This is a genomic window from Shewanella sp. H8 (assembly GCF_040285065.1).
In the GTDB taxonomy this organism is placed as follows: domain Bacteria; phylum Pseudomonadota; class Gammaproteobacteria; order Enterobacterales; family Shewanellaceae; genus Shewanella; species Shewanella polaris.
The window spans coordinates 922,742-980,412 of record NZ_CP157213.1 but is presented as its reverse complement, the minus strand read 5'-3'; the positions used below and the strand labels follow the sequence as shown (position 1 = coordinate 980,412).

At 40.5% G+C, this 57,671-nt stretch carries 54 protein-coding genes (2 of these 54 running past the window's edge); 35 read left to right on the top strand and 19 right to left on the bottom strand.

Features of this window, described 5'->3' with window-relative positions; genetic code table 11:
• The 3 genes from ABIS04_RS04280 to ABIS04_RS04270 all read left to right on the top strand — a co-directional run.
• Positions 1 to 632 carry the final stretch of an aminopeptidase P family protein gene (locus ABIS04_RS04280; protein WP_350432720.1) on the top strand. 1,156 nt of this gene lie to the left of the window's left edge, so the window shows 632 of its 1,788 coding nt (coding positions 1,157–1,788); its start codon lies beyond the left edge, outside the window; its stop codon occupies positions 630 to 632.
• Between the two features lie 483 nt (positions 633 to 1,115).
• A complete protein-coding gene (gene ftsH / locus ABIS04_RS04275; RefSeq protein WP_140233482.1) occupies positions 1,116 to 2,996 on the top strand; it encodes an ATP-dependent zinc metalloprotease FtsH in 1,881 nt (626 codons plus the stop codon).
• Positions 2,997 to 3,494: 498 nt separating this feature from the next.
• Entirely contained in the window at positions 3,495 to 4,850 is a 1,356-nt protein-coding gene (locus tag ABIS04_RS04270; protein ID WP_140233481.1) for an NCS2 family permease, read from the top strand.
• Positions 4,851 to 4,934: 84 nt separating this feature from the next.
• Here ABIS04_RS04270 and ABIS04_RS04265 read toward each other — a convergent pair whose 3' ends face one another.
• Entirely contained in the window at positions 4,935 to 5,075 is a 141-nt protein-coding gene (locus ABIS04_RS04265; RefSeq protein ID WP_350432719.1) for a hypothetical protein, read from the bottom strand.
• A 438-nt stretch (positions 5,076 to 5,513) separates the two neighbouring features.
• Here ABIS04_RS04265 and atpD point away from each other — a divergent pair, with 438 nt between their 5' ends.
• The 15 genes from atpD to purT all read left to right on the top strand — a co-directional run bounded on the left by atpD (position 5,514) and on the right by purT (position 20,193).
• On the top strand, positions 5,514 to 6,965 hold the full coding sequence (gene atpD, locus ABIS04_RS04260) for a F0F1 ATP synthase subunit beta (RefSeq protein ID WP_350432718.1): 1,452 nt from the start codon (positions 5,514 to 5,516) through the stop codon (positions 6,963 to 6,965).
• Between the two features lies 1 nt (position 6,966).
• The gene (locus ABIS04_RS04255) at positions 6,967 to 7,377 is read left to right on the top strand and encodes a F0F1 ATP synthase subunit epsilon (RefSeq protein WP_137222545.1); all 411 of its coding nucleotides are present in this window, start codon (positions 6,967 to 6,969) and stop codon (positions 7,375 to 7,377) included.
• A gap of 2 nt (positions 7,378 to 7,379) precedes the next feature.
• Entirely contained in the window at positions 7,380 to 7,745 is a 366-nt protein-coding gene (locus tag ABIS04_RS04250; RefSeq protein WP_101088769.1) for an AtpZ/AtpI family protein, read from the top strand.
• 43 nt (positions 7,746 to 7,788) lie between these two features.
• Positions 7,789 to 8,133, top strand: a complete 345-nt coding sequence (locus ABIS04_RS04245; protein WP_350432717.1) for an ATP synthase subunit I — start codon at positions 7,789 to 7,791, stop codon at positions 8,131 to 8,133.
• A complete protein-coding gene (locus ABIS04_RS04240) occupies positions 8,130 to 8,870 on the top strand; it encodes a F0F1 ATP synthase subunit A (protein WP_350432716.1) in 741 nt (246 codons plus the stop codon). Before ABIS04_RS04245 ends, ABIS04_RS04240 begins: the two co-directional genes overlap by 4 nt.
• A 31-nt stretch (positions 8,871 to 8,901) precedes the next feature.
• Positions 8,902 to 9,183: a F0F1 ATP synthase subunit C gene (locus ABIS04_RS04235; RefSeq protein ID WP_101088766.1), complete on the top strand. Its 282-nt coding sequence runs from the start codon at positions 8,902 to 8,904 to the stop codon at positions 9,181 to 9,183.
• A 3-nt stretch (positions 9,184 to 9,186) separates the two neighbouring features.
• On the top strand, positions 9,187 to 10,011 hold the full coding sequence (locus ABIS04_RS04230) for a F0F1 ATP synthase subunit delta (RefSeq protein ID WP_350432715.1): 825 nt from the start codon (positions 9,187 to 9,189) through the stop codon (positions 10,009 to 10,011).
• Positions 9,995 to 11,548, top strand: coding sequence for an alternate F1F0 ATPase, F1 subunit alpha (locus tag ABIS04_RS04225; RefSeq protein WP_350432714.1), 1,554 nt, complete (start codon positions 9,995 to 9,997; stop codon positions 11,546 to 11,548). Before ABIS04_RS04230 ends, ABIS04_RS04225 begins: the two co-directional genes overlap by 17 nt.
• Positions 11,545 to 12,420 carry a F0F1 ATP synthase subunit gamma gene (locus tag ABIS04_RS04220; RefSeq protein ID WP_350432713.1) on the top strand — a complete coding sequence of 292 codons (876 nt, stop codon included), beginning with the start codon at positions 11,545 to 11,547 and terminating at the stop codon, positions 12,418 to 12,420. Before ABIS04_RS04225 ends, ABIS04_RS04220 begins: the two co-directional genes overlap by 4 nt.
• 1,245 nt (positions 12,421 to 13,665) lie before the next feature.
• Positions 13,666 to 14,088 carry a hypothetical protein gene (locus tag ABIS04_RS04215; RefSeq protein WP_350432712.1) on the top strand — a complete coding sequence of 141 codons (423 nt, stop codon included), beginning with the start codon at positions 13,666 to 13,668 and terminating at the stop codon, positions 14,086 to 14,088.
• 418 nt (positions 14,089 to 14,506) lie between these two features.
• The gene (locus ABIS04_RS04210; protein WP_350432711.1) at positions 14,507 to 15,514 is read left to right on the top strand and encodes a prolyl oligopeptidase family serine peptidase; all 1,008 of its coding nucleotides are present in this window, start codon (positions 14,507 to 14,509) and stop codon (positions 15,512 to 15,514) included.
• A gap of 415 nt (positions 15,515 to 15,929) precedes the next feature.
• Positions 15,930 to 16,205, top strand: coding sequence for a hypothetical protein (locus ABIS04_RS04205; protein WP_350432710.1), 276 nt, complete (start codon positions 15,930 to 15,932; stop codon positions 16,203 to 16,205).
• Between the two features lie 426 nt (positions 16,206 to 16,631).
• Complete coding sequence (locus ABIS04_RS04200) at positions 16,632 to 17,933, top strand: DEAD/DEAH box helicase (RefSeq protein ID WP_137222559.1); 1,302 nt, start codon at positions 16,632 to 16,634, stop codon at positions 17,931 to 17,933.
• 126 nt (positions 17,934 to 18,059) lie between these two features.
• Positions 18,060 to 18,695 (top strand): peroxiredoxin-like family protein, encoded by a 636-nt coding sequence (locus ABIS04_RS04195; RefSeq protein WP_140233476.1) that lies wholly within the window; start codon positions 18,060 to 18,062, stop codon positions 18,693 to 18,695.
• 307 nt (positions 18,696 to 19,002) lie between these two features.
• Positions 19,003 to 20,193 (top strand): formate-dependent phosphoribosylglycinamide formyltransferase, encoded by a 1,191-nt coding sequence (purT, locus tag ABIS04_RS04190; protein WP_350432709.1) that lies wholly within the window; start codon positions 19,003 to 19,005, stop codon positions 20,191 to 20,193.
• A gap of 61 nt (positions 20,194 to 20,254) precedes the next feature.
• On the opposite strand, the gene ABIS04_RS04185 is transcribed toward purT, so the two are convergent.
• From ABIS04_RS04185 to ABIS04_RS04165, 5 genes are all read right to left on the bottom strand, one after another.
• Positions 20,255 to 20,701: a hypothetical protein gene (locus ABIS04_RS04185; protein WP_137222565.1), complete on the bottom strand. Its 447-nt coding sequence runs from the start codon at positions 20,699 to 20,701 to the stop codon at positions 20,255 to 20,257.
• A gap of 94 nt (positions 20,702 to 20,795) precedes the next feature.
• Positions 20,796 to 21,749 (bottom strand): D-2-hydroxyacid dehydrogenase, encoded by a 954-nt coding sequence (locus tag ABIS04_RS04180; protein WP_350432708.1) that lies wholly within the window; start codon positions 21,747 to 21,749, stop codon positions 20,796 to 20,798.
• A gap of 41 nt (positions 21,750 to 21,790) precedes the next feature.
• Positions 21,791 to 22,564 (bottom strand): co-chaperone DjlA, encoded by a 774-nt coding sequence (gene djlA / locus ABIS04_RS04175; RefSeq protein ID WP_137222569.1) that lies wholly within the window; start codon positions 22,562 to 22,564, stop codon positions 21,791 to 21,793.
• A gap of 66 nt (positions 22,565 to 22,630) precedes the next feature.
• Entirely contained in the window at positions 22,631 to 23,314 is a 684-nt protein-coding gene (gene murU, locus ABIS04_RS04170) for an N-acetylmuramate alpha-1-phosphate uridylyltransferase MurU (RefSeq protein ID WP_140233472.1), read from the bottom strand.
• Positions 23,311 to 24,411 carry a phosphotransferase gene (locus ABIS04_RS04165; RefSeq protein ID WP_350432707.1) on the bottom strand — a complete coding sequence of 367 codons (1,101 nt, stop codon included), beginning with the start codon at positions 24,409 to 24,411 and terminating at the stop codon, positions 23,311 to 23,313. Before ABIS04_RS04165 ends, murU begins: the two co-directional genes overlap by 4 nt.
• 144 nt (positions 24,412 to 24,555) lie before the next feature.
• Here ABIS04_RS04165 and lptD point away from each other — a divergent pair, with 144 nt between their 5' ends.
• The 7 genes from lptD (at position 24,556) to ABIS04_RS04130 (ending at position 33,541) form a co-directional block, all read left to right on the top strand.
• Positions 24,556 to 26,850 carry an LPS assembly protein LptD gene (lptD, locus tag ABIS04_RS04160; protein ID WP_140233470.1) on the top strand — a complete coding sequence of 765 codons (2,295 nt, stop codon included), beginning with the start codon at positions 24,556 to 24,558 and terminating at the stop codon, positions 26,848 to 26,850.
• Between the two features lie 140 nt (positions 26,851 to 26,990).
• Positions 26,991 to 28,295 (top strand): peptidylprolyl isomerase SurA, encoded by a 1,305-nt coding sequence (surA, locus tag ABIS04_RS04155; protein WP_140233469.1) that lies wholly within the window; start codon positions 26,991 to 26,993, stop codon positions 28,293 to 28,295.
• Positions 28,296 to 28,304: 9 nt separating this feature from the next.
• Positions 28,305 to 29,288: a 4-hydroxythreonine-4-phosphate dehydrogenase PdxA gene (pdxA, locus tag ABIS04_RS04150; protein ID WP_140233468.1), complete on the top strand. Its 984-nt coding sequence runs from the start codon at positions 28,305 to 28,307 to the stop codon at positions 29,286 to 29,288.
• Positions 29,289 to 29,297: 9 nt separating this feature from the next.
• Positions 29,298 to 30,104, top strand: a complete 807-nt coding sequence (rsmA, locus tag ABIS04_RS04145; protein WP_350432706.1) for a 16S rRNA (adenine(1518)-N(6)/adenine(1519)-N(6))-dimethyltransferase RsmA — start codon at positions 29,298 to 29,300, stop codon at positions 30,102 to 30,104.
• A 50-nt stretch (positions 30,105 to 30,154) separates the two neighbouring features.
• Positions 30,155 to 30,535 carry a Co2+/Mg2+ efflux protein ApaG gene (gene apaG / locus ABIS04_RS04140; protein WP_137222583.1) on the top strand — a complete coding sequence of 127 codons (381 nt, stop codon included), beginning with the start codon at positions 30,155 to 30,157 and terminating at the stop codon, positions 30,533 to 30,535.
• A 3-nt stretch (positions 30,536 to 30,538) separates the two neighbouring features.
• Positions 30,539 to 31,357, top strand: a complete 819-nt coding sequence (locus ABIS04_RS04135) for a symmetrical bis(5'-nucleosyl)-tetraphosphatase (protein WP_350432705.1) — start codon at positions 30,539 to 30,541, stop codon at positions 31,355 to 31,357.
• 162 nt (positions 31,358 to 31,519) lie between these two features.
• The gene (locus ABIS04_RS04130) at positions 31,520 to 33,541 is read left to right on the top strand and encodes a methyl-accepting chemotaxis protein (protein ID WP_350432704.1); all 2,022 of its coding nucleotides are present in this window, start codon (positions 31,520 to 31,522) and stop codon (positions 33,539 to 33,541) included.
• 276 nt (positions 33,542 to 33,817) lie between these two features.
• Here the strand turns inward: ABIS04_RS04130 and ABIS04_RS04125 are convergent, their stop codons facing one another.
• The 7 genes from ABIS04_RS04125 to rplU form a co-directional block, all read right to left on the bottom strand.
• Complete coding sequence (locus ABIS04_RS04125; protein ID WP_350432703.1) at positions 33,818 to 34,204, bottom strand: DUF3718 domain-containing protein; 387 nt, start codon at positions 34,202 to 34,204, stop codon at positions 33,818 to 33,820.
• A 95-nt stretch (positions 34,205 to 34,299) separates the two neighbouring features.
• Positions 34,300 to 34,782, bottom strand: a complete 483-nt coding sequence (folA, locus tag ABIS04_RS04120; protein ID WP_350432702.1) for a type 3 dihydrofolate reductase — start codon at positions 34,780 to 34,782, stop codon at positions 34,300 to 34,302.
• 19 nt (positions 34,783 to 34,801) lie between these two features.
• On the bottom strand, positions 34,802 to 35,272 hold the full coding sequence (locus ABIS04_RS04115; protein WP_350432701.1) for a threonine/serine exporter family protein: 471 nt from the start codon (positions 35,270 to 35,272) through the stop codon (positions 34,802 to 34,804).
• On the bottom strand, positions 35,272 to 36,030 hold the full coding sequence (locus ABIS04_RS04110) for a threonine/serine exporter family protein (protein ID WP_137222595.1): 759 nt from the start codon (positions 36,028 to 36,030) through the stop codon (positions 35,272 to 35,274). The genes ABIS04_RS04115 and ABIS04_RS04110 overlap by 1 nt, the downstream gene beginning before the upstream one ends.
• 20 nt (positions 36,031 to 36,050) lie before the next feature.
• Complete coding sequence (gene cgtA, locus ABIS04_RS04105; RefSeq protein ID WP_350432700.1) at positions 36,051 to 37,217, bottom strand: Obg family GTPase CgtA; 1,167 nt, start codon at positions 37,215 to 37,217, stop codon at positions 36,051 to 36,053.
• Between the two features lie 200 nt (positions 37,218 to 37,417).
• Positions 37,418 to 37,672, bottom strand: coding sequence for a 50S ribosomal protein L27 (rpmA, locus tag ABIS04_RS04100; protein WP_011638531.1), 255 nt, complete (start codon positions 37,670 to 37,672; stop codon positions 37,418 to 37,420).
• 16 nt (positions 37,673 to 37,688) lie between these two features.
• The gene (gene rplU / locus ABIS04_RS04095) at positions 37,689 to 38,000 is read right to left on the bottom strand and encodes a 50S ribosomal protein L21 (RefSeq protein WP_137222599.1); all 312 of its coding nucleotides are present in this window, start codon (positions 37,998 to 38,000) and stop codon (positions 37,689 to 37,691) included.
• A 405-nt stretch (positions 38,001 to 38,405) separates the two neighbouring features.
• Between rplU and ispB the strand changes: the two genes are divergently transcribed.
• On the top strand, positions 38,406 to 39,377 hold the full coding sequence (ispB, locus tag ABIS04_RS04090; RefSeq protein WP_350432699.1) for an octaprenyl diphosphate synthase: 972 nt from the start codon (positions 38,406 to 38,408) through the stop codon (positions 39,375 to 39,377).
• 85 nt (positions 39,378 to 39,462) lie between these two features.
• Here ispB and ung read toward each other — a convergent pair whose 3' ends face one another.
• Positions 39,463 to 40,125 (bottom strand): uracil-DNA glycosylase, encoded by a 663-nt coding sequence (ung, locus tag ABIS04_RS04085; protein WP_350432698.1) that lies wholly within the window; start codon positions 40,123 to 40,125, stop codon positions 39,463 to 39,465.
• 103 nt (positions 40,126 to 40,228) lie between these two features.
• On the opposite strand from ung, the gene ABIS04_RS04080 reads away from it, so the two are divergent.
• Together ABIS04_RS04080 and ABIS04_RS04075 are read left to right on the top strand one after the other, a co-directional pair.
• Positions 40,229 to 40,777: a prepilin-type N-terminal cleavage/methylation domain-containing protein gene (locus ABIS04_RS04080; RefSeq protein ID WP_371833630.1), complete on the top strand. Its 549-nt coding sequence runs from the start codon at positions 40,229 to 40,231 to the stop codon at positions 40,775 to 40,777.
• A gap of 71 nt (positions 40,778 to 40,848) precedes the next feature.
• On the top strand, positions 40,849 to 41,175 hold the full coding sequence (locus tag ABIS04_RS04075) for a DUF3144 domain-containing protein (protein WP_137222607.1): 327 nt from the start codon (positions 40,849 to 40,851) through the stop codon (positions 41,173 to 41,175).
• Between the two features lie 230 nt (positions 41,176 to 41,405).
• On the opposite strand, the gene ABIS04_RS04070 is transcribed toward ABIS04_RS04075, so the two are convergent.
• Positions 41,406 to 42,023: a LysE family translocator gene (locus tag ABIS04_RS04070; protein ID WP_350432697.1), complete on the bottom strand. Its 618-nt coding sequence runs from the start codon at positions 42,021 to 42,023 to the stop codon at positions 41,406 to 41,408.
• Positions 42,024 to 42,153: 130 nt separating this feature from the next.
• Between ABIS04_RS04070 and ABIS04_RS04065 the strand changes: the two genes are divergently transcribed.
• The gene (locus ABIS04_RS04065) at positions 42,154 to 42,708 is read left to right on the top strand and encodes a thioredoxin family protein (protein WP_350432696.1); all 555 of its coding nucleotides are present in this window, start codon (positions 42,154 to 42,156) and stop codon (positions 42,706 to 42,708) included.
• A 94-nt stretch (positions 42,709 to 42,802) separates the two neighbouring features.
• On the opposite strand, the gene ABIS04_RS04060 is transcribed toward ABIS04_RS04065, so the two are convergent.
• Positions 42,803 to 45,358, bottom strand: a complete 2,556-nt coding sequence (locus ABIS04_RS04060) for a TonB-dependent receptor (RefSeq protein WP_350432695.1) — start codon at positions 45,356 to 45,358, stop codon at positions 42,803 to 42,805.
• A gap of 479 nt (positions 45,359 to 45,837) precedes the next feature.
• Here ABIS04_RS04060 and ABIS04_RS04055 point away from each other — a divergent pair, with 479 nt between their 5' ends.
• Positions 45,838 to 47,442, top strand: coding sequence for an AMP-binding protein (locus tag ABIS04_RS04055; RefSeq protein WP_350432694.1), 1,605 nt, complete (start codon positions 45,838 to 45,840; stop codon positions 47,440 to 47,442).
• A gap of 482 nt (positions 47,443 to 47,924) precedes the next feature.
• Here ABIS04_RS04055 and ABIS04_RS04050 read toward each other — a convergent pair whose 3' ends face one another.
• Entirely contained in the window at positions 47,925 to 49,757 is a 1,833-nt protein-coding gene (locus ABIS04_RS04050; protein WP_350432693.1) for an ABC transporter transmembrane domain-containing protein, read from the bottom strand.
• Between the two features lie 137 nt (positions 49,758 to 49,894).
• Here ABIS04_RS04050 and ABIS04_RS04045 point away from each other — a divergent pair, with 137 nt between their 5' ends.
• Positions 49,895 to 50,377, top strand: coding sequence for a type II secretion system protein (locus ABIS04_RS04045; protein WP_350432692.1), 483 nt, complete (start codon positions 49,895 to 49,897; stop codon positions 50,375 to 50,377).
• A 23-nt stretch (positions 50,378 to 50,400) separates the two neighbouring features.
• On the opposite strand, the gene ABIS04_RS04040 is transcribed toward ABIS04_RS04045, so the two are convergent.
• On the bottom strand, positions 50,401 to 50,811 hold the full coding sequence (locus ABIS04_RS04040) for a hypothetical protein (RefSeq protein ID WP_350432691.1): 411 nt from the start codon (positions 50,809 to 50,811) through the stop codon (positions 50,401 to 50,403).
• Between the two features lie 312 nt (positions 50,812 to 51,123).
• Between ABIS04_RS04040 and ABIS04_RS04035 the strand changes: the two genes are divergently transcribed.
• Positions 51,124 to 52,272, top strand: coding sequence for a methyltransferase (locus ABIS04_RS04035; RefSeq protein ID WP_350432690.1), 1,149 nt, complete (start codon positions 51,124 to 51,126; stop codon positions 52,270 to 52,272).
• A gap of 721 nt (positions 52,273 to 52,993) precedes the next feature.
• Here the strand turns inward: ABIS04_RS04035 and ABIS04_RS04030 are convergent.
• Positions 52,994 to 53,734: a FadR/GntR family transcriptional regulator gene (locus ABIS04_RS04030; protein ID WP_350432689.1), complete on the bottom strand. Its 741-nt coding sequence runs from the start codon at positions 53,732 to 53,734 to the stop codon at positions 52,994 to 52,996.
• 313 nt (positions 53,735 to 54,047) lie between these two features.
• Here ABIS04_RS04030 and ABIS04_RS04025 point away from each other — a divergent pair, with 313 nt between their 5' ends.
• The 3 genes from ABIS04_RS04025 to ABIS04_RS04015 form a co-directional block, all read left to right on the top strand.
• Positions 54,048 to 54,326: a hypothetical protein gene (locus tag ABIS04_RS04025; protein WP_350432688.1), complete on the top strand. Its 279-nt coding sequence runs from the start codon at positions 54,048 to 54,050 to the stop codon at positions 54,324 to 54,326.
• 124 nt (positions 54,327 to 54,450) lie between these two features.
• Positions 54,451 to 56,742: a chondroitinase-B domain-containing protein gene (locus ABIS04_RS04020; protein ID WP_350432687.1), complete on the top strand. Its 2,292-nt coding sequence runs from the start codon at positions 54,451 to 54,453 to the stop codon at positions 56,740 to 56,742.
• Positions 56,739 to 57,671, top strand: the 5' portion of a protein-coding gene (locus tag ABIS04_RS04015) for a heparinase II/III family protein (protein ID WP_371833616.1). It continues 1,368 nt past the right edge of the window; 933 of the gene's 2,301 nt are visible here — the first part of the coding sequence; it begins with the start codon at positions 56,739 to 56,741; the stop codon falls past the right edge of the window. The genes ABIS04_RS04020 and ABIS04_RS04015 overlap by 4 nt, the downstream gene beginning before the upstream one ends.

The window sequence follows — 57,671 nt, the reverse complement described above, 5'->3', positions numbered from 1 at the left end:
GCACCATGACCATGGACAGCATTTACTTGGTCGATTCAGGCGCCCAATACCTAGACGGCACAACAGATGTCACCCGCACCGTCGCCATTGGTAAGGTAACCGACGAGCAGAAGAAAATGGTTACCTTGGTGTTAAAAGGCCATATCGCGTTAGATACCGCACGCTTTCCCAAAGGGACTACGGGCCAACAACTTGATGGCTTTGCCCGTCAGTATTTATGGCAACACGGTTTTGATTACGATCACGGAACAGGTCACGGTGTCGGTCACTTTTTAAGTGTTCATGAAGGCCCACAACGCATAGGTAAAAACCTTAATGGCGTGGCACTGCTGTCAGGCATGGTTTTATCGAATGAACCTGGCTACTACCGTGCCGATGCCTTTGGAATTCGCATCGAAAACCTAGTAACCGTTCAACCTTGCCAAGCGCTACAAGGTGCAGAGCGTGAAATGTACGAGTTTGATGTATTAACCCATATACCAATGGATGCACGCTTAATCGATACCTCATTGTTAACTGATTTTGAAGTGAATTGGTTTAATCAATATCAGCAAAAAGTACGTCAAACCTTAGCACCATTAATGCAAGGTGACGAGTTAGCCTGGTTAAACAAAGTAACTGTTGCGATTTAAGCATTAACGCTTCAAGTAATTGTTAATATGAAAGGCTTAGGGTGATTGAATCATCCTAAGCCTTTTTAGTTAAACGCTAAAAATATCGCTTAATAACAATGCATTAAACAATGATGACTGTTGTAGGCCGTACGGTGTAGGGAGGTGCTTAACCTCCATATTTAGAGCAAATTAGCGACAAGGTGTATCGAACTGCCAACTGCGGATCTATAAATAAACGTTAATGTATAAACCCGGCTACTTCATTTCGACATGATTGATATCAAGTTTTTCTGCTGTGTTGGGTTTATGATATTAGCAATACCAAAGCTTCTTGAAAGCAATTGACTAATAAGTCCTATCCCTTTTCCCGTAAGAATAGTTATAAAAGACTATAGTCATTTAAGTAGGAAGGATTTAAATTAAATAGCAGTATTAAGAAGCCGCATAATTAGTATTTTAATTTTGACTACCGTGATCTAATCAACTCAAAACAGAGGCGATATGACAGACAACAAAATCCCAACTAACAATAACGACACGACTAAAAAATCGGAATCAACGCCGCAGCAAACGCCGCATCCTTTTGATGCTCACACGTTAATGTGGATATTGATGTTCTTTGCCGCTTATACCATTTTTTCAGGTTTATTTGCCCAAAAAACCCCAGAGATTTCATATTCGGATTTTAAAAAGGCAGTCATTTCTAATCAGGTATCATCCATCTCTTTCAAAGGCGACCAAATTTACGGTATCTATATCGAAAAAGATGCAGACAAAACCAAAACCTTCCATACCGTTATCCCCCCCACTACAGACACCAATTTAATGCCTGTTCTCGAAACAAATAAAGTCAATATTTCAGCTAAGTCTTCTGCTGATCCCCAATGGCTTTCCATTTTGATTGGCATTGTTCCCTGGTTGTTAATTATTGCTTTTTTCATCTACTCAAGCCGAATGCTGCAACAAAAAATGGGCGGGAAAGATGGTTTTATGGGCTTTTCAAAGTCTAAGGCGAGATTGTTTGAAACCAAAGACAATGAAATTAATTACGACGATGTCGCCGGCGTAGAAGGCGCCAAACAAGACCTTCAAGAAATCATCGATTACTTAAAAAAACCTGAAGAATTTAATAAGCTTGGCGCAAAAATGCCTCGGGGTATTTTATTAATGGGGCCACCAGGAACCGGTAAAACCATGCTAGCAAAAGCCACAGCTCATGAAGCTGGAGTGCCTTTTTTTAGTATAAGTGGATCAGAATTTATCGAGATGTTTATTGGTGTTGGTGCTTCTCGTGTTCGCGACCTGTTTAAAGAAGCAAGAGATAAAGCTCCGGCCCTGATTTTTATCGACGAAATTGACTCCGTTGGCCGCGTTCGAGGCACAGGTCTCGGTGGTGGTAATGACGAAAGAGAGCAAACACTTAATCAAATTCTCGCCGAGATGGACGGATTCTCAGTAGGTGAAGCGGTTGTGGTATTAGCTGCAACAAATCGCCCCGATGTGCTAGACCCAGCGCTATTAAGACCGGGGAGATTTGATAGAAAAGTAACGTTTGAATTACCTCAACAAGAAGCGAGAATAAAAATATTAAAAGTACATACTCGTAAAGTGCCGATTGAGTTAAATTTTGATTACAAAGAATTAGCCAGCATGACCGTTGGGTTTTCAGGCGCTGATCTTGCCAATTTAGTCAATGAAGCTGCATTATCCGCAGCAAGAAAAAAAGCCGACACAGTAACAAGAGATGACTTTAATCAGGCCCATGACAAAATAATTATGGGAAGCGAGCGAAAAGATTTATTAAATCCATCGGAAAGAAAAAGAACGGCTGTTCACGAAAGCGGCCACGCCATCGCAGCATTATTCTTACCCAATAGCGATCCGCTTCGCCAAGTATCGATCATTCCACGCGGCCGAGCGTTAGGTGCAACAGAACAGCTCCCCGTTGAAGACCGACACAATTACACTCAATCTTATTTAGAAACACGGTTATCCGTTATGCTCGGCGGACGCGTAGCCGAAAAAATTGTCTTGGATGATACCAGTTCAGGTGCATCTAATGATTTAGAACAAGCAACCCACCTTGCAAAAATGATGGTCACCCAATGGGGGATGAGCGACGCCATTGGCCCCATTCATTTTAAAGTCGGCTCCGAACATCCTTTTCTTGGCTATGAAATACAACAAGAAAAAGATTTTAGTGAAAAAACAGCGACAACAATTGACCAAGAGATTTACCGAATAATAAAAGAAGCAGAACAAACAACCTTTGCCATTTTATTACAACACCGTGACGATCTAAATCGACTAGTTGAAGAACTACTCAACAAAGAAACCCTAGATATTCACATGATTGAAGCAATGCTAAAGCCTAAAGATTAACAAAAATAATATTTTTGCTAATCAGGTTTTTTTGTTCTATTTAAGCCATTGATCCAATAGCAATAATGGTCAGTATAAAGTGGCACTTCAGCGAATGATGTGCCACTAATTGGTCTGCTGTTTTTATGAGGATAATTGTTCAAGGGGTATTGTCACTACAGTGAACCACTTTCATTGTGCGGTTTAAAGAACAATATATTTATTTCGGGTGTGTTTTTTATTGATATAGCAAAAAATTGTTAACTGCTTCCTATTTCCTCATTGTCGATTACTGTAAACTCCGCGCCAACAAAGGCTATGTTGGTAAGCGTAAATTTTACCAGACATGTGTATAACAAATTTGTTTACCACAATATTCGCAGGTCACTAACGCTATATGCGCCAAGTGGATCTCTCACCTAAGTATTTCTCGTTTAGGGCTTTACCTGCCATAGCCGTGTCGCCAATGAATAACCATTGGTTAACTCATAATTTAAGAGATCATAAGGTATCATCACTATGAAGTCTGAACAGACTCTCTCTGACACTGCTGTTTCTGATTCATTTTTGGATCGCTATTTCAATATTTCTGCCCGGGGAAGCACCTTAAAACGTGAAGTCATTGCTGGCTTAACGACGTTTTTGGCCATGGTTTATTCGGTAATTGTAGTGCCAAATATGCTGGGCACTGCAGGGTTTGACCCTGCTGCGGTGTTTATCGCTACCTGTTTAATTGCCGCGTTTGGTTCGCTGCTAATGGGACTATGGGCTAATTTGCCAATGGCCATTGGTTGTGCAATTTCACTCACCGCGTTTACTGCATTTAGTATGGTGCTAGGCCAGGGAATATCGATTCCTGTCACCCTTGGCGCTATTTTCCTTATGGGTATCGTATTTACACTTGTGAGTGTCACCGGTATTCGTCAATGGGTACTCACTAACCTGCCAACCGGTATTGCTCACGGTACGGGGATTGGTATTGGTTTGTTTTTACTCCTTATTGCAACCAATAGCGTGAAATTGATTGTATCAAATGATGCGGGTTTACCTGTAAAGCTTGGTGATATTAATAGCTTACCGGTTATCGCTACCATTGTTGGTCTTGCTATGACGATAGGGCTTGAGCGCCGAGGTATGCCTGGTGGCATATTGCTGGTCATCGTCGGGTTATCAATCTTTGGGTTAATATTTGATCCTAGCGTGACATATCAAGGTTTATTTGCTTTGCCGGACTTAATGTCTGAAACATCGCTAATTGGTCAGCTCGATATTATGGGTGCATTGAATCCAGTGGTGCTGCCTATTGTGTTGGCATTAGTGATGACCGCTATCTTCGATGCAACTGGCACAATTAGAGCGGTTGCAGGGCAAGCGGAACTTCTCGATGATAAAGACAATATTGTTGGTGGTGGTAAGGCACTGACATCAGATTCTGTTAGCAGTATTTTTGCAGGCGTGGTCGGGGGGGCTCCAGCAGCGGTTTATATTGAATCCGCAGCAGGCACCGCTGCAGGTGGTAAAACGGGTCTGACCGCGACCATCGTTGGCGTGCTATTTTTGATGATGATGTTCTTAGCGCCGCTAAGCTTTTTAGTACCTGCTTATGCTACTGCTCCAGCGCTGATGTATGTTGGTTTACTAATGCTAAGCAATGTCACCAAGCTTGATTTTGACGATAAAGTAGATGCAATGGCAGGCCTAACCTGCGCAGTATTTATCATTTTAAGCTGTAATATCGTTACCGGGATTATGCTTGGTTTTGTTACCTTGGTTATTGGCCGCATATGCAGCGGCGAGTGGCGTAAACTGCGACTTGGGGTTATGTTAATTACACTCGGTTTAGTCGCTTTCTATATGGGTGGTTGGGCGATTTAACCCGATTATAGACTCAATATTAAGGCCAGCCATCGAGGCTGGCCTTTTTTGTTTTCGACATAAATATCGGTTAACGACAGAACGCTAGTTTAGCAGACCCACTGCTTGACGATGACAATCAAGATCGCGACTGCCAACATCGCGAACTTGCCGAATATTCAATAAACCAATGCCATCTCGCCAATAACCACCAGCATTCGAATTGATTAATCTTGCATTAGACAAGGGTAAAACAGAGGTTGCTGCAGCTCTATTACTCTGAATTGATCTGCGTCAACGCAAAGCACGCCAAAAGGTTTTTAATGAGGTAATGAGCTAAATATTGGTAAGTGTTTGGAAGCATTAATTGCTAGGCGTTAAGTTGGATAAATATATGTTTGAGGTTAATGCACGGACCTATTACGGTTTTTTTATTCCTTTAAAATAATGTCTAATGTGATGACTTATTGCTATAGAACAAAGCAAACAAATGGTAAAACGACGCAGCGAGTACTATAACTAAATAAACCTATAACGTTCGAATAGAACAAGTCATTGACTAGCGGTAACAAATGGAGACTTCAACTTAATCAAAGCCTTGCGATAATAGTAAGTTAGTAAGCCTCTTACTCGTTATTAACCTCTATGCACTTCAATCTGGTTATCGGAGATAATCGACAGAATATGATGGATAGAAAAAATGCCTCACCCAATTCAGGTACAGTTATAGCGATACGCGGTAGTGTTGTCGATATTCTATTTGCTCAGCAACTCCCGCCTATTCGAACTTTATTAACTACCGGAGAAAAGGGACAAGTTTTTCTCGAAGTTTTTTCGCAACTAGATGAACATCGAGTGCGCTGCATTGCGCTGACACCAACCCAAGGGCTGGCTAGAGGCATGGTGGTAGATGACAGCGGCGGACCACTATTGGCACCTGTGGGTAAGACAATTATATCGCGGATGTTTGATGTTTTTGGCAACGCCATTGATCATAAACCACCACCAATAGATACCCAGTGGCGTTCTGTACATAACGAACCGCCAGCAATCGACCAGCTTGCAACTAAATCCGAAGTATTCGAATCCGGTATCAAAGTAATTGATGTATTAATGCCTCTTGAACGTGGTGGTAAGGCTGGACTTTTTGGCGGTGCCGGAGTGGGCAAAACGGTGTTACTGACCGAAATGATCCACAATATGGTAGGCCAGCATGCTGGGGTGAGTATTTTTTGCGGTATTGGTGAGCGTTGTCGAGAAGGTGAAGAACTCTACCGAGAGATGAAAGCAGCAGGCGTATTGGATAATATGGTAATGGTATTCGGACAAATGAATGAGCCACCTGGAGCACGCTTTCGTGTGGGTCATGCCGCATTAACCATGGCCGAATATTTTCGTGACGATGAACATCGTGATGTGTTGTTACTGATTGATAATATTTTTCGTTTTATTCAGGCGGGTATGGAAGTGTCTGGTTTAATGGGCCAAATGCCAGCACGCTTGGGGTACCAGCCAACCTTAGGTACTGAATTGTCACAACTCGAAGATCGTATTGCCAATACTGATACGGGTGCGATTACTTCCATTCAAGCGGTATACGTGCCGGCAGACGACTTTACCGATCCCGCTGCGGTGCATACTTTTTCACATCTATCGGCATCAATTGTGCTATCGCGGAAACGGGCCAGTGAAGGACTTTACCCAGCCATTGATCCGTTGCAATCTAATTCTAAAATGGCCACTCCGAGTATTATCGGTCAACGCCACTACGACTTGGCGCAGAAAATACGCAGCACGTTGGCACAATATGAAGAACTTAAAGACATTATCGCCATGTTAGGTATGGAACAGCTATCGGCAGCAGATCATAAAATTGTGGCACGTGCTCGTCGCCTTGAACGTTTTTTTACTCAACCTTTTTTTACCACAGAACAGTTCACCAGTATGCCAGGGAAATTGGTAAGTCTTAGTGAAGCATTAGATGGCTGCGAACGAATTCTACTCGATGAATTTAAAGACTATCCAGAAAGTGCTCTGTATATGATTGGCTCAATTGATGAAGCCATAAACCCTAAGATTGAGAAAATAATCGCACAGCCAACTGTAGATAAGCAAACGGACAAACAAGGTACGTAACATGTTATCAGCACACATGAACCTTAAAATTCTATTGCCATATAAAGTGTTTACCGAGCAGCAAAATATTGTACGTATTGTCGCAGTAACCCATCAAGGTTCGTTTGGTATTTTGCCCCATAGACTAGACTGTGTAGCGTCATTAACCGCAGGGTTACTGGTTTATGAATGCGAGGGGGCTGATGAAGTCTACGTTGCCATTGATGAAGGTGTATTGGTTAAAACGGGCTTTGATGTATTGATATCAGTGCGTAACGCCATAGGCGGTTTGGGGCTAGGTGAATTACATCAAGCCGTTGAGCAAGAGTTTATGCACCTAGATGAGCAGGAACAACAATTGCGTTCAGTACTGATAAAAATGGAAAGTGATTTTATCCACCGCTTGACTGATTTTCATCATGAGCGAGTGTAATTATGAATAATAAATCGCAAAAAAAAACGTCGCTAAAACCAAATGCCGACACAACAAAGCCCGAAAAATATAAGTCCAACAACGAAAAGTTTAGCCGACAAGTTGACAATATGGCAACGCGAAAATTAAAGGCTCAACGCCATGTAAACAAAATAGTTTGGATGGGGTTTGGCATGATGGGACTCATTGGTTGGTCAGTGGTGGTACCGACCATACTCGGTACAGTATTGGGTATTTGGCTTGATAAACACTATCCCGGTGAACATTCAAGAACCTTGATGTTATTGGTTCTCGGTTTATGCCTAGGTTGTGCCAATGCCTGGTATTGGATTGACAAAGAAGATAAAGAAATCCACCGAGGCGATTAACTTAATAAACCCTGTAGGCAACTTATTTGATGGAAACCGACTTATGGAAAACTTATTGGTAGGCAACATATTTGTAGAGCTAGCATTGGTTTTGCTAGCAGGCGCATTGCTGGGAATACTTTTTTTCGCAGGGCTTTGGTGGACGGTTAATCAGCTGCAATCAAGCCAACATGTTGCACTGCTATTTATCATCAGTTTGTTAGTACGCTCAACTATAGTAATTGCTGGATTCTATTTTATTATCGGCAAAGATTGGCATAATTTACTGGCGGGTTTATTTGGGTTTATGTTAGTACGTTTAATTACAACGAGATACATTCAACTCAAACAACATACACACTCGTTAAACAACGATCTCATACTCGATACTGAGGAAGACGTTTTATGAACCTTAGTCCTGACCAAATTATTTTCTGGCAAATGGGCTTTGTTAAGCTCAACGCGACGATAGTATTTACTTGGTTAGTCATGCTGTTATTGGTGATAAGTTCCATTGTTATTACCAGAAAATTATCCAAAAATATGCGCCGCACCCGCTGGCAAAACTTGCTAGAAATGCTTGTCATCATGATTAGCAGACAAATTGAAGAAGTTGGTCTGAGTAATCCCCATAAGTATCTAGGCTTTCTTGGCTCGTTATTTTTATTTATCGCCGCCTCCGCCATTTGTACGGTCTTTCCCGGCTTCGAACCGCCGACAGGCTCACTTTCCTGTACCGTCGCTTTGGCATTATCTGTATTTGTAGCAGTGCCATTATTTGGCATTGAGGAGCAAGGCTTGCGCGGCTACCTAGTCTCCTATACCAAGCCAACCGTTATTATGTTGCCATTTAACATTATTAGTGAACTGTCGCGTACGCTGGCCTTAGCGGTGCGATTGTTTGGCAATATGATGAGTGGTGCAATGATCATCGGTATTTTACTGAGTATTACCCCATTTATATTTCCGATAGTAATGACACTACTCGGTTTACTCACGGGCATTATACAAGCCTATATTTTTTTTATTTTGGCAACCGTATACATCACTGCAGCAACACGCATTCAAAAAACGGAGGATGAGCTTGCACAAGACAGCTCTGACACCATTGAAGATCAAGACACTAAACCAGGCTCTCAGCAATGATCCAACACCTTAAATTGATTTAGGAGCAAGTATGGACAGCATAACAATTATTGCAATGGTATCGATTATCACCGCGGGATTAACCATCACTATCGGCGTTATTGGACCGTCATTAGCCGAAGGCAAGGCAGTTGCAACGGCATTATCTGCATTAGCCCAACAACCTGATGCATCTGCCACTATCACTCGTACCCTGCTTGTCGGCTTGGCGATGATAGAATCCACTGCAATTTATTGCTTTGTTGTATCGATGATTTTGTTGTTTGCCAATCCATTTTGGAATTACTTTATCGACCTAGCTGCAGGTATATAAGTTATGCTAATTGACTGGTTTACCGTATTTGCTCAAGTGGTTAACTTTTTGGTACTCATATGGTTACTGAAACGATTTTTATACCGACCTATTATTAATAATATCGATGCCCGAGAGAAAAGGATCGCCACAGAAATTGCCGACGCGGATGCCAAAAGTGCCAAAGCAGAGCAGCAGCGCAATGAATTTGAGCAGAAAAATGCTGAGTTTGAACAGCAAAAAACAACCCGCATGAATAAATTAATAGAAGATACAAAAGCCGATCGGGCTCAGTTACTCGAAACGGTTAGACAAGAAGCTGAAGATCTCCGTAAAAAATTACAATTAGCCCTTAAAAATGAGCAACTCAATTTACAAGTGGCGCTTAGCCAAAGTGCGCGCGAAGAAATATTTTCCATCACACGTAAGGTTCTCGACGATCTTGCTGAAACCTCTTTGGAAGCGTCCATGACAGAGATTTTTATTCGCCGTTTACATGAATTAACGGATAAAGAGACGACTGATTTTACCGCAGCATTTAACTTATCAGCTAAACCTATTCTTGTTCAAACAGCCTTTACACTTCCAAAGCCGCAATGCTCTGTTATTAAAACAGAAATAGAAAAAATATTGGGCCACGAGATAACACTTCAATTCGCCATTGAGCCCAAGGTCATCAGCGGGATAGAGATCAGTATCAATGGTCAAAAAATATCTTGGAGCATTAACGAATATCTCAGAACACTGGCAAAACGTGTTGATGAATTACTATTAACCACCAGCAGTATCGAGAATTCAGACTTAAGTCCCTCAAGCGCACAGGATAATAATCATGAAACCAGCGCCTGATTTCTTACAAGCAATATTTGAGCAAACATTTTCCACTCTGCAACAAGCGCGGCAATCTTTTTCACCCCTATTGCAACCGCGAGAAGTCGGCATAATCACCAGTATAGCCACTGGTATTGCAATAGTGTCTGGCTTGCCAAAAGTCGGTTTTGAAGAAGTGCTTAAGTTCCCTGGTGATATTTTTGGCATTGCATTCAATGTGAATGAAAATGAAATTGGGGTTGTACTATTGGGAGAGTATTGGCATTTACAAGCCGGTGATGAAGTAGAACGTTGTGGGCATATAGTGGATGTTCCCGTAGGAGACGGCCTAATAGGCCGTATTATCAATCCTATCGGAGAACCCTTAGATGGCAAAGGCCGATTGCTATCAAGCACCCGCTTCCCCGTTGAACGTCCATCGCCTGCAATTATGAATCGTGCGGCGGTGAGTGTTCCTTTGCAAACAGGTATCAAAGTAATTGACGCCCTGATTCCGGTGGGTCGTGGCCAACGAGAGTTGATTCTCGGCGATAGACAAACTGGTAAAACGGCTATTGCCCTTGATACCATACTTAATCAACGCGGCAAAAATGTACTTTGCGTATATTGTGCTATTGGCCAACGTACATCTGGTGTTGCCAAAGTCATTGCCACATTAGAAAAACAAGGCGCTATGGAATATACCGTTGTAGTGGTTACCGAAGGTAATGATCCTCCAGGCCTTGCCTATATTGCCCCTTATGCAGCAACCAGTATTGCCGAATATTTTATGCAGCAAGGACGCGACGTATTAATTGTTTATGATGACTTAACACACCACGCACGCACTTACCGCGAGCTGTCACTGCTGTTGCGTCGCCCTCCAGGACGTGAAGCTTTTCCCGGCGATATATTTTATATTCACTCGCGTTTATTGGAGCGGGCTACTCACTTAAGTCAAGAACAAGGTGGTGGTTCATTAACGGCGCTGCCCATTATTGAAACTGAAGCGCAGGATATCTCGGCCTATATTCCTACTAATCTCATTTCTATCACCGATGGGCAGATCTACCTTTCACCCTCGTTATTTGAACTGGGCGTGCTGCCTGCTATCAACGTAGGGAAATCTGTTTCTCGTGTTGGCGGTAAGGCACAACGAGCTGCTTATCGGTCCGTTGCATCAAACCTAAAATTGGCTTATGCGCAGTTTGAAGAGCTGGAAACATTTTCGAGTTTTGGCGCTCGATTAGATGACAACACATTAAAAACAATCGGCCACGGTCGACGTATTCGCGCTTGCCTAAAGCAAGCTGAATCCACGCCAATATCTATGGTTGAACAAATTGCGGTCTTGCTGGCATTAACGGCCAATCTATTTGATGACATACCGTTGACACTAATGAGTGAAGCCGAGTTGGCAGTCCGCAATGCTGCTGCCGATTTTCCAGCTGAAATAATCACTCGTTTAGAGACATCTGAAGAATTAACAGCAGAAGATAGAGACACCATTATCCAGTCTGTCCATAATGCATTAGCACAATTTATGTCCAGCCAGAAAGCAGAGGAAATCGTATGAGTGAAGGCCTCGCAAGTCTCCGTCATCAGATTAATAGTGCTGATGATCTTGAGTCTGTCGTGCGCAGCATGAAGGCAATGGCGTCATCTAATATCTGCCAATACGAAAATGCAGTTCACTCATTAGATGATTATTATCGTACAGTGCAACTTGGCTTAGCCGCCTGTTTTCAGCAATATCAATCCCCTATTAAAACAAAAAGGCCACCGTCCAATAAAGCAGCCATTGGCGTCATAGTATTTGGAACCGATCAGGGTTTAGTCGGTCAATTTAACGAAGTAATGGTCGAATTTGTCTGTGAGTCATTGCAGAAAATGCCGGGGAATAAATTGGTCTGGACAGTGGGAGATCGTCTTCAGTCAAGACTTTTAGAAACCAAACTCGTGCTAAAGCAAGGTTTTATATTGCCAAATTCAGTTGATGTCATTTCAACGCTAGTCGGTACAATTTTGATTGAAATGGAAGCGCAACGAGAGAAAGGGACAATCGATCGGGTGTATATTTTTCATCATCGCCCAAATGTCGATTCAATTTATACTCCTGTGAGCCAACAACTTTTACCCCTAGATGCTCACTGGAGTCAAAACTTTGCAAGTATTCAATGGCCAACTAATAACTTACCCGAAGTTATGCCCGAGCGGTCTGAAACACTAAGCGCTATGATGCGTGAATATCTATTTGTCAGTCTGTTTAGGGCTTGTGCTGAATCACTTAACAGTGAAAATGCCAGTCGCTTGTCTGCAATGCAGCGGGCAGAAAAAAATATCGATGAACTGCATGCAAGTCTTAAGCAAAAATTTCACAGCTTACGTCAAAGTGGTATCGATGCGGAATTGTTCGATGTCATATCTGGATTTGGAGCAATGGAATAGAGATAGGATGAATGAGAGAACAGCTCTATTTTCAGCCCTACGGCTACTAACGTCGTGGCGCTTCGCTCACGCCAGACCAAGAAGAAACCAACGGTTGTTCCCTCTTAACTCTTTTTAAAAAGAATTGGCCCAGCCATCCCTACAATATTTTTCCTATTTACTTAAACAACAGTTACGAAAAGTCGCCATGGGGATTGATCCAGCTTTTAACTTCACTTGTATGCTGCTTCGGCCCATTTTGTAATAAAGAGTGAAAATACTAACGCTTCCGATGGTACATCTGATGTGAATGGATTCACGAATGCCGTGATGGCAGGACGCCAAGTAACGACCTGTACCGCAAAAGCTAAGCTCACATCTGATAGGCAGGATGCCTGAATGCCTTGTAGCACATGGTCAATGATGTTCCCGACATCATAATGACATTTCCAATGTCCATATAGGTCAGATGTGCGAGAAAGGCCTGTCAGGACTCACACTATTTTCTTCAACAGCCTCAAATCCTGAGCTATCTGGCAATTTATAAACTAGTTAAACAACCCATTTCTGCCCTATCACTAGTTAGTAACCATACTAATTCACTTCAATAAATCCAGCTTCAGAGATGTATCCCCCGAACCTTAATAGTGCTGTATATCCCCACTTTGATAATAATGAAAATTCTTAAAGAATTATTATCAAAGTAAAAATTAAATTAATTTTTATCGATAGATTAACGGGTGAAAATATAACTGATATATTTAAATCTCTTAGTTTTTTATGTGGAGTAACAATTGATTCGATAAATTTCATTGATCAATTTCGAGGTGTAATATAAATTTATAGCGACTAAAAATAATATATTAGTCTTTTAATCAGTTGGTTAGACAGATATTTCGAGTGTAAATTAATTATAGGCAGAGATTTGCCCGAGAGGCTGGATAATAAGCTGTTGAACTAAGCCGCTGCGCAGAGCTAAATGTGGACTCAATCGAGTATAGTATTCTCATTGGATCAGCTAGACTAAAAAATGTGATGGAACACCACAACGATATGGCAATTTCAATGAAATATATACAATTCAAGTCAAGCAATCAGTTCAAAACTGCTTGCAGCCCATACCCAGCATCAAAAAAGAAAATCATTACAGCATAAAGTGTACCAATTAATCTGGACTCGGCATCGGCTAAGTCCAACAAGTGGTTTATGCCATGCAAACAGTGCAACGCATAAATACTAAAACGTTAACTGTGAAAGGAGCTTGTCATGCAGTATAAAAACACTCAGCTTGGAATCGCGATGCTTTCTGTTATGGGAGTTGTAACATTAGTGCTTATCTTTGCTTCGGTAACTCAACCTACCGAACCGATTGGATTTGCGTATTTAATTGTAGGTGTGGTTTCAATTCTTTTTTCAGCATTAACAATCAAAGTTGAAGATGGAAAAGTAAAATGGTTTTTTGGTCCAAAATTTTGGAATAAATCAATAAAGATATCTGAAATTGAGTCGGCACAAGAGATAAGAACAAAATGGTACTATGGGCTTGGAATTCGGTTAATCTCAACTGGATGGTTATATAACGTTTCTGGTTTAATGGCTGTTGAATTAAAACTTAAAGATGGCACAACAGTTTGTCTGGGTACAAACGATCCAGAAAATTTAATAAATGCTATTAAGCAAAGTAGTTAACTTATGCTCGTTCCTTGCAAGTTTTAGCCAACTATTTCCCGCCTTTTACCGTGCTCATTACTAACTTGTTTCTGTCCAAAACAGTTAGGTAGGCACTAATATAATGGCCAGATTTTATTGGTAGCTACAAAAAGAGGTAACAGAATACAAGCGAGAGCAATATAATTTAGTTGACGAGGTCTTAGGAAGAGGCGCCGTAATTAAATGGTATTACGATTACCCAGGAAAATATTTAATTGATAAAACTACAGCACTACAATCCCTCCCCCCTTAAACGCAGTAACAGTAAAGTTTTAAAGCTGGAATCCAAGTTTAATTTTCATGGACAAAATTAACACTAGAATTAGTTGGGTATACAGCGATTGGATAGAGTCTATAATTTTAAAATTAAGAATATAATCATGATATAAGGAAATTTATGAAATATTTAGCATTGATATTTTTATCAATTATAAGCACAACTCTTAGCGCCAACGAAGTTGAGCAAAATGGCAAGATATACAATGAGAGGGATTGTTTCTCAGGACCATTTACCAGTTATGATAATTGGATAAATTTCATGGAGAGAAAATTTTCTAGAGAGATTAAAAATCCCGAGTTATTAAAAAATAAAATGGATGGCTTCAAGAAGCAATTTGATAAGGATGAATTTAATACCTACAGCAACAATCTTTCATGTACTAATTTTACATACAATGTCGACGGGACAGATGTCCTTGGTTTTGTCATAAAACCTAAAGAGTCAACTATCGACCTACCTGTAATAGTTTACAATAGGGGCGGGAATGGTAATTTCGGTGGCGTTGTATTTGGTGCAATGATGAACAATCTTTTTCCTATAGCCAATAAAGGTTTTGTGATTGTAGGTAGCCAGTATCGAGGCACATTTGGTTCACCAGACAAAGGTGAACAAGATCAATTTGGTGGTTCTGATGTTCAAGATGTTGTTGAACTAGTGAATCTGATTGGAGAGTTTGACGGAGCTGATACAAGTAAAATAGGTATGCTTGGAGCTAGTAGAGGTGGCATGCAATCATTTCTTGCACTAAAACAACTTGATAATATAAAAGCAGTTGCAACGATTGCACTAAATGCCGATCTAAATGCCGATCTAGCGATGAGACCTGAAATGGAAAAAGTGTATGAACACCGAATTCCAGATTACAAAGGAAACGAAAACAAAAAACTCGCTGAAAGGTCGGTTATCAATTGGGTAGACAAACTCCCTTCTGATGTTCCAATTTTATTAATTCATGGCAAAAATGATGTCAGAGTATCTGCTTCTCACTCTAAAGCATTTGCAAAAGCACTAAAAGAAACTGAGATTGAGCATAAATTAATAATTTATGATGACAACCACTTTATTTCATCTAACACCGCAAAAGTCCACAACGAGATTACCAAATGGTTTACAGAAAACCTGTAACATCACAGTGATCAATATGGTGTTAATGTAGCACTCTATAATGTCTGTGAAGGAGAAAATAGACGTTATAGATTACTTGGAACTTTTTCACTGGTGAATTCCATCAGAATGACTCCAATCGATATTGCTTATATAATGTAGTAGCTCACAGAATTTGGTCACTTGATTAGAGGTTGACCAATTATATCTCCCTAGTGTTTGTGCTTCGCCATACATATTGTAATGTAAACGATAGGATTCAGAGTGTTAGTTCTAGCTCGTTTTTGTCCAGAATAGAGTTAAATATGACGTTTTATCTAGCTAAGACTCATATAATAGTGAGGTATCGCCAAATGAATAAGAATGATTTTAAACCTTGGCCAGTAATTATTGACCATCACAAGTCGTTGTCTCAACGGGAGAAAATAATAACAATATGGATAAACTTTTAATAACTTGGATTATGCTCCAAATATTTTCATTGTTTATAATTTTTTTTGCAGGGAACAGCAAAACGTATATTGGAAAAAAGGTAAAAGAAATAGGTATAGCACTCTGTATCGTAACCAATTTTGTTCAACTCTCATTTTTTGGCTCAACATTAAGCGCTACAGTTAAAGATATATTTTTTGTATTAGGCTTAGTTATGACACTGGTGATAATGTATAAATTGGTTTCAATATTAAAAGCTATCGCATCGACAGAAAGATAATAGTCCCATTGTATTTACGGTGTACCGGCTCCTTAAATTAATTCACTTATCCAAGCAGTAACCGGTTAATGCCCATAGATGAGTTAGCAACCCCACCATTAAGATGCTTTAAATGCCATTGTTATCGAGCCATATCAACTAAACAATTCTCGGCTAAAAAATCTTATCGTTAGACACAGATAAAGTTCAGGATTTAAACAAAAGTTTGTTATACTCCGCGGCCGCTTATCGATGGCGCTCAATTGGGTGTATCATTCAAGCTTAACGTTTTTCAACTATCCTAAGACGTTAATCAACCCAGTTAAGCATAAGTTCAGCCATTTAATAATGGCTATCGGCCCAAATATTCTAGATTGACGCTGTGCAGCTAACTTAGCTTGCTACAAGTTAATCGCTTTGTTTTGATGTACATACAGGAACCGCACCATGAAATTCGAATCTTTTAGCTTCGCCCCAGAAATATTACGCGCGATCGCTGAGTGCGGTTATCAATCTATGACTCCAATTCAACAACAAGCGATTCCGGCAATCCGTCGTGGTGAAGATGTCCTAGCAAGCGCTCAAACAGGCACCGGTAAAACCGCAGCATTTGCACTGCCTATATTGCAAAGAATGTGTGATAACCCAAAAGAGACGATGCCCTCTAACACGCGTACCTTAATTCTTACTCCAACTCGTGAGCTGGCTGCACAGGTTGCAGACAACATTAGTGCTTACAGTAAGCATCTTAATTTAACGGTATTAACCATTTATGGTGGCGTTAAATTAGATACCCAATCACAAAAACTGAAACGCGGTGCTGACGTGATCGTTGCCACCCCAGGACGTTTACTTGAACACATAGTAGCGTGTAACTTAAGTTTGTCTAATGTTGAGTTCTTAGTACTTGATGAAGCTGACCGTATGCTTGATATGGGTTTTAGTGCCGATATTAAAAAGATCCTTCAAGCAGTAAACAAAGAACGCCAGAATATGTTGTTCTCTGCGACCTTTTCTTCTGAGGTAAAAAAACTAGCGAATGACATGCTTAATAAACCTAAAGTGATTACGGTTGATAAGCAAAACACCACTGCAGACACCGTTAGTCAGGTGGTATACCCTGTTGAACAACGTCGTAAGCGTGAATTATTATCTGAGTTAATCGGCACCAAAAACTGGCAACAAGTATTGGTGTTCACCGCCACTCGTGACGCAGCAGACAAATTAGTTAAAGAATTAAACTTAGATGGTATTCCATCGGGCGTGGTTCATGGCGAGAAAGCGCAAGGTAGCCGTCGTCGTGCGTTACGTGAATTTGTTGAAGGAAAAATCCGCGTGTTAGTGGCTACCGAAGTGGCAGCCCGTGGTCTTGATATTAAAAATCTTGAATACGTTGTTAACTACGATTTACCGTTTTTAGCCGAAGATTACGTGCACCGTATTGGCCGTACAGGTCGTGCAGGTAAAACCGGTGTCGCCATTTCGTTTGTGAGCCGTGAAGAAGAACGCACCTTAGCCGATATTGAAAAACTAATCGGTCAGCCAATTCGTCGTGTTACTGTACCGGGCTATGAAGTAGGTAGCCGTGAGATGTTGTTGAAACAAATTGAAAAGCGTCGTAGCTTTGCCAAAAAACAACAACGTGGCGATAACGCTGGTGACCAGATGATTGCTGAGAAAAACATGGACGGACGTCGTGTTAAAGTGGGTAAAGTTAGCAGCACAGTTAAATACAAAAAAATTAAATAACCCCCGTTCGAAACAATAAACGGTAATTGAAAAAAGCGCTTAGGCGCTTTTTTTGTATTTGAATGAAATAAATTGTGTGATTATGTGGTCTACTTTAGTCGGGACATTACTCTATAAGGAATGATCATGTTAAAAACACTGCTTGTTGCCACCGCACTTACGTTAACCAGTTTAGCCAGTGTGGCTAAGCCTATTGCCAGTGACGAAAATAATGTCATGCCGCTACTCAATGGCCACCAGATACCAGCCATTACCCTGCAAGATGTGGATGGTAAAGCGATTGAGCTCAGTAAGCTTATGGCGCAAAAGCCGACGATATTCTTCTTTTACCGTGGCGGTTGGTGTCCATTTTGTAATTCACAAATGGGTCAGCTAAAAGCAATTGAACCTAAACTGCTTGAGATGGGTTTCCAGTTAGTGGGAATTTCACCTGACACCCCTGAAAAAATGCGCGCGTCGATGAATAAGCAAGAGCTCGATTATTTATTGTTGTCAGACACGTCAATGGCAGCAGCACAAGCGTTTGGTTTAGCTTATTACACCAGTGAAAAAGTCACTAAAACTTACCAAGCTAAGTTGCACGTCAACAACACCTTATTTACCACGCCACAAGGTGATAAACGTTTAGTATTGCCAGTGCCTGCTGTCTATGTGGCAGATAAAAGCGGTTTGATTCATTTTCAATATGTGAACCCGAACTACAAGGTTCGTCCTGCGCCAGAGTTGATTTTAACTGCTGCTGAGTTACTCGTTAAACCTTAGTTAGCTCCAAATTCAAATAATATTTAGCCAACATTAACCCCATGATGTTGGCTTTTTTATCGTATCAGCACCCTAGAATTCAACGCCGTAGTGTTGTGACTATTACTCACTCAAACTCGGCACTGTCAACATCTACATACCTATACATCTAGACTTATCGTAATTAAATACAATCTTTCATCACAAAAAAACACAAAATACCCATAGTCTTATCCATTTAATGATTTTTATATTGGATTTTTAATACCTCACCTCGTTACACTGTTCGGCATATAAAAATATCCCTACACAGAGGCTGTAAATTACTATGTCTATTCCTACTACATTTGGCACAGCAAATACTCCTGGTACGATTAAAGCGATGCTATTGGGTTGTGGAGAGCTTGGCAAAGAAGTTGCCATTGAGCTACAACGTTACGGTATTGAAGTTATCGGAGTTGATCGCTATCCTAATGCCCCAGCAATGCAAATTGCGCATCGTTTCCATGTCATTAACATGCTGGATGCAAAAGCATTAAAAGACGTTATCGAGCTGGAGCAGCCAGATTTAGTGATCCCAGAAATTGAAGCTATTGCCACCCAAACGTTAGTAGAACTAGAACAGCAAGGTTTGCATGTGGTGCCAACCGCCAATGCGACAAAACTAACCATGGATCGTGAAGGCATTCGCCGACTTGCAGCAGAAACCTTAGCGGTACCAACATCAAAATATTATTTCTGTGATACCCAGTCCGAGTTTGAACAAGCCGTTTCTGATATCGGTATTCCATGCGTAGTTAAGCCAGTAATGAGCTCGTCAGGTAAAGGACAGAGTGTAATTAAGTCGATCGACACTATTCAACAAGCGTGGACATACGCTCAAGAAGGCGGCAGAGCTGGTAAAGGGCGCGTGATTGTTGAAGCTTTTATTCCTTTTGATTACGAAATTACTTTACTGACGATAAGTGCTGTTAATGGCATTCATTTTTGTGCTCCTATTGGCCACAGACAAGAAGACGGCGACTATCGCGAATCATGGCAACCACAAGCTATGTCGGATGTAGTACTACAAAAAGCCCAAGCAATGAGCAAAAAAGTTGTTGAAGCACTAGGCGGTTATGGCTTATTTGGGGTTGAGTTGTTTGTAAAAGGTGAGGACGTTTATTTTTCAGAAGTGTCACCTAGGCCACACGATACCGGCTTAGTGACCTTAATGAGCCAAGACTTGTCGGAATTTGCTCTGCATGTACGCGCGATTTTAGGGTTACCGATCAGTAATATTGTGCAACATGGGCCCAGCGCTTCTGCGGTTATTCTTGCTGAAGGCACATCGACTAATATCCGCTACCAAGGAATGGCCGCGGCTTTAGCGCCTGCCGATACGCAATTACGCTTATTTGGTAAACCAGACATAGATGGACGCCGTCGTTTAGGTGTTGCATTAGCTCGCGATAGCTCAGTGGAATCGGCTATAGAAAAAGCCAAGACAGTAGCAAGCAAGATTAAGGTGTTATTCTAAACAAAGTTGAATTGAACTGAAGCAAACAAAAAAACAAGCTAAACTGTAGAGCTTCTACGGTTTAGCTTTTTACTGTTGGCAGTGATTTATCGGCTAAGTGAAAATGGACCAACATTAGCAAACGAAACAGCGCTTTAAGTTTAAGATCTTGATCAAGTTTACCCGCGTTAATCAGTTTTTTCAGTACCGTTATTTTTATGTACAGCTTTTTAATCAATACGCCACTTGGCTCACCTAAGTATTTATCGAACTCTTTATAACCCTCAATGGTTCGCGGTACTAACTTAGCCTGACGAATATCTAATCCCGATCGCATGGCTTTATCAAACGCTTGGGTTTCTAGACCCTTGATGATGTCGGCGGCACAAATCTTTTGCGCTAAACCATCAACAATAAAATGAATATTCGATTCAATTTCAAATTGCAGTGCATGAGTGTCATGACGCACGTTATCAAACCTTGTACGTTCTTTATCGACAAAATCAAACAAGATTTTCCAGAGTGACATGTGCAGATCCCGTTCGTATTGTAATGTAGGTTAGCACTATAAATCACAGTGCTAACCAGTCGATACAAGATTTATAACAGAGTGATAAATCCCGTTAGCCGTTAACCTGATTCAATGCTTTACCTTGTTGAAATTGGCGTACATTATCAACCGCAATATTAAGCAGGTTTTGTCTGGCTTGTAATGTCGCCCATGCGATATGCGGGGTAATGGTAATGTTAGCGGCACTAAGTAAAGGATTATTGCTACTTGGCGGCTCAGTGGATAACACATCAACAGCAGCAAATCCGTTACCATTGTTAAGCCATTGAGCGAGATCATTTTCATTAATCAAGTCGCCACGGGCAGTATTAACTAATAAACAGCCCGGTTTAAGTAAACGTAAACTGTCATTGTTTATCATGTACTTTGTCGCGGCATTAAGCGGACAATGTAGCGATATAATATCGGCTTGCTTAAGTAAGCTGTCGCGATCACACCATTGAATAGCATCAGGTAAATCTGTTTTGGGTTGAGTGGTGGTGATCAATACTTTCATGCCAAACGCGACACCTAAATTGGCAACCTGTTGGCCAATATCACCATAACCCACAACGCCGAGAGTGAGGCCTTTTAATGAGGTCAATGGCGCTAGGGTAAAACAAAAATCTCGTTGTGTAGCCCACTGCCCTTGCTTAACGGCTTGGTCATGTAAGGCTACCTGTTGATGGTGATGTAGAATATGAGCGAACACCATTTGCGCCACGGCATCAGGACCGTAAGCAGGAATATTGGTTACCACTATTCCCTGTGCTGATGCGGCATCAACATCGACCACATTGGTGCCTGTGGCTAGAACGCCAATATAGGCTAAGTCGGGCAGCTGCTTTAAGGTCTCTACGCTGAGTACCGTTTTATTGGTAAGTACTATTTGCGCACCTTGGCAGCGACTGACAATTTGATCCAGTGTAGTATGGTCGTAAATATCACACTGGCCCAATGCTTCAAGCGCCTGCCAACTCAAATCACCTGGGTTAAGGGTATAACCATCTAATACCACTATTTTCATCTATTACCTCATTTCTAACAAAAATACGTTATCAGCTTGCGTTAACGCATGCCTCGCGAGGTTTTAATTCGCTCGTATGCGACTTGAATATCTCGAGCTTTGTTATTAGCCAGTTCCATCATTTCTTCTGGTAGACCTTTTGCCACAAGCTTATCTGGATGGTGTTCATTCATCAATTTACGGTAGGTTCGTTTTACATCCTGATCGCTAGCAGACTCTTGTACTCCAAGTAACACGTAAGCGTCAGTAAGCGACATGTTATTACCTTGCGGCGACTGATGATGACTAAACTCAGCCTGCCAACGTGCAAGCAATGCCTCCAGTTGTGCACCTAGCCCTAATTTTTGGGCAATAACTGACAATATTTGTTTTTCATTGGCATGTAACTCGCCATCCACCAAGGCTGTTTGTATTTGGATCTCTAAGAACATCTGTGCTAATTCAGTCCGACCTTGGGTGACTTGTCGAAACTGTTCTAACTGCTTGATTAAATCAAAGTCAGCTTGGCGCCCTTCACGGAAAGCCGTTTGCGCATCAATACGCGACTGTCCAGACAGTTTCATTTGATCCATTAACATGGTCGCAATACGTATATCGCTTTTGGTCACTCGCCCAGAAGCTTTAGCTACATGGCCCATCACCGCAAATGTGGAATGGAAAAACATCGCCTGACGTTCACCGCCTTTGCGAATTAATGAAGTAAAACCTTGGCGTTTGTCATAAGCATGACCTAACCATAACCCTAAAATGGCACCAAAAAATCGCCCAAACATAAAACCAATGATAAACCCAAAAACTTTACCCCAAATTCGCATCTTGTTTTCCATTACCGTTAATAATTAATACTTTTCGCGCATATCACTTAAGCGAAATCACATGGTTTAACCTTGAGTCAGTAATCTGCTCTGCAGTTGTTCTAGCCGTTCAAGGGTGCCAACATCACACCAATAACCATTAAAATGTTCGCCATAAACCCGTTGCTTAGCAATAGATTGCTTAAGCAATGGCCCTAACGCTTGCTTGCCTGTTGGTAGATTGCTAAATAATTGAGGATGATAAATGCCTATTCCAGAATAAGTAAACTGTTGCTGACTGTTAAGGCTTAATTGGCCTTGCATTGCAATGGCAAAGTCACCTTGTGGATGATGTTCGGGGTTATCGACTAACCACAAAAAAGCATCAGCATAACCTTGTGATACTTGCTCGTAAGCTAACGCTAACGTTGGCAAGTGATCAATAAAAATATCGCCATTAATAACTAAGAAGGGTTTGTCGTCCAATAGAGTTAATGCTTGTTTAATACCACCTGCGGTTTCTAGCGCCGTAGTTTCCTCACTATAGCTAATCAGTAAACCCCAACGACTTCCATCACCCAATATTTCAGGTAACTTATGCCCTAACCAAGCTTGATTAATCACCACATGCGTCACGCCTATTGAGGCCAGTTTTTCTAAGTGATATTCAATTAACGGTTTACCTGCAACATTGACGAGTGGTTTAGGCAATGAATCGGTTAGTGGCCGTAAACGTTCGCCTCGTCCTGCAGCCAAAATCATTGCTTTCATGGTTTATTTCTCGCTTTATTCTTTGCCTCAGTGCCTATTGCATTCCCTACTTTGCTTTCTGTTTTACATCCAGCTTCATTGTCGGCTTCGAGAATGGGCTGTTGCTTAACTAACGGCAGGATAACGCTAGCTACCCAGGCACTGAAGTCTGCAATTTGTGGGTATTGGGCGCCAATATCGACAATATATTGCAATGTTAATGGAATATCCGCCAGATAACCGCGCTTACCATCGCGATGATATAAACGTGCAAAAATCCCGGCGGCTTTAATGTGGCGCTGTATTCCCATTAAATCAAACCATTGCTTATAGGTTGAAAAATCAACACTTTCATCCATTAATTTTTTTTCTATCGCGAGTTGATAATGATATATCATCAACTGATTAACGATATTGTCTGGCCAACGCACGTAACAATCGCGCAATAATGACACCGCGTCATAAGTTATCGGGCCAAGCACCGCGTCTTGAAAGTCGATCACAGCAAGAGCTTGGTCTTTCAGCAATAAATTACGGCTATGATAATCACGATGCATCCCTACTTTAGGTTGGGCGATAACATTTTGGGTTAACGCATTAAAGGTGGAGGCAATCATTTGCTGTTCATTGCTCGTCAATACGTAATTTAAATGTTCTTTTATTAACCAATCGACAAAAATGGCCAATTCTTTCGTAACAAAAGACGCATCGTAATCGGCTAGTGGTCCGTTATCAGTTTCCGTTACAGCTGCAATCACAGGTAATAACGTTAAAGCCTGTTGATAATAATCGGTCACATTGTCTTTATTCAGCACCGATAAAAGCTGTAATTCACCAACATCAGTTTGCAAAACAAAACCATATTCCTCGCAGGTAGCGAGTACTTCAGGTACCAATAGCCCAACGCGTTGGTATGCCTTGGCCATTGCAACAAAAGGGGCTATTGGCACTAAATCAATAGGCGAATCAGAGACAATATAATGACAACCTTGATGTTGAATACGGAAATAACGTCGAAAACTGGCATCGCCACAAATCAAATTAATGCTAACTTCATCGCCAAAATATTGTTTTAACCAGTTACTTAACGCGACAAATCTTGGATCAGATAGAATCATCTCAATGGCTCTTAATGAAAAATTGCTTTATTATAGCCAGCATAACATTTGGAAACAGCTAAAGAATGGAATGTTTTACTTAGCTGAGTATCTTTTTCTCTCCAAAACTTTTCCTGAATCAGAATTCATAAATTATTGACAACAATGCAGATCCGTTATTTTCTGGCACTAAGCCTACTCCCAAACATAGTGTTGGCCGATGAGCCTACTACAACCGAAGCGCCTGCGTTGCAATGCGTTGTGGCTCCGCCTGTGTCTCGCTCATTTGAAGACCGCGCAGCATTAACTAATATCTCAGACGATCAAATTGTCATTATTAGTGATAATTCGAATGTTGTTTATAATAATCAGGCTGAATTTTCGGGCGATGTCAGTTTTAGCCAAGGACTTCGTCATATCGCAGCTGATAATGCCGTGTTAGATCAAAAGGAACAACGTTTAAATGCTGATGGAAATCTGATATTTAAAGACGAATTATTTACCATCACAGCCGATACCCTAGAAGCACAAATGAGCAGTAATAATGCTACGTTAGAAGGTGCTAAGTATTGGTTGCATGGACAACAAGTCCATGGTGATGCAGAAAAATTACAGATCACTTCAGACAATAATCTATTGCTGACAAAAACCAACTTCACCACCTGCCCCGTTGGCGATGAATCATGGTTGCTCGAAGCAGATATGATCAAAATTGACAGCAACGAGGAATGGGGCGAAATTTGGAACGCCAAACTACGTATTGCGGGTGTCCCTGTGTTGTACATTCCGTATATGACAGTGCCGGTTTCAGACAAACGTAAATCAGGTTTTCTATTTCCTAGCTTTAGCACCAGTACCACCAACGGTGTTGAAGTGAGTACGCCTTATTATTGGAATATCGCCCCAGAGTATGATTTAACTTTTACACCAGACTATATGTCATCTCGCGGCTTATACACCAAAACTGAATTTAGGTATTTGGCTGGAGAAAAACAAAATGGTCAGCTCAACTTTGAATATATAGCCAGTGATAATGAACTCAGCACTAACGCTGACCGTTATCTTTATCACTGGAGTCATCAAGGTGCACTGAATAAAAATTGGCGTGTAAGAGCTAATTACACAGATGTGTCAGACAACAATTATTTCAACGATTTAAATTCCGATGTAAATCAGTCAACCGACAATCAGTTATCGCGAATTGGAGAAGCCAGTTATTTTGAACGTAACTGGGATTTCAACATGCGCGTACAAGATATAAAAGTACTCGGTGAAGAAGAAAAGCCCTATCAAGTGATGCCACAACTTAACTTTAATTATCGTTCTGCAGACTTATTTGAAGCTATCGATTTTAATTTTAACTCTGAGCTCACTAACTTTCGTCATCAAGATAACGAGTACAATACAGCAACCCGCTTACACTTAGTGCCTAGCTTAATTTGGCCAATTCAAGGGCCTGCTGGTTCGTTTACCAGTGAAGTTAAATTACTGCAAACCCAGTATTGGCAAAAAAACATTGATGAAGACTCAACGTTAGAAGACAATGTAAGCCGTACGATCCCGCAAGCGCGTTTACATGGTCAGGTCAATTTTGAACGAACAACACAAATGTTTGATGAGCAATACAGGCAAACAATTGAACCTCAAATCCAATACCTTTATGTCGGCTATGAAGATCAATCTGATATTGGTATTTATGACACAGCTCAATTGCAAGAAGACTACTATGGACTGTTCCGCGATCGCCAATATTCAGGTTTAGATCGTGTGGCAGATGCTAATCAATTTACATTAGGTTTCACGACCCGCTTGTTTGATGAAACTAATCATGAAAGATTCAAATTCAGCGTCGGTCAAATCATTTTCTTCGAAGACTCTAAAGTTCTCTTAATCGATGATAATGAAGAACAATCTCAATCAACTTCAGTATTAGCAGCTGAATTAGATGCACAATTATACAATGATTGGTTCATCAGTGGCTCTGTACAGCACGACACTGAAAAAGGTGAAAACAAGAAAAATGAAGTCACCTTGGATTATCGTCCAAGCAATGACAAATTATTGCAGCTAAGTTACCGATATGTACCCGACTTACTCAATACCAATACTAACGACCGAGTAGATATTTCGCAGGCTGGCATGCGTACATCTTGGCCTATTAGTGACAACCTATATTTTGTGGGTAACTACTATTACGATCTCAATAAGTCACGTAATATTGAAACATACACAGGTGTGCAATATGAATCGTGTTGTTGGGCATTACGCTTGAGCTATCATTACCGTATAAAAACCAACTATGATGACGACACATCTCAAACTGCTATGGAAGAATTTGATAGTGGGGTTTACCTTAACTTTGTCATTAAAGGGCTCGGTGGTTCTGGCCCATTAGGTGTGGATGACATGCTCGATGAAGGGTTATTTAATTATCGTAAGCCACTTTACTTAAGGAATTAACACTCTTTTGTGATAGATTGCTGAACCTAGCGACAATCTGATAGTCCAATAACAATAACTATGTTGTTAATTAACATAAAACGACCCAATTTGGCGATAAATCGCCTGTATTATATTGAATGTGCCAAAGGATTTAGTGGATGAAACACAGTAAAAAAATTATTTTTGCATTATTAGCTCTTGCGATAAGTCACACTAGCTTCGCTGTACCCGTGCCATTAGATCGCGTAGCAGTACAAATTAATGATGGTATCATTCTTGAAAGTGAAATCACCAACATGATTTCAACTGTTAAAGCGAATGCTAAAGCTGCGAACCAAACATTACCATCAGATGATGCTTTGCGCACCCAAGTTATTGAACGCCTTATTTTAACCCATTTACAAATGCAGACAGCTGAACGCATTGGCTTGAACATTGGTGATTTACAATTAGATCAAACCATTGAAAATATTGCTAAAGAACAAAAAATGACAGTTGCCCAAATGCAGCAATCAATTGAAAGTGAAGGTACAAGTTTTAGCCAGTATCGTGAACAATTACGCCAAGAAGTGACTTTAGGTGAAATTCAACGTATTCAAGTCCAACGTCGTATTCAAGTTTCACCACAAGAAATTAATAGCTTAGTTAAATTAATTCAGGAACAAGGCTTAAAAGATGTTGAGTTCCAAATCGGTCACATTCTAATCGAAGTACCAAGTAACCCTACAAGTGAACAACTTGAAAGTGCTAGCCGTCGTGCCGATATCGTGCTTAAACGCTTAAACGATGGTGATGATTTCCGTAGCACAGCAATTGCATCTTCATCTGGCCCTAAAGCGCTAGAAGGCGGTATATGGGACTTTATGAGCATTAATGAGATGCCAACATTGTTTGCTGAAGTCGTTAGTAGCGCCAAGAAAGGTGATATTATTGGCCCTATTAAATCAGGTTCTGGCTTTCACATTATCAAAGTTGTAGATACTCGTGGCTTGCAAACACAAGAGGTTGAAGAAGTTAAATCTCGTCATATCCTATTAAAGCCGTCACCGATTTTATCGGAAGAACGTGCTAAAGCGATGTTAACTAACTTTGTCACTCAACTTCGTTCTGGTGACGCCGATTTTTCCAAGCTAGCGACTCAGTACTCAGAAGACCCAGGCTCTGCAGTTAAAGGTGGTGAATTAGGTTGGGCAGATCCAAGCATGTATGTCCCTGAATTTTCGCAAACCCTTGCTAGTCTTCAAGAAGGTCAAATCAGCGAGCCGTTTCGTACTACTCACGGTTGGCATATCGTCCAACTTGAGTCGCGTCGTAAAACTGATGCCACTGAACAATTTAATAGTAACCGTGCCCACCAGTTAATCTTCCGTCGTAAGTTTAATGAAGAACTACAAAACTGGTTAGACGAAATGCGCTCTGAAGCGTATATTGAAATCATTGAGCCAGAAAGCAGACGAGGTTAAGCAAGACCCATGACTAAACGTATTGCAATTACTCCCGGCGAACCAGCAGGTATAGGTCCCGACTTAGTCATCAAACTCGCTCAACAGGCATGGCCTGTTGAGTTAGTTGTTTGCGCCGATCCTAATCTACTCATGTCACGCGCCAAAATGCTTGGACTCCCTTTACAACTTAGGCCTTACCAACCATCACAACAACCAAAGCCTCAAACAGCTGGGACATTAACCATAGCTCCTTTTACATTAGCTGAAGAAGTACACTGCGGTGTGTTGAATGAGGCAAACAGTGATTATGTAGTCGAGACTCTACGTTATGCCGGTGAAAAAAATATGTCGAATGAATTCGACGCCGTCGTAACTGGCCCCGTGCATAAAGGTATTATTAACCAAGCCGGTATTCCATTTAGTGGTCATACCGAATTTTTTGCATTACAAGCTAACTGTGCTGATGTTGTTATGATGCTTGCCGCACCCAATTTGCAAGTAGCACTAATGACTACCCACATACCATTAGCCTATGTTGCAAAAGCGATTACCCGTGACAGACTTCATCATATCATTACTATTTTACACAACGAGTTAGTCAGTAAGTTTGGTTTAGGTACACCCAAAATTTATGTGTGTGGTCTCAATCCGCATGCTGGAGAAGACGGTCATTTAGGCCGAGAAGAAATTGATATCATTATTCCTGCACTCAATGAGTTACGAGAGCAAGGCATGGATATCGTTGGCCCTTTGCCGGCAGATACACTATTCCAACCTAAATATCTTGAACAAGCTGACGTGATATTAGCCATGTATCATGACCAGGGATTACCTGTGCTTAAATCATTAGGATTTGGCAAGTCGGTCAATATAACCTTAGGTTTACCTTATATTCGTACTTCAGTCGATCATGGTACAGCCCTAGAATTGGCTGGAAGTGGTAAAGCTGATTGCGGCAGCTTTACCTGTGCATTAAACAAAGCCATCGAATTGGCCTCAAAAAGTAAGTAACCCATTTTAATGAGTAATAAAGTACATTTAGGCCACACGGCCAGAAAGCGTTTTGGACAAAACTTCTTAACTGATCAAGGCGTGATCAGCAGCATTGTAGGTGCAATTGCACCTGATAATGACCATGTCATCGTTGAAATTGGGCCCGGTCTGGGTGCGTTAACAGAACCTGTTGCAGACATGATTGATAACCTAACCGTTGTTGAATTAGATAGAGACTTGGTTAAACGCTTACAATACCATCCAACACTTAAAGACAAACTGACGATTCATCAAGGTGATGCGTTACAGTTCGACTTTAGTCAGTTGCAACAAGCTGGCAAAAAAATGAAAGTGTTTGGTAACCTTCCTTACAACATTTCAACGCCACTTATGTTTCATTTGTTTGAGTTTGCTGAACAAATTGAGACAATGCACTTTATGTTGCAAAAAGAAGTCGTTCTGCGCTTATCTGCGAGCCCTGGTACTAAAGCTTATGGACGTTTAACAGTAATGGCACAATATTATTGTCAAGTGGTTCCCGTATTGGAAGTGCCGCCGACAAGCTTTACCCCTGCCCCGAAAGTTGATTCTGCAGTGGTAAGATTATTGCCCTATGAAGTCAAACCTTGGCCATGTAAAAATGTCGATGTATTGAGGCATTTAGTCACGACGGCATTTAATATGCGCCGTAAGACATTACGTAATAATTTAAAAACCTTACTGTCAGACGACGATTTTGCAACATTACAAATTGATCCAAGTCTGCGGCCAGAGCAAATAAGTGTTCCGCAATATGTGGCAATGGCTAATATGTTGTGTGACAAAAAAGATTAATCATAAGGGCATGCTGAAACTCAGCGTGCCCTTTCGCTTTAGGACGTAAAATGAACCCTGTTGAATCGCCTATTAAAATTAAAGTCGACACCCAATACTTAGAACAACAATCTGATGTCGCTGATAATAAATACCTTTTTAGCTATACCATTACCATTATCAATCTGGGCGATACCAAAGTAACGCTTAAAGACCGCCATTGGATTATCACAGATTCAGAAGGCGAACAGAATGAAGTAAAAGGCCCAGGTGTTGTAGGTGAAACGCCGACTATCGCCCCTAATACCGCTTATCAATATACCAGCGGTACCGTATTGGAAACTCCAGTTGGATTTATGCAAGGCTTTTACGGTATGGAAGACCACAAAGGCGAACGTTTTTTAGCGACCATTCCACCTTTTCGTTTGGCTGTCCCAGGAGTATTTCAATAGCTTATGGCACACTATTTTGTTGGCGATGTTCAGGGATGTAATAGTGAATTGCAGTTATTATTGCAAAAAGTCGATTTTAACCCTTCGAAAGATGAGCTTTGGGCTGTTGGCGATTTGATTGCCAGAGGTACAGAGTCATTAGCAACACTTCGTTTCTTCCAATCATTAAATGATTCTGCAAAAGTGGTACTGGGTAACCATGATTTACACCTATTGGCTTTGCACGGTAAATTAAAACGAGTGAGTCGAAAAGATCATCTTGAAGAACTACTTAATGCACCAGATATTGATAATTTGGTTAATTGGATCCGTCAACAGCCATTAGTGAGAACATTACCCGAACACAATATCATCATGACCCATGCTGGTGTACCTCCTCAATGGGATATTGCGACCCTAGAACATGAAGCAAAACAAGTTAGCTTAGCTTTGCAGCAAGATGATTATTTAACCGAATTAATTGCAAAAATGTTTACTGATGAAGCTGAACAATGGTCACCAACATTAACCGGTATAGCCAGATTGCGATACTGTATGAATGCTTTAACGCGAATGAGATATTTACATCTTGATGGAAGTCTTGATTTTAAATGCAAATCAGCACCTAATGAACCGCATTCAGTAGAATTATGCCCATGGTTTGAATTCCCATCGAAAACGAGCCCACAATACACACTAGTGTTCGGTCATTGGGCTGCATTAATGGGCCAAACGAACAATTCACACATTCTTGCACTCGACACTGGCTGCTGTTGGGGAGAGCACTTAACCCTATGGCATCTTGAAAAGAATGAAAAAATTACCCAACAAAGGTTAATTTAAGGTTAAACTAAAGTATTCTTTTGCCGATAGTTTAAGTTAGAATTTGTTACACTTGCCTGAGAAACAATTGTCCTATAATAAATTCTACATAGTAAAATAATAGTACAATAAAATCCCTACACGATATAAATCAGGATCTAATTATAATAGCCGGAGTACTTTATGAAAATTAATGTAGCGACCAGAGTCATTGGCGGTTTTACCGTTGTGACGCTGTTACTGCTGATCCTTGGTGGTGTTACTCTAATGAGTAACAACAGCATTAAAGACGGAACCACTATTCTTAAAACGGTGAGTTTGCCCGCGTTAGAAACCACCAGTATTTTGAGTGAGAATCTTAGTACTCAACAAAATGAAACTTTGTTGGCTTTTTACAGTGACCATTCTTCTAAAATACCTCCTATTACAAAAAATCTTGCTGAACTTAATAATGCTTTCGAAGCCGATATAACCCGTTTAAATGGCCTGGTCGAATCTCGTTCACAACTCACAATGCCTCTTACTGAGCTGACCAAATCTTACCGAATTTATTCGCAAAAAGCTGTCCAGATGCTGGTTGAGCAAGAAAGTTCATTAAGCCAACAAGAGCAATTACTTAAATTACGTAACACGTTTGAAAATGCTGCCGACGATGCGTCTTCAATTTTATTAGACATCATTGATCTTGAAACCAGCGAAGATGAAACAGAGAGAATTCTTGCCGCAACAGCAAGTTCAGTAGACACAATGTTTATCAACACGATCACCACAATTTATGATCTTGTTGGCACTACTGAGCAAAATAAATATGACCTTATCATCAAAGAACTGGACTACATGGCCAGTGAAACTAAGGCTAAACTTGAGTATATAAATCGTCAAGGTAGTGGTGTTATAAGCAGTTCAACCTTAGAAGATCTATCAACCGAATCAACAAAAGTATTCAAATTACTTAATGGTGCTGATTCGATTCAAGCATTAAAACAAAAACAGTTAACCCATGGTTTTACGGCAGAGAAACTACTAACTCAAACTCAAAGTATTGCTAAATTAGTCAATAAAAGAATGACTACCCTTGCAAAAGCAATAGATAACTTCGCCGGAAATATCAGTAATAAAGCGTTAGAAATTATTGATTCAGCGACGATAAAAACTTTATTAGTTGTATTAACGGCTATCGTTGTTTCTATTATTGTGAGTATTGCAGTCGTTAAACCGCTGACAAGATCACTCGGAGAGGTCAACAAAGCATTGAATGTACTGGCATCCGGTGATTTAACTCATAAATTAGATGACACGGGTCATGATGAGTTTGCGGAATTAGCCAAAAACTGCAACCGACTCGTCGACAGTTTGCGCAGTCTAATTATAGGTATTGTGGATCGTTCAAACCAGTTAGCCGCTGCAGCAGAAGAAACCTCAGCGATTACCTCTCAAACAACGATTGGTATTCAAGAGCAAAAGAGTCAAGTTGATCAAGTCGCCGCAGCAACGACAGAACTAAGTTCAAGTGCACAACAAGTCTCCATGAGTGCCGATCAAGCACTTAATGAGATTAAACAAGCCGACGAAGAAACCCAGCACATGCGTGCGCTTGCAGAAGAAAGTAAAAATACTATTCTCGCCCTTGCAGAAGAAGTTGCTAAAGCTGGAGTTGTCATCAATAAAGTACATTCTGACAGTGCATCGATTGGCTCTATTTTAGATGTAATCCGTGGCATTGCAGATCAAACTAACTTGCTTGCCCTCAACGCTGCCATTGAGGCAGCTAGAGCAGGTGAACAAGGACGTGGCTTTGCCGTTGTTGCAGATGAAGTCCGTAACTTAGCATCAAGAACTCAGCATTCAACAAGCGAAATTCAACAAATGATTGAAGTGTTGCAACTTGGCGCTCAAGAAGCTGTTGCGGTAATGGAATTGGGCCGTACCCAAGCTGATAGCTGTGTTGAGAAGAATGAGCAATCGAATGTAGCCTTAGAAACCATCAGCAAATCTGTTCACCGGGCTTTTGATTCTGGTAACCATATTGCTAACGCGGCTCAGGAGCAAAATATCGTTAGCCAACAAGTTTCGGAAAAACTTGAACATATTGCGTCTATCTCTGAAGAAACATCAACCGGTGCAGACCAAACGGCACAATCAAGCCATCAAGTGGCTAAGCTTGCAGAAGAGCTACAAGCCTCTGTGCGCGAGTTCAAGATTTAACTAACCTCATACATTAGAAATATAAAAAAGGCTCTTATAGGGCCTTTTTTATTGCCATAAGAACTTAATCGTTATTCAAATGAAACAAAAGTTTAAAAACATGATAAATTGATAAAGATCGTCAGTTTGTGGTTACCATATTTCTGCGATGGGTATATTTAATTTGCATAAAGCAGAAATTAAAAAAAAAAACAAAAATGCCGATAAATTCATATCGGCATTTTTGTTTTTTTACTTTTTACTTACTGATGTCATGACTTCCCATCAGATCCAGCGTTAACCGCCAATACGATCTTTAATGGCTACTGTTATCACACTTGCATCATGGCCATTAGCAGAAGCCCAATCTAAAATAGTTTTCCCATCAGCTTCTGGTGCAGAAAGATCAGAAGATGGCATACGCTTCGCGATAAACTCACCGACATCATTAGCATTCGACTTGTAGGCAGTACGCAATAAACTGCTGCCATCACAAGAAATATCTGAATAGATGTTACGTAATTTAACACGGTTCTCTTTCATTTTTTTACGCAAACGGTTTTTATCGTTTGATTTTACATAATCACAAATATTTGCAACTAATTGATCTGTATCCGCAACAGCAGGCGCTGATACAAAAGATACTGCAATCAGGGCCGCAATCGCTACAGGCAATACACGCATCTGACACTCCTTTAGTCTTTCTAGTTATATAGCAATGAACTCAATTTCAGTTTTTGAGAACTGGTTCATATAATCTCAGGGTACACGATGCTAATTTAACACTTTTTAACTAAAGTGTTAAAGCTATATTGCAACCCTTTATCATTTGTTGCATTTACTGAGCTCTGTAAATCCCAAGAACCATCATCCCAATCGGGAAAGAAAGTGTCACCGTCAGCGTCTAAATCAATCAAAGTTAGGTATAAAACGTCGGTTTTAGGCAATAATTGCGCATAAAGTTGGCCACCACCAATAATAACTAACTCTTCACAATCTCCTGCGGCAGCGATTGCATCTTCATAATTTGTTACACAAGTTACTCCATCAGGATTAAACTCAGTATTACGACTTATCACTATATTGAGTCTTCCAGGTAATGGTCGTCCGATGGATTCAAATGTTTTTCGACCCATTACAATAGGTTTAGACAAGGTGACAGCTTTGAAATGACGAAGATCTTCAGGTAAATGCCATGGCATTTTATTGTCTTTACCAATGACTCTGTTATTGGCCATTGCGGCAATCATTGCGATACGCATTGAAGCATAATCCTTATGGTTAAATAATGGGTCTGGTGCGGTAATAAAGTAAACTCGGTAACGCTAATCCGACAGCAAGTGCGCCTAAAATAAATACGGTTTTTAATCCGCTAACAATGACTTGAGCACTGAGATCTGTACTCACTTGGCTTTGGGCCGTGAGTTGGATTAATGCAATGACAGTATTGAATGCATAAGTTCCTGGCACCATGGGAATAATTGCCGCCACAGCGTACATTAACGGTGGTGCAAGATGACGTTTAGCAAACTGAATGGTAATCAACCCAACAATGGCTGCAGCGATAAAGGTCGCCCATTCAATTGGCATTGAGAAATGTAATAGTACCGTTCTTGAACTATGGCCAATAGCTGCCGCGATAGCGCAGTAAATTAAATACCGTTTTGGCACATTAAATAACATAGCAAAACCAACAGCTGGGATCGATGCAAAAAAAGCATCATGAAGTAATAGATTTAGAAAGGATAACATTAAAATATCCCGCCTAATTGCATAGCAATAGTAATACCTATGACTGATGCTAAGGTAAGCAAGGTGGCATGGCCCCACCGAGAAATGCCCACATTCATGTGGCCTTTTACCATATCTGAAATTGCATTAATCATCGGAAAGCCAGGGATCAACATCAACACACTTGCCGCCATTGCAGCTTGAGGAGTTTCGGTAATAGGCCAAATATAACCCACTTGGGCAACACTTGAAATGACAAAAGCCGTTAACGAGAAATTGACCAATAAATTAAAATGTCGAGAGGCGAGAAACAACCGCACCATCATCCCAATAGCGGAGGCAAAAAATGTAATTACGCAGGCCAACAAGTCACCATCAAATAAATGACAAAAGCTGGCACAAGATAAACCGATCATAGGAATGAGAGCAATAGCAGGATAAGACTTTGGCTTAATGTGAGCTAATCGTCTACGAACTTCGTTGGCGCCATAAATGCGTTTTTCTGCGAGGATACAAATTCGTTGAATCTCACAAATAACCATCATGTTAATGCCATGAGCACGAATACGACGAGTTGTGGTGATGCATCGACCGTGCACTAAACTCGTTAACACTAATGAATTGGAGGAAATTGATAATTCAATGCTAGCAAGACCTAGTGCCTGACCAAGGCGCTGGCTAATCTCTTCCACGAGATCAGACTCAGCACCATAAGCCAACAGTAGCTGTGCGCAGCGAACTACTAGGCGGGTAATATCATTTTGGCTATCTGCGTACACGTTATTCTCAAATGAGTAAATTAGCGTTGATAGATGACTTCTACATCATAATCATCATCATCAAAGTCATCATCAAAGTCATCATCATAATCTTCATTAGCATTTTCATCTGCTGCACTATGATGATTATCCCATTTGAACTCAACATCAGCATCAGGGAGTGTTTCTTCAACAATAGCAGGTAAACTTCTAATATAATCAAGCATCTTAATGCTTAATTCTTCAGTACCTGTTCGATTGTAAGCAGACATAGTATACACATCACCTTGCCAATCTAACTCTTTAACAATGTGATCGATTTTTTCTTGTAGCTCATCTTCAAGTAGCAAATCGGTTTTATTAAAGACTAACCAACGTGGCTTAGCGGCTAATTTAGGTGAATATTTTTCTAATTCGCCCACAATAGCACGTGCAGAATGAACAGGATCTGAACCATCAACAGGAAGAATATCAATGATATGCAATAATACTCGACAACGTTCTAGATGTTTCAAAAAACGAATACCGAGGCCGGCACCATCAGCAGCACCTTCAATCAAACCAGGAATGTCTGCAATAACGAAACTCTGACCTGGACGTGGATTAACCACACCAAGATTAGGAACCAAAGTGGTAAATGGGTAATCTGCCACTTTAGGCGTAGCACGAGATACCGAACGAATAAATGTCGATTTACCCGCATTTGGCATGCCTAACAAACCCACATCGGCTAGCAGTAAAAGCTCAAGTTTAATTGAACGGACTTCACCAGGAGAACCTAAAGTCTTTTGGCGTGGAGCTCGGTTAGTACTGCTCTTAAAACGAGTATTACCTAAACCGTGGAAACCACCTTTAGCGACAAGCAGTTTTTGTCCATGAGCAGTTAAATCACCTAGTGACTCATCTGTTTCTTGATCGATAGCACGAGTACCTACTGGCACTTGAAGCACTAAATCATTGCCGCCATGACCAGTACAATCACGACCACGACCATTAGTTCCTCGTTCAGCCATATGGAAACGAGTAAAACGGTAATCAATCAGCGTGTTTAAGTTTTCGTTAGCTTGTAGATATACACTACCGCCATCACCGCCATCACCACCGTCAGGGCCACCATCTGGAACATATTTTTCGCGTCTAAAACTCACGCAACCGCTTCCGCCGTCACCTGCTTCTACGCGAATATTCGATTCATCAACAAACTTCATACTGACTCCTGACGCTACTTAATCTGTAATTATAACCCCAAATCATTGGGATTTGCAGGAAAGCGCTGAAGATAGCATTCATCACGATATCGCCTACTGCATATAAACAAAATCATTAAACTATCAATAATAGTTTAATGATATAAAAAACACAAAAGCCCCACCATAGGCAGGGCTTTCGAGATCTAGCTTAGAAAGAATTAAGCTTCGATGCTAATAAACTTACGGTTATTAGGACCTTTAACTTGAAACTTTACTTTACCGTCTGTTAATGCAAACAAAGTATGGTCACGACCAATACCTACGTTTACACCAGCGTGGAACTTAGTACCACGTTGACGAACGATAATGTTACCAGCTAGAACTGATTCACCGCCAAAGCGTTTAACACCAAGACGTTTACTTTCTGAATCGCGGCCGTTACGAGTAGAACCGCCAGCTTTTTTATGTGCCATGAGTTAGACTCCTAAATTATGCGCTGATCGCAGTGATTTTAACTTCGGTGAACCATTGACGATGGCCCATCTTCTTGTCGTGATGCTTACGACGACGGAACTTGACGATAGTTACCTTTTCGCCGCGACCGTGGCCAACTACTTCAGCTACGACTTTACCGCCAGCAACTAAAGGAGCACCAACATGTACTGTTTCACCATCTGCAATCAATAAAACTTGATCGAATTCTACGGTTTCACCAGTAGCAACTTCTAATTTTTCTAAACGAACTGTATGACCTTCAGCAACACGATGTTGCTTTCCGCCACTTTGAAAAACAGCGTACATGGCTATTTTACTCCAAATGACTAACACACTAACTCATATTATTGACGAGACTAGGTGCTAAAAAACTTTTAATGACAATGGGCGCGGATTTTACGCGAAGAATTGTCATCCGGCAAGCCTTAATTCACAATCAACTAAAAAAGGCCTTATTACTGCACACTATTCATTAATAGCTAATGTGTAATCTTCAAAATTTAGCTAACATGTTAATGCTAAATTATACTTAAGTTTTATAGGTAAATTGATAATAATTCAACAATCTTTTGCAACATCAGTTTTTTTAAAGCGCAATTATACGAATACATACTTTGAAAAATGGCGCTGATATCCTGTAAGATATGCGCTCTAATTCGATATAACTAAATTAAGGGTGTAAACCCTGTCGTCCAACAACCAGAGACTATTATGGATTTAAACGCCATTCGTCAACTGGCTGACACTGATATGCAAGCAGTCAATCAGCTGATATATAAACAACTTGAGTCTGATGTAGCCTTAATTAATCAATTAGGTTTCTACATTATCAATGGCGGTGGTAAACGTTTACGTCCGTTATTATCAGTATTAGCCGCCCGAACCGTTGACTATCAAGGCGAACAACACCTTAAGCTTGCTGCCATTATCGAATTTATCCATACAGCGTCTTTACTACATGACGATGTTGTTGATGAATCGACACTGAGACGCGGCCGTGAAACAGCCAATGCTTTATTTGGGAATAGTGCTAGCGTACTAGTAGGTGACTTTTTATATACGCGGTCATTTCAAATGATGACTGATCTCGACAATATGAAAGTGCTTCAAGTCCTTGCTCATACCACTAACGTGCTCGCTGAGGGTGAAGTATTACAGTTAATGAACTGTAATGATCCTGATACCACCGAAGCAAACTATATGCGGGTTATTTACTGTAAAACCGCAAAGTTGTTTGAAGCGGCAACGCAGTTAGCAGGTGTATTAGCAAATGCCACCCCAGAACAAGAACAAGCCCTAGCTGATTACGGTAAATACCTTGGCACAGCTTTTCAGCTAACTGATGATTTACTTGATTACACAGCTAACGCTGATGAATTAGGAAAAAATATCGGGGATGATCTTGCGGAAGGCAAACCAACATTACCGTTAATTTATGCAATGGAAAATGGTTCTGAAACCGCTAAACAACTCATACGAGAAGCTATTGAACAAAGCGACGGTTCTAAAGTCATTGATGAGATTTTAGTTGCTTTAGAGGAGTCTGGCGCATTAGTTTATACGCAAGACAAAGCTCAAGCTGAATCGCAAAAAGCCATCAATGCCTTAAGTATTTTTCCTGACAGTGACTATAAACAAGCTTTAATTTCATTAGCCCATTTATCCGTTAACCGCAGTAATTAAGTACAACTTAGGCCAGTATGTTATTGAATTACTGATGGCATTTATTTAAAAAGGTATGAATATCAAATTCATACCTTTTTTATTATTACACTTGCCAATTGATAGGGTTACCGCCATGTTCAAGTAATAATTGATTTATATTTGAGAAATGACCGCAACCAAAAAAACCACGATAAGCCGATAATGGCGATGGGTGTGGGCCATTCAGAATATGGTGATGAGATGCTGTAATCAGCTGGCCTTTTTTAATCGCATAATTCCCCCAACACACAAATATAATCGGCGTTGATTGCTGATTTAATCGTTTCAAGACATTATCAGTAAACGCTTGCCAACCCGCTTTAGCATGAGAATGAGCTTTCCCTTGTTCAACCGTTAACACCGTATTTAATAGTAAAACGCCCTGCTTTGCCCAAGCCGTCAAATTACCATGGTTGGGTACGATAAACCCTTCAATATCATTCTGTAATTCTTTATAAATATTAACTAATGACGGTGGTGGTTTAATGCCTGTTTTTACTGAAAAAGATAACCCATGAGCTTGATCTGGCCCATGATATGGATCTTGGCCTAATATCACGACTTTAACTTGCTCTAGTGGTGTTAATTGAAAAGCAGAAAACACCTCATTTTCAGGTGGGTATATCGTTTTCCCCTCATTACGTTGTTGGGTAATAAACGACTGAAGTTGCTGATAATAGACTTGGTTCTGTTGTCGCTGAATAAATTCTTGCCAATGCTTAGTCATCCACTTTCCTTAAAATAAGCGCCACACTGATAAAACCTATCTATCAATAGGTAATTTGATTTATCATTGTCAAACGTCATAAATACACATAAAAATGAGTATGATGCCATTGAATATAACTAACAACACGAACGAATCTGGATTTACCCTAATAGAATTAGTGGTCGTGATTATAATCCTCGGAATTATTGCTGTTGTAGCATTACCCAAATTTTTAGATTTAGGTCAAGATGCAAAAATTGCTTCCGTTAAAGCAACTGGTGGAGCATTTTCTTCAGCAATAACGCTGGCTCATGTTAAGTGGGCCGCTTTGGGCTATTCTGGTCCTGCTGATAATTTGGTTATTTTCAGCCAAGCTGGAACCGATGGCCAATTGGATATAAATCTATGGGGTTATCCTGCGCAACATTATACCCCTTATGAAGCTTCACCAAGATTGAATAACACCAATGATTGCCTCTCAGTCTGGCCGACACTGCTACTAGATGGCCCAAGCGTTTCAAGCAGTGCAGATGAAGATACATCTGATTACAAAGCAGAGTATATCAGCCCAGATCAGTTTCGTTATTACTACAATCCACTACCGCTTTTATCAATATATTATGATTCACGTGACGGCCAAGTGTTGGTAGATTCAGATCCCAATAGTTAATTTTTTACCTGATATTTTCAATTAAAGACGTTACACTCAATGGAAATTAACTCATCGAAAAAGTGGATCTGATGTCTGAACCAAAAACAGAATTAACAATGTATCAAATAGCTGACCAATTTATTGCCCTCGCCAATCAATTAAGCCAACAAGAAAATGATATTGGCAAAGTCGGTACCGCAATGAGATTTGCTTCAGCACGTTTTAACGCGTTTGAAGCTTCGCTTAAATCATCCGATCTCGCTGCAGAAAAAGATCATGCATTAGCTTGGTTTTCTGATGAGTACAAAGCCATGCTAAAAGAAAATTTAGAGGATCATATTGCTAATCCGCCAGTTGCCGCACCAAAAAAAGAGCAAGTTAGCGATGATAGCGTGCAAATGTTTAAAGCTGACTAAAGCTAATTCATAATTAGCAAAAAGTTGGCGCTAATAATTAACCATCATTGAATGCTAACCAAAGCAATAGAAGAATCTCAATCAGATTACTGATTGGGATTTTTTATTACCCTTAGATTATCGCAAGATTAGTCATTATTCATTGCTACTCCCGAATTCACGCCGAAGTAGGACGCAACCCCAAAATGAAACTGGTAAATGCCCTTTATTAGATTTTAGTTGTTTGAGCGCTATAAAATAGTATAAACAACTCTTATCGCAAGTAAAATCAGCACAACCCCAGATAACCTATCGATTAGCTTTGCCTTGTCTCGTAATCTCGGCAATACAGCAGAATGTGATAACACAAATGCAATAATGGTATACCACAAGCCATCCATAATTAACGGTGTAAACACGATTAAAGCCTGTCCCGTTGTGGTTTGCGCTGCCAATACAAATTGACTAAACAAGGCTAAAAAGAACAATAAAATTTTGGGGTTTAAAAGAGAAATAGCGAGACCATTGCGAGCAGCTACCCATAAACTTGTTGGCTTTCCTGCGGTTAACTTTTGCTGCAACCCGCCTTTAGATCTAAGTGCTTGAATGCCCATCCAAGCTAAGTAAAATGCCCCCATTAATGCTATGGTATTAAACATTAATGGCGAGGCTTTTAATACTGCCGCCAACCCTAATAACGTCACAAGTGCATAAACACCAATACCAATTGAATGGGCCCAAGCACACACCACTCCGTGTAACCTTCCGCCACTGAGAGTATGCCTCACCACCATAGCTAAACTGGGTCCCGGAGACATCGCGCCCAAACAGCATATTGCTAATAACCCTAACCACGTACTTAACGTCATAACACCTCTTGTTGTAATAACAAATTCTATTTGGCTAACCATTCCATTTTAACAGCCAATTAAGTGTGTACTGCTAACGTATCGCCATTGATAATGGATTGATATATTACCGTATTTACAAAGGAAACCGATGAAGATATTAATGATGATATTACTGGTAGTTATTTTCAGTGCTGTTATGGGGCTTATTTGGGCTAAAATTCGAGGAAAATCAATTCCGACTTTAGTCATCATTATGCTCGGGTTTATGGGGGTATGTTTTGCGGGGATTATTTCCTTTGTTAATCAGGGTGAAAATTATCAAACCTACCAAAAATTACGCTGGCAACCGCTTCAACCTGAAAAAATTTCCGCCTATGTTGAACAAGGTAAAATTGTCTTTGTTGATATCACAGCAGACTGGTGTGTGCCCTGCCAAACTAATAAAGCCAATGTGCTTTATCGGGAACAAGTGGTGGATCGCTTAAATGACCCACAGATTATCTTAATGCAAGGGAACTGGACTCAAGCCGACGAGGTCATTGAACGATATATGGGCCAACAAGCAGCTGCTGGAACGCCTTTTAATAAAGTATATGGATCAAGTTACCCTGACGGAATAGAACTGCCCAAAGCGCTTATTATAGATGACCTTTACCAAGCCTTATCGTTAGCAAACCATAATAGTGTCAACATTCTGCGATAATTTATGAGGCTATTATTGTATACATAGTGCGAAAAAAAGACTGCCGCAGCAGTCTTTTTTATTCATAATTAGTGATAATTACGATACCAATAATTTAGAAGCGGTAGTTTACACGTCCGTAGTAGTAACCACCGTTATAATCGAATGGACCACTTTCGTAGTACACTGCACCTAACTCACCTAAAGTGCCGTCTTTTAGCTTCTGCGCTTCTTGATCAAAGATGTTATTAGCACCAACTGATACCGTTAAGTTATCCATTACGGCATAACTCACTTCGAGGTCGATTGTCACGGCTGCATCAGCCATTTCAGAGCCCCAATCAGACGTATCATCAGCATGGGTTGCATAGTACTCACCAAAGTAATTACCACGTAAAGACATGCTTAAGTCATCCCAGCTTTGACCCCAAGTAAGGGTTGCACGGTGTGCAGGAATACCATCTTCTAAACGACGAACCTTGCCTTCATTAGTTGTTTCTAGGTCAAATTTATCAACACTGGTATCAGTCCAACCATAGGCTAAACTAAACTTCGCATCACCTGACAACATTTCTGTTGTATAAGAACCAACAATATCAACACCTTGAGTTGTGGTATCAAAGTCATTTGTGTAGAAAGTTACCGCTGAAATTAATTCAGGGAACTCAACCCCTGCAGCTCGTAATGCATCGTAGTCACTTGATTCAACCGCAATTTGGCTAGACTGCGCAATACGACCCGTTACTTCAATATTGTAGTAATCGACAGTTAAGAATAAGTTTTCATACTCATACACAAAACCTGCAGCATAGCTCACCGACTCTTCAGGATTGAGTACTTCACCACCATAAAATGCTGCTAATGGGTTAGTTGGTGGTGCTATAAAGGTTTGAATTAAGTCACCCTCAACAATCGATGTTTGCGTATTAACCACGTTTTCTTGGCCAACTGTTGGCGCACGGAAACCGGTACTGTGCGATGCACGGAATGATAACTCATCCGTTGCAATGTACTGTGCTGTTAACTTGTAGTTTAACGTGTCACCAAAAGTCGAAAAGTCTTCATAGCGTAATGCTAAGCCAACCAAGAAATCATCAGTTAAGTGCGCTTCAACATCGGTATAAATACCAATATTGCTACGGTCATTTTTACCCGCAGATTCAGGACCAAAACCTTTAAACCCGTGTGAACCGATGTTAAAACCTTGGTCGGCATAAGGACCAGCAATCCAAGACGCTTCTTCACCTTGGCCAATCTCGAATGACTCTTCACGCCATTCAAAACCAGTTGCAAAACTAATATCTTCTAAACTGCCGATAGTAACGTAACGACTAAAGTCGACGTTAACTGTAGTTTCAACTTGCTCGTAAGAACCCGTATCAAAGTCAGTAGGTGTATCTAACCCCATCGATGGGTTAAGTGAATTTTTTAAACCAAAGCTAGCTTTGTTGCTACCTGTGCCTGCACTGGCATCATACATCCACTCCCCTAGCTCGCCTTTAATACCAGCAAAGAAAGACATGTCTTCAATTTTACCAGTGAACTGCGGTGTATAGCCGCCTGGGCGAATTTGGTTCATTGAGAAACAGTTTGGATCGGCTACCATGGCTAGGTATTCTGGAGTATTAAGCACATTATCCACATTAGCAGGCACTACACCACACGTTGATTGATCGCCATTAACAGCACCAACTAATAGTGTTTCGCCGTCATCGACTGAGTAAACATTGCCACGGTTATGTGGATTACGATAGTAGAAGCCACCTGTTGCTTTACGCGATGAGACGTTACCAAAAGCATATAAATGTGTCTTATCATTGATATCAAAACCAGAGTTTACAAATACGGTAAAGTCATCTTTGATCTCTGGATTACCCCAAGTTTGCGCAGGGTCTAGAATAAATTCATTGCCTCCAGCGGCAATGGCCGCGGCATCAGGACGTTGTACACTGCGACTGGTTGCATCGGCAGTTTTGTATTGCGCACTGATGTTAATAAAACCATCATCTGTTAGCGGTAAACCAACATTACCATCAATCGTTGTTGCGGCGCCGTCACCTTCATAGTATTCGCCCTGACTAACGGTAATAGAACCGCCTTCAGAAGCATCTTTTAATACAAAGTTCATGACGCCCGCAATCGCATCCGAACCATACTGCGCCGCAGCACCGTCACGTAAAACTTCAACTTGTTTTAATGCGACACCAGGAATAACTGAGATATCTGGACCTTGAGCACCATCGTTAATGCCGCCACCTTGAAAAGCGATAACCGATGCACGATGACGACGTTTGCCGTTAACTAAAATAAGGGTACTGTCTGAAGGCAAACCACGTAAGTTCACTGGACGAACGAGCGTCGCTGCATCACTAATAGGTTGTGCTCGAGAGTTAAAAGACGGTACTGAGGTCACTAACATATCGATCATGTCTGTGGAGCCGTTTTTCTTAAGGTCGTCACTGCTGATAATATCAACTGGCACTGGTGAGTCACCAATAGAGCGTGGTGCCGCACGAGAGCCTACGACAGCCATTTTCTCAACATTGTCTAATTTTGTTACTTCTTCATCTGCGGCAAAAGCTTGTGAACTAACAACCGTTCCAGCAAGTGCAAATGAAATGGCCAAGCTCAACGAACTAAAACCAAATGTAGATTTTTTTGATTGCATCATTCTTATTATCCCAACTGCTTATTATTGTTGTGTTTCAACTTGGTTTTAGGCGATTCATTCCAAAAAACCAGCTTCCTTCAATGTGAAACACCCATCATCACAGATACATTTTTATAACAACAAAAACATAATTGCTAACACTTTTTAAACATAATTAGTCAATTCTAAATAATAAATTTATGATTAATGCAGTAAGGTTCTGATTTTAGTGATATAGATCACATTACAATTTATTTACAGTTTATTTACGACAAAACATTTTATCGCTCACAAAATAACCAAAAACCAAGTTTGTATAAAAAAGTTTACAGCTTAATTGATTTTTATTTTCCAATAATTTTGTCATTACAGACTCAAATATAATTCAATTTTATAGACAACCTTTGCCAATTAATCTCGAGCGGTGTAGGTTAGTAAAAACAATCTAAACAGACGTTTGATTTTTTTATAATAATAACCCAAAAATAAAAGGGGATAGCATGCCTTATGATGCTGATTCAACACTCGACTTACACCAATACACATCAATCGTTGATTTGATCGAAAAAGCTTGTGACAAATTTGCTGACAACACTGCATACGCATGTTTAGGTAAAGACACCACATTTAAAGAGATAGAACGAGACTCTCGTCATTTTGCGGCTTATCTACAACATTGCACTCATTTACAACCAGGAGACAGAGTCGCGGTTCAACTGCCTAATATTACGCAGTTTGTTATTGCTGCTTATGGGATTATCCGTGCGGGTATGGTGTTAGTTAATACTAATCCAATGTATACAGAGCGAGAATTGACTCATCAGTATAATGACTCTGGAGCTAAAGCTTTAGTCGTACTGTCAGATCTCCTACCGACACTCACAAATGTGGTAAACAACACAACCGTCGATCTGGTTATCGCCACTCATGCAATGGATCTTATCCAACCGCAACCCCAAGCTGATACGCCATTTTCAAAAATAACGTTTTTAGATGTATTAGCACAAGGCGCTAAATTTCAATACCAAGCAGTTAAGCCAACTCATGCAGATCTTATTGCCTTACAATACACCGGCGGTACAACAGGTTTATCAAAAGGTGCAATGCTCAACCATGGCAACCTTTTAGCTAACTCAGCCCAAGTAAAATCTCGGGTTGCCAGTACCATGACTGAAGGACATGATGTGTTTGTTGCACCATTGCCGATTTACCATATTTATGCATTTATGGTTAATTTGGTACTGTACTTTGAATCTGGTAGTTGCTCAGTTCTTATCCCTAATCCACGAGACATTAATGGATTAATCAATACTATGAAGGCTTACCCTTTTACTGGGTTTGCGGGCTTAAATACTTTGTTTGTCGGTTTATGCCATCAACCCGAATTTAAGGCGTTAGATTTCAGTAGAATGACGATTACGATTTCAGGTGGTACCGCATTAACCAGTGCTGCAGCTAACTTATGGCAACAAACCACAGGTTGTATGATTTCAGAAGGCTATGGATTGTCAGAAACATCCCCTGTTGTGAGCTTAAACGCACCAGGATATCAACGACTAGGCTCCATCGGTAAACCCGTACTCGGAACCGAAGTTCGGGTGCTCGACATGGATGATAATGAAGTCCCCGTTGGCCAAGCAGGTGAGCTAGCCGTTCGCGGCCCACAAGTCATGCAAGGCTATTGGAATAAACCTGGCGAAACCGCTAACGTTATGACCAAAGATGGCTTCTTTAAAACCGGTGATATTGGTGTTGCGAGTGAAGATGGTTATCACACCATTGTTGATCGTAAAAAAGACATGATAATAGTGTCCGGTTTTAACGTTTACCCTAATGAAATCGAAGATGTACTATCAACCCATGAGTTAGTGCTCGAGTGCGCTGTGGTAGGGGTTGAAGATGAACACTCAGGTGAAGCTGTTAAAGCGGTCATTGTGCTAAAACAACCATCAACTGATATTGATGAAACAAGACAAATAATTAAAGATTATTGTCGCAGTCAACTCACGGCTTACAAGGTCCCGCGTATTATTGAATTTACCGAACAACTACCCAAAAGTACCGTTGGTAAAATTTTACGTCGCGAGTTACGTAAATTAGCCTAATTGTCGAACAATGGCTTAGGCCGTTCGCCCTAAAGTGAATTTTTATCGCTAATATTGTTTTTCGATAATCAACAAAAAAGATGCCTCGGCATCTTTTTTTGTTATTAGTGATTAAATCAATAAAGAAAATTGTTCTCCACCTATTAAATACTAGGGCCGGTTGATCTTTTAAGGTTGTTTTTGCAGCGAATTGTTGGTTATTACTCACATTTATAACTGCGCGGCAGAGACTTTGTGGTGTAGTTATTCTACATAAAAAGTCGATAACGCAGTAAAAATGACCAACAAACGCTGCCCGAAGGGGTCGGTTAAAAACGTTTTACTCTTTGTTGAGTCACTCTTTATTAAGCAAAAGTTGCTTAGATTGCTAGGCAGCAATCCACTCGCCTCGATTAAAACGTTTTTATCCCAAACAAAATTTAACCAGTAAAGATCGACAGACCCTAGTGATTAAATCAATCAAGAAAATTGTTCTCTACCTATTAAATACTAGCGTCACCGTTATCGTTATCCATCAATAACTGCAAACTTGCAAACTCACGATAGAGATCGTTGCTGTCCATAAGCTCATGGTGGGTACCGCTGGCAACGAGTTGACCTTTATCGATAACAAAAATACGATCGGCATTGATTACAGTCGCCAAACGATGAGCAATAATAACAGTAGTGCGTTTGGCCATGAGTGAGTCAAGAGCTTGCTTTACTTTCACCTCGCTAACAGCATCTAACGCACTGGTAGCCTCGTCGAGCAGCAGTAATGGCCTGTCTGCCAAAATAGCTCTGGCAATTGCGATCCGCTGTTTTTGACCACCAGATAAACGCACGCCCCGTTCACCTAAATACGTTAAATAACCCTCAGTAAACTCACCAATAAACTCATCCGCTTTTGCAGCAACACACGCCTGTACAACTTCTTCATCACTAGCATCTAAGCGGCCATAACGCACATTGTCGAACACATTCATCGCAAAAATTACCGACTCTTGTGGTACAAGCGCATATTGTTGACGTAACTCAGCCAACGACAACGTTGAGATGTCGATACCGTCTAACAAAATCTGGCCATTTTTAGGTTGATAAAATCGCATCATCAATTCAAATAAAGTGCTTTTCCCTGCACCACTTGGGCCCACTAACGCAACCCGCTCGCCAGGATTAATGGTCATTGATAATTGGCGAATAACGTGTTGATTTTCATCAGAAGGATAAGCAAAACTGACATTATTAAACTGGAGTAAACCAGCAACGGGTAAAGGTAAATGATTCGGTATAACTTGCTGAGGAATATCAACAGGCGTATGCACTAATTCCATTAAGCGCTCGGCGGCCCCTGATGCCCGTTGGATTTCACTAAATACTTCGCTGATGGTCGCCACTGATCCAGCAACCATCACGGCATAAAACATAAAAGCCGATAATTCACCGCCAGTGATATTACCCGCCATCACATCCTTAGCACCCACCCAGGTCACAAATGCAATAGCCGCAATACTTAAAAACATCACCGATGAAATCAATAATGCGCGATATTTAATTCTACCTTTAGCCACATCCATAACCGACTCAACACGTTGTGAAAATAACTCACGGTCTTTAGCTTCATGTGTATAGGCTTGTACAGTATGTATTTCATGCAGTGTTTCATCAATATACGCGCCTAAGTCACCCACTTTGTCCTGACTTTTACGCGACAATGTTCTTACTTTGCGTCCGAAAAAACTCACAGGGCCTAATACCAGAGGCACAGCCAATAACACTAGTAATGTTAATTTAACGCTGGTAAACCCCATCATCACCATACCACCCAGCACAGTCACACTTGAACGGAGTGCCATCGACAAACTAGAACTCACCACACTCTGTATTAATGTACTATCAGCAGTAAAACGCGATATGACTTCGCCAGTTCGTTGAGAGGCAAAAAATGCCGGCGAGAGTGACAATAAATGCTGATAAACTTGTAAACGAATATCGGCACTGACACGTTCTCCCAACCACGTCATTAAATAAAATCGACAAAAAACAGCGCTGCCACTAATGGCTGTTATGCCAATAATAATCAACATAATCTCATTCAACCTTGCCGCATTATCAGTGACAAAGCCTTCATCAACCATCAGCTTGACACCTTGGCCAAGCGACAACCATGCTAGCGAACCAATAAGCAGAAATACTATGGCTGCGGCAACTTTAGCTTTATAAGGGGACAAAAATTGTAAAATCCAATGCAACACCGAAGGTGATAACGTTTTTTTGGTCGCAATAATGGAAGCGGTTTGAGTAGTCGTAGAATTCGTCACAGTATTAGCCAGCATGTATATCTAAGATGTATTGATAATAACAACAAAACACAACATTGTAGATGCCCTTACAATCAAGTATCGGCATCATTTATTCACTCTCATTATCTAACAGATGCTAATATCAGCTAAAAATAACTATGAATAACATAATGAAAAACAACATAAGATCATCGCACGGCTTTACCTTGATTGAATTAGTTGTCGTTATTGTCATTTTGGCCATCTTGGCCGTGGTCGCGGCAAGCAAATTTGTTAATTTTCGAACTGACGCGATTGTATCAACCATGGATGGAATGGAAACAGCAATGCAATCGGCAGCAACATTAACCTATTCAAAAGCCGCCATTGCCGGCGTTGAAAAGCTAGAAACAACAACGCTTAATATTGATGGGGTTGATGTTGATTTAGCTTATGGTTACCCCGACGGAACAGCCACAGGTATTGCAATGCTAATGAATATTCCCGAAGGTGATTGGCAACAACGCGCAAGCACATTGCCTATAACTGCATGGGTATATTGGCATGGTGTAATAGAAGAAGATGCAGGCAAGGCGCAATGTTATTTACGTTATAGACAAGTAACATCTGCAAATGACCGCCCAATTATAAATATTGAAACTAGCGGCTGTTAACCGCTAGCAGCCGCTATAATAAATCAGGTCTGCGGGTAACGTTTTTCAATCGTTTTCAATGAACGTAAGAATAAGCCCAAACCACCCACGCTCAAGACTAAAATCACAATTAGGTCGAATGCGCTCATGTGCGCAAATCGAAAATTGATTGAGCTTATCACGCCAAAAACAAGTGCGATGAGAGAACCAAAGGTCAGCAACCAACCTAATGGGTTTTTACCGTTATAAAACATCAATCCAATACCAAAAATAAATGGGATCATCACCATACCACTGGTTAATCCAAAACCACCAAACTGATATAAATGATTGCCCAGCCCAAACGAACTGGTGATTTTAATGGCATTGAGTAACATGTAAAATCCGCCGCACATCATCGCTAATCCAATAAAAAACTGACCTACCCCACCAGACGTTCCACCAGCACCTTTCATTATTATCCCTTGAAAACATTATTTTAAGTCAATAGATTGATGTTACTGAACCGCACTGTTAATAGCAATCATCACTATATATGAACATTTTTTTGATAACATATTTTAACCAATAAATGCCTATCAACTTGCTGTATATGAAAATTTAAAAATATTATGGAAAAACAATATACTGATGATTAGAAATGGTGACAGGACAGAAAACTCATTCTCTTCATTAACTTGTTTAAGCCTAAACCTCGCGCTAGTCAGGGTTATCTGAGATAATATCGAGCTATTTTATTAATATTCTTTTTATTAGGTAACACCATCATGACAACCCAGTTTGCTTGTTCAGGTATAGAGCTTGAGCTTTTTCGTTATCCAAGCCAACAAGCATCAAACCTACAAGCTTGGGATGCAGCAGACGAACACCTAATCAGATACTTAATTGACTCAGAAATCACTGCAAACACCACAGCTATCCTTAATGACAATTTTGGTGCATTAACATGCGCATTAGCAACACAAAACCCTAACAAGGTATTACTCGTCGAAACGGATGCTAAAACCAGTATATTAGGCTGTCAGCAAAATTTATTACATAACAAACTAGCCCCCCTAAACATACATTGGTCAAATAGCCGCGATACATTGCCGCAAAATATTGAGTTAGTACTGATGAAACTGCCCAAAAATCTACATTACTTTGGTCAACAACTAGCACGTTTATCAAGAGTATTGCCAGAAGGGACACAAGTCCTCATTGGCGCTAAAGCAAAATCAATCAATCCAGCATTATTGGCCATTATTGAGAAAAATCTTGGCCCGGCATCAGCTAGCTTAGCGTGGAAAAACACCCGAGTGATCAGCTGTAATAGCGATGGCAAGCAACGACCATTAGCAAAAGCAGTAAACTGGACAGTAGATGAACTTAAACTCACTATGTCAAATCTTGCCAATGTTTTTGCCGCCAACAAATTGGATATTGGCGCAAGGTTTATGCTCGACAACATGCCAAAAGGAGACTTTAAGCAAGTAGTCGACCTGGGTTGCGGTAACGGTATTTTGGGATTACACGCAAAGCAATGTTATCCAGATGCGCATATCTACTTTGTGGACGACTCAGATATGGCCATAGCATCGGCAAGCTATAACTGGCAAAGCAACAATTTAGATAGCCCAACAATAGATGAACCACAAGCTAGTTTTTATTGGGACGATTGCCTAACACACTTACCTACAGAAGTGGCTCCCGATTTAATATTATGTAACCCGCCCTTTCATCAAGGCGAAGCCATTACCGACCATATTGCTTGGCAAATGTTTGTCGATGCACATCAGCGCTTAAAGCCAGGAGGTTTGCTGCATATTGTCGGTAATCGACATTTGGCCTACCACGTTAAAATAAACCGTATTTTTAAAAACTGCATCACTATTGCATCCAATGGTAAATTTGTGGTGTTACAAGCTAAAAAGTAATTCGGATTATCATGGCATCGGAACAGCACTTATTCAGGGGCGGCTAATGCTGTAGATTTATGTGCTTTCATAATTGACCACTTCTGCTTTAGTTAACAATTTAGGATTATTTAACAAAAAATCCATCTTTTTTGTCATAAAGCACAAGACAATTGGTATTACCAATAGGTAAATCATTTGATGACAATCATCATTAAAATGTAAAGTCACATAACTAAAGTGCCCAATACCATTGGTCGATAAATTGAATAATTGGTTTATTTCCCTCAAAAGATACGGTAACAAATCGTAAACCGTGTCGTCCGTGATAATCAAATAATTGACTAAGGACGATTGCTCTTCGGCAGTTAACATTTGTTTTAAATAAACGCTTTAGTTTTTAAAAACAAGGTAGCTCAAAAGCTAGAGAAGAAGTCTCTAACTAAGTTAATATCTTATATAAACAGTGGTGACATTCATCTTGAAAGATCTGTGTATAATAAGTTCGACATAATTATCATTTCATAAATTATGCACTATCTCTTGTCTCATACAGTGAACCTACACCTGAGGTCTCTCACTCTACAGTTATGCTCAACAGAGCGAATAAAAACCAATAAAAAACGCGTTAACAACTTAGTGCCAACGCGTTTAATGTTAAGTTATGAATCACTAAACCTGCAATTCTAAACCTGCAATTCCACAGGTCTGCATGCATAATTTAACAAACAAAAAATAAAGATTAACCGTTTGTTTTTACGAGGTTTTCAATAGAATACAAGTCACGGTTAGCGCTATTCTTACGGCGCACTTCCTCTAATGCCTGTTGTTCTAATTTATCAAACAACACATTGATCAATCGATTAAAATGCTTATGCATCGCTAAACGAGCTTCTGAAGCGTCGTGTTCAGCTAATGCATGATAAATAGCGGTATGCTCGGCTAAGGTTTTATAATTATCTGTACTACAAACTATATTGTAGTCTTCAATAATTTCATTGCTAGACGAACGTAATGACCACATGTTCTCGAACAAATTAATCAATGCACTGTTACGTGTCGAATAAGCAATTATTTGATGAAACATCTCATCCGCTTCTTCAACATTTTGCATATCCTTCATCATCACCAGCGTACCATGCAGTTTTTCAAGTTCTTCTGCTGTAATGGTTTTTGCGGCTAATGCGGCAATCTCGCCTTCAACTAATGCTCTTGCTTGGGTTAATTCAAATGCATTAACATTTTCAGCCACTTTAGTTTTTAATTTGTGGCTGACAACATATACACCAGAGCCGGTTTTAACTTCAACCTTCTCGCGTACTTCAAGCGCAATAATTGCTTCACGAATAGTTGGCCGACTAACATCAAACTTATCTGCTAGTTCACGTTCAGGTGGTAAGCGACTGCCTACAGGATACTCGCCACTGGCAATGGCAGCCTCAATAGTATCGACAATTCGCCAAAATAAACGACGGGTTTTCATACACCTTCCTTCGAAAAGTAAAACCAATTGATTGGTTTATTACTGACATATTATCGGCTAATACCGTAGCAGCAAAAAACTAATTAACATAATATCTTCATCACAATATTAAAATAATAGCACATTGTCATATCTTTAAAAACATTGGTAATAACATATAAATATAAAACCAACCAATTGGTAAAACAATTTGGTTGACATAATGTTAATCATTGGTTAGTTTCTATTCAAGCACAAAAGTAGAATTTATGATAAAAATTTAACATTGTGTTTACGTTAAGAGAAGGAAATCAATTAATCTGGGGAGATTAACGTGAAATTTAACAAGAGAAGCAAGACCTTAAGGTTAACAAAAATAAAATGGCAACCACGATTAGCCATTTACAGCTTTGCACTGGTATCACTTTTTAGCACTTATGTGTCTGCAAAAGCCGCAGACACATTAATAGAAAGACAACAATTTATCTCCTCTAACCTCGCTACAAAAAATGTCAAAGTGTCAACATCTCCTCCACTGGACATCATTACAGTGGGTAGCTTACGCGACACCATTTCGCGGCCATTAAATAAAAGACAACACCTCGAAAGCTGAATACTCACGTTCTGGCACTAAGTTCTTCATAGATGCAAAAGTGAAGTATCAAACTTTTACCCTGCGATGGCATCCAAAAGCAAGCGCGGGAATATCATTAAAATAGAATTACACGAGAGACTAGATGAATAATTCAAATAACAATACTCCATCATCACCGCATTGGCTGTTCACTCAGTTGTTAGTCTTATTAATGCTTTGCGCTCCATCAACCATGGTGCAGGCAAAGGATCGCTTAGTGGCAACACAAGCTGAATACAAAACGGCACTAAAGCAAGTTGAACCTGGCGATAAAATCATTTTAAAAAATGGTACATGGCAAAACTTTGAAGTGTTGTTTATGGCTAAAGGTACTGCTGACTCACCAATTGAATTAACAGCCGAAACTAAAGGCAAGGTGATCCTGTCTGGCCAATCTAACTTAAAACTGGCTGGCGAATATTTACAGGTATCTGGGTTAGTCTTTAAAAATGGTTACACCCCGAGCAATGAAGTCATCGCTTTTAGAAAAAATAAAAAACAACTGGCCTTTCACTCTCGTGTAACCGAAGTCGTTATTGATAATTACAGTAATCCAGACAGACAAGAGTCAGATTACTGGGTCAGTTTATATGGTCAGAATAATCGACTTGATCACAACAACTTTGTTGGTAAACGCAACGTAGGTGTTACCGTTGCAGTGCGTTTAGACAGTAAAGACAGCCAGCAAAACCATCACAGAATAGATCATAATTATTTTGGCCCTCGTCCAATATTAGGGTCTAACGGCGGCGAAACACTTAGAATTGGTACCAGTCACTACTCGCTAACAGACTCATTTACTGTCGTTGAAAATAATTACTTTGATCGCTGCGATGGCGAAGTGGAAATTATCTCGGTTAAATCAGGTAAAAACCGTATTCAAAACAATCTATTTTACCAAGCTCGAGGCACATTAACCTTAAGACACGGCAACGGTAATACTATCGACAGCAATGTGTTTTTAGGTAATGGCATAGATCATACTGGCGGGATCCGAGTCATTAACCGCGATCAAATCATTACCAACAATTACCTAGAAGGCTTAACTGGCAATCGATTTGGTAGTGGTTTTACCATCATGAATGGCGTACCGAACTCATCGATTAATCGCTATCATCAAGTGATAAATGCCAATATTAACCACAACAGCTTTATTAACCTTGACCATATTGAGCTCGCAGCGGGAAGTGACGCAGAACGTTCAGCAGTGCCTTTAGACAGCACATTAAGTCAAAACTTGTTTATTAGCCCAGCAGCACCCTTTACTTTGCACGATGATGTTAGTGGCCTAACTTTTACAGATAACCTCAGTAACTTTGCCAGCAAAGATCTCAATCCATCAATGGCAAAAGGTATTAGTTCAAAAAATATCACTATGAAACGCGCAGCTAACGGCTTGCTATATCCAAGCGATGCAAGTCTTGCTCAATATGGTGCCAGTAAAAATTTAATCCCAACTTTAAAGCAAGAAACCGGTGCATCTTGGTATCCCAAAACTGAGCCTACTGTTGCATTTCAATCAGGTAACATCATCAAAGTCAATGCAACCGACGATGAACTCGCCAGCGCAGTTGCACAAGCTCAATCAGGCGATACCTTATTGCTAAATGATGGCCGCTATAATGTCAGCAGAATATTGGCTATCAGCAAAACCTTAACCTTTAAAGCAGCAAACCCTCGTCAAGCCATTATTAGTTTTGAGCGTCCAAGCTTATTTGAAATTCAAGACAACGGCAGCTTGCAACTAGATGGATTAGTCATCAACGGTCTTAACAGCCCTGACTCTGCTGGCAATAGCGTAGTGAGAACCCGCAAATGGGGCATGTTAATCAACTACCGTTTTGAAATGACTAACAGCATCGTTGAACAACTTAATGTGAATCATTCATTCCATTTCTTTGACTCTGGAAGTCGCGCCTTTGCCGATATGATTAATATTAACCACAATCAGTTCCGCCATATTACTGGGGATTTATTTCGCCTAAATAAAGAAACTGACGACTTAGGGATTTATAACGCCGAATACCTCACGCTGAACAATAACCAGTTTGAAGATATTGAAGGTTCTGTTGCTTCGGTATATCGCGGCGGTACAGACGAAAGTACTTTTGGGCCACATGTGTCTGTTAACCACAATGTGTTCACTCAAGTAGGTCTAGGTAAGCGGAATAAAACGGGGGCGAGTTTGAAATTGCATGGGGTGCAAATGAGTCAAGTAGAAGACAATAAATTTAACAATAGTGCACCTATTATTGTTGAGCACACTGTCGGTGAACCCAAAACACGTATTGCCAATAATGAATTTAACAATACTGCTAGCCCACAAGTGACCGAACTGGTTGCAGCTGGCAAACACACTGCAGATATCAACAACAATAAAGTGCAAAAACTATGAACAACATCAAACTCAAAAACGGCAAAGGCCAGTTGACGAATGTGACTGGGAGCGGCTTAAAAAATATGACCCGCTTGGCACTAAAATCACTGACATTCATTGCGTTTATAGTCTGTAGCATTGCTTTACCTGCAATAGCAGCAAGCCACCCTAACTTGGTCATCAACCAGCAAGACGTTAAGGCCATGAAACTGGCAATTACACAACCGGGTGCCTTTAAAGATGCATTTGATGCCAAGCTTAGTGCCGTTGATTTAGGTCTTACTCAACCAATTGATGTTCCGACCCCGAAAGATGCTGGCGGTGGATACACTCACGAAAAGCACAAAAGTAATTACCAGCAAATGTATGACACGGGTATTATTTATCAGCTTACTGGTGATAAAAAATATGCCAAATACGTTAAAAATATGCTGTTGCAATACGCCCAACTTTACCCAACACTCCCGTTGCACCCTAAGCGTAAAAGCAATAATGAGGGTAAGTTATTTTGGCAAGGACTCAATGAAGCAGTTTGGTTGGTTCATACCATTCAGGCATATGACTTTATCTATGATGCTCTGACACCGGCAGAACGAAACAGTATAGAAAAAGGGGCCATTACTCCTGTTGCATTGTTTTTATCAGAACAATCTCCACATACCTTCAACAAAGTACATAACCATGGCACTTGGGCCACCGCTGCGGTAGGAATGAGTGGTTATGTGCTAGACAAACCATTATGGGTTGAACGTGCGCTGTACGATTTAAACCTCGCCAAAAAAGGCGGCTTTATGCGTCAGCTGAGCGAGTTATTTTCGCCAGACGGTTACTACAATGAAGGGCCTTATTATCAGCGTTATGCATTAATGCCGTTTGTGACTTTTGCTAAAGCCATTGAGCAGAACGAACCACAACGTAAGATATTCCAATACCGTGATGGCATTTTA

Excerpts from the sequence above, each read along its gene's own strand:
- ABIS04_RS04205 (WP_350432710.1), top strand. The coding sequence starts at position 15,930 with ATGGATAAACTTTTAATAACTTGGATTATGCTCCAAATATTTTCATTG.
- ABIS04_RS04165 (WP_350432707.1), bottom strand. The coding sequence starts at position 24,411 with ATGATTCTATCTGATCCAAGATTTGTCGCGTTAAGTAACTGGTTAAAA.
- ABIS04_RS04245 (WP_350432717.1), top strand. The coding sequence starts at position 7,789 with ATGGAAAACTTATTGGTAGGCAACATATTTGTAGAGCTAGCATTGGTT.
- folA (WP_350432702.1), bottom strand. The coding sequence starts at position 34,782 with ATGCGTATCGCAATGATTGCCGCAATGGCCAATAACAGAGTCATTGGT.
- ABIS04_RS04020 (WP_350432687.1), top strand. The coding sequence starts at position 54,451 with ATGAATAATTCAAATAACAATACTCCATCATCACCGCATTGGCTGTTC.
- lptD (WP_140233470.1), top strand. The coding sequence starts at position 24,556 with ATGCAGATCCGTTATTTTCTGGCACTAAGCCTACTCCCAAACATAGTG.
- purT (WP_350432709.1), top strand. The coding sequence starts at position 19,003 with ATGTCTATTCCTACTACATTTGGCACAGCAAATACTCCTGGTACGATT.
- ABIS04_RS04195 (WP_140233476.1), top strand. The coding sequence starts at position 18,060 with ATGTTAAAAACACTGCTTGTTGCCACCGCACTTACGTTAACCAGTTTA.
- ABIS04_RS04040 (WP_350432691.1), bottom strand. The coding sequence starts at position 50,811 with ATGAAAGGTGCTGGTGGAACGTCTGGTGGGGTAGGTCAGTTTTTTATT.
- ABIS04_RS04130 (WP_350432704.1), top strand. The coding sequence starts at position 31,520 with ATGAAAATTAATGTAGCGACCAGAGTCATTGGCGGTTTTACCGTTGTG.
- ABIS04_RS04185 (WP_137222565.1), bottom strand. The coding sequence starts at position 20,701 with ATGTCACTCTGGAAAATCTTGTTTGATTTTGTCGATAAAGAACGTACA.
- ABIS04_RS04225 (WP_350432714.1), top strand. The coding sequence starts at position 9,995 with ATGAAACCAGCGCCTGATTTCTTACAAGCAATATTTGAGCAAACATTT.
- ftsH (WP_140233482.1), top strand. The coding sequence starts at position 1,116 with ATGACAGACAACAAAATCCCAACTAACAATAACGACACGACTAAAAAA.
- ABIS04_RS04070 (WP_350432697.1), bottom strand. The coding sequence starts at position 42,023 with ATGACGTTAAGTACGTGGTTAGGGTTATTAGCAATATGCTGTTTGGGC.
- ABIS04_RS04270 (WP_140233481.1), top strand. The coding sequence starts at position 3,495 with ATGAAGTCTGAACAGACTCTCTCTGACACTGCTGTTTCTGATTCATTT.
- ABIS04_RS04135 (WP_350432705.1), top strand. The coding sequence starts at position 30,539 with ATGGCACACTATTTTGTTGGCGATGTTCAGGGATGTAATAGTGAATTG.
- ABIS04_RS04235 (WP_101088766.1), top strand. The coding sequence starts at position 8,902 with ATGGACAGCATAACAATTATTGCAATGGTATCGATTATCACCGCGGGA.
- ABIS04_RS04075 (WP_137222607.1), top strand. The coding sequence starts at position 40,849 with ATGTCTGAACCAAAAACAGAATTAACAATGTATCAAATAGCTGACCAA.
- cgtA (WP_350432700.1), bottom strand. The coding sequence starts at position 37,217 with ATGAAGTTTGTTGATGAATCGAATATTCGCGTAGAAGCAGGTGACGGC.
- rsmA (WP_350432706.1), top strand. The coding sequence starts at position 29,298 with ATGAGTAATAAAGTACATTTAGGCCACACGGCCAGAAAGCGTTTTGGA.
- ABIS04_RS04230 (WP_350432715.1), top strand. The coding sequence starts at position 9,187 with ATGCTAATTGACTGGTTTACCGTATTTGCTCAAGTGGTTAACTTTTTG.
- apaG (WP_137222583.1), top strand. The coding sequence starts at position 30,155 with ATGAACCCTGTTGAATCGCCTATTAAAATTAAAGTCGACACCCAATAC.
- ABIS04_RS04180 (WP_350432708.1), bottom strand. The coding sequence starts at position 21,749 with ATGAAAATAGTGGTATTAGATGGTTATACCCTTAACCCAGGTGATTTG.
- ispB (WP_350432699.1), top strand. The coding sequence starts at position 38,406 with ATGGATTTAAACGCCATTCGTCAACTGGCTGACACTGATATGCAAGCA.
- ABIS04_RS04080 (WP_371833630.1), top strand. The coding sequence starts at position 40,229 with ATGCCATTGAATATAACTAACAACACGAACGAATCTGGATTTACCCTA.
- ABIS04_RS04255 (WP_137222545.1), top strand. The coding sequence starts at position 6,967 with ATGTTATCAGCACACATGAACCTTAAAATTCTATTGCCATATAAAGTG.
- ABIS04_RS04250 (WP_101088769.1), top strand. The coding sequence starts at position 7,380 with ATGAATAATAAATCGCAAAAAAAAACGTCGCTAAAACCAAATGCCGAC.
- surA (WP_140233469.1), top strand. The coding sequence starts at position 26,991 with ATGAAACACAGTAAAAAAATTATTTTTGCATTATTAGCTCTTGCGATA.
- rpmA (WP_011638531.1), bottom strand. The coding sequence starts at position 37,672 with ATGGCACATAAAAAAGCTGGCGGTTCTACTCGTAACGGCCGCGATTCA.
- ABIS04_RS04200 (WP_137222559.1), top strand. The coding sequence starts at position 16,632 with ATGAAATTCGAATCTTTTAGCTTCGCCCCAGAAATATTACGCGCGATC.
- ABIS04_RS04055 (WP_350432694.1), top strand. The coding sequence starts at position 45,838 with ATGCCTTATGATGCTGATTCAACACTCGACTTACACCAATACACATCA.
- pdxA (WP_140233468.1), top strand. The coding sequence starts at position 28,305 with ATGACTAAACGTATTGCAATTACTCCCGGCGAACCAGCAGGTATAGGT.
- ABIS04_RS04125 (WP_350432703.1), bottom strand. The coding sequence starts at position 34,204 with ATGCGTGTATTGCCTGTAGCGATTGCGGCCCTGATTGCAGTATCTTTT.
- ABIS04_RS04220 (WP_350432713.1), top strand. The coding sequence starts at position 11,545 with ATGAGTGAAGGCCTCGCAAGTCTCCGTCATCAGATTAATAGTGCTGAT.
- ABIS04_RS04065 (WP_350432696.1), top strand. The coding sequence starts at position 42,154 with ATGAAGATATTAATGATGATATTACTGGTAGTTATTTTCAGTGCTGTT.
- ABIS04_RS04050 (WP_350432693.1), bottom strand. The coding sequence starts at position 49,757 with ATGCTGGCTAATACTGTGACGAATTCTACGACTACTCAAACCGCTTCC.
- ABIS04_RS04215 (WP_350432712.1), top strand. The coding sequence starts at position 13,666 with ATGCAGTATAAAAACACTCAGCTTGGAATCGCGATGCTTTCTGTTATG.
- ABIS04_RS04210 (WP_350432711.1), top strand. The coding sequence starts at position 14,507 with ATGAAATATTTAGCATTGATATTTTTATCAATTATAAGCACAACTCTT.
- ABIS04_RS04115 (WP_350432701.1), bottom strand. The coding sequence starts at position 35,272 with ATGTTATCCTTTCTAAATCTATTACTTCATGATGCTTTTTTTGCATCG.
- ABIS04_RS04035 (WP_350432690.1), top strand. The coding sequence starts at position 51,124 with ATGACAACCCAGTTTGCTTGTTCAGGTATAGAGCTTGAGCTTTTTCGT.
- ABIS04_RS04030 (WP_350432689.1), bottom strand. The coding sequence starts at position 53,734 with ATGAAAACCCGTCGTTTATTTTGGCGAATTGTCGATACTATTGAGGCT.
- ABIS04_RS04060 (WP_350432695.1), bottom strand. The coding sequence starts at position 45,358 with ATGATGCAATCAAAAAAATCTACATTTGGTTTTAGTTCGTTGAGCTTG.
- atpD (WP_350432718.1), top strand. The coding sequence starts at position 5,514 with ATGATGGATAGAAAAAATGCCTCACCCAATTCAGGTACAGTTATAGCG.
- murU (WP_140233472.1), bottom strand. The coding sequence starts at position 23,314 with ATGAAAGCAATGATTTTGGCTGCAGGACGAGGCGAACGTTTACGGCCA.
- ung (WP_350432698.1), bottom strand. The coding sequence starts at position 40,125 with ATGACTAAGCATTGGCAAGAATTTATTCAGCGACAACAGAACCAAGTC.
- rplU (WP_137222599.1), bottom strand. The coding sequence starts at position 38,000 with ATGTACGCTGTTTTTCAAAGTGGCGGAAAGCAACATCGTGTTGCTGAA.
- djlA (WP_137222569.1), bottom strand. The coding sequence starts at position 22,564 with ATGCGAATTTGGGGTAAAGTTTTTGGGTTTATCATTGGTTTTATGTTT.
- ABIS04_RS04045 (WP_350432692.1), top strand. The coding sequence starts at position 49,895 with ATGAAAAACAACATAAGATCATCGCACGGCTTTACCTTGATTGAATTA.
- ABIS04_RS04240 (WP_350432716.1), top strand. The coding sequence starts at position 8,130 with ATGAACCTTAGTCCTGACCAAATTATTTTCTGGCAAATGGGCTTTGTT.